Here is a 57,671-nt window from a genome sequence, read left to right on the forward strand (position 1 = left end):
TTCCAGGACGAGAGGGCGTCCGTGCGATCCGCTTCGGCGATCCATCGCAGGTGATCACGGAAGTCCGCAGGCTTGTCGAGCGCGCCGTCGAGTCCAACCGGGTCCGTGCCGTGAGTGCGAGCAAACTCGTAGAGCGCAAACAACTCCGCGTACATCAAGGTCTGCGACCAACCGTCGGTCAGCAGATGGTGCTGAGTGAAGACGAGATGCGCTCCCCCACCCGGTAACCAGACCAGCACCATTCGAATGAGTGGTGGTGCATTCAAGTCGAAGAGCGTGCCGAATTCAGCCTCGTCGACGGCGCGAACCTCGCGATCGATGTCCTCGGTCGCAACTGCGCTCAGATCGATCTCGCGGAAAGGCATTTCGGCTGCCCTGGGCACGAACTGCACCGGAGCGTCGAAACCGGCGTGTGTGAAGCCGGCCCGCAGGTTCGGATAGCGCCGCAAGAGCGCATCCCCCGCTGCTCGGAGTGAGCGAACGTCGACGGCAGCATCGGCGGAGAACTCGAATCGCGGCTGCATGTGATAGACATCCGTACCGCCGGCGCCGTCGAGAACCGACTGGAAGTACATGCCTTCCTGCAAGGGACCGAGTGGCATCACGTCCTGCCAGCCCGGGCTCAGCGACTCGAGCCGTGCCCGACGATCCGCATCGACGGCTACGAGTGGGCTCGGCACACGATCCGGCGCGGTGTCGGGCAATGCCTTTCGGTCCACCTTGCCGTTGAGGGTGAGCGGGAGTGCTTCGAGCACCGTGATGCTCTGCGGCACCATGTGCTCGGGGAGCAGCCGCGCAATCTCCTTGCGCACCAGTACCGAATCGAGCGTGGTTCCACCTTCGGGAACCACATATCCGTGCAGACTTCCGGTGCCCGCCGCATCGACACGGACGGTGGCTGCCGCGCGGAACACACCGGCCACCGATCCGAGCGCGCCTTCGACCTCGCCGAGCTCGATGCGGAAACCGCGAACCTTCACCTGATCGTCCGCACGACGAAGGAACTGCAAAACCCCTCGCCTGCGTCGGACCAGATCACCGGTGCGGTAGAGGCGTGCCCCCGGCAGAGAAGGATCGGCAACGAACCGAGCTACGGTCAGATCGGGGCGATTCAGGTATCCGCGGACCACCTGCGCACCGCCCAGATACAGCTCGCCCGCAACGCCTTCCGGAACCTCACGCAGGTCGTCGTCGAGGATTCGCACGTGCACGTCGGTCCAGGGCTGACCGATCGTGACTCGGTCGCCGGTCGTGATGACCGAAGATGTCGCCCACACCGTGGCCTCGGTGGGTCCGTAGACATTCCGGACCGAAGCAGCGTTGGCCACCAGATCGTCAGCCAGATCCTGCGGGAGGGCTTCCCCTCCCACCAGGGCTCGCACCATGGCGAGCCCGACTGCGTTCTCGTGTTCGGTGACCACTCGCCACAGCGCCGGCGTTGCCTGCATCACTGTCGCATTGCTTGCGATGATCAACGCCGACAACGCATCCGGATCGCGAACCGTCCTGCGGTCTGCGATCACGACAGTCGCGCCCGCTGCGAGCGGGCACAGCAACTCGAGTGCGGCGATGTCGAACGACACCGTTGTCACCGCGACGATGCGATCGCCCGGCCTGATCCAGCAATCCTCGAGTACCGTGTCCGCGAAGGCCGCGAGGTTGCCCGTCGAGACCATCACGCCCTTGGGGCGACCCGTCGAACCGGAGGTGTGGATCATGTAGGCGAGGTGATCACCCGCCGCGGGCGGTGAAGGAAGCACAACGCCCGAGTTGGTGAACTCACCGTCCACGAAGACACTCGTGGCGACCGTCGACGGAAGTTGCCCGGCGCTGTCGATACTGGTCAGGACACACACCGGGGCCGCGTCCTCGATCATGAACTCGAGCCGCTCACTCGGGTAGTCGACGTCGAGTGGCAGGTACGCCGCACCAATACGCAGTACCGCGAGCAGTCCGGCCACCAGATCCGCATCTCGATCGAGCGCGACGGCGACTACCTTCTCGGGTCCGGCGCCGGCCGCGAGAAGTTCGCGGGCCAGCTCGTCGACGCGCGCCGACAGTTCCCCATAGGTAATTCCGACCTCGCCGGAGATCACCGCGACGTCGTCGGGGTGACGGCTGACGTGTCGAGCGAACAACTGCGAGATCCCCGACGGCGGCGTCGCGCGTCGGCCCGGATCGCGATCCCACTTGCTTTCCGACAATCGCAGATCCGCGACGACAGTGCTGTTTTCGTGACCGAGGACCGCGATCACACCGTCGAGCAATGCGTCCGCAGTCGCGCCGTCGAACAGCCCGGCATCAACCGTCAATCGAAGTTCTGTTGCGGTTCGGACGAATTCGAGGTCGACGCTATTTCCGGGCGAGTGACCGACACGGGCAGCGAACAGACTGCTGGTGGGACGCCCGAGTAGATCGGCGATTCGGTCCAGGCTGACATCAGAATGCGCAAGTGCCTCAGAGACAGCGTTTTCGACTCGTCGAACGACATCGGCAATTCTCGGCCGACCGGACAGATCGACCCGAATCAGGCTGTCAGTCCCTTCCAAGAACAGTCCGACCGCAAGGTCCCGACCGCCACCGAAGCCGTTCAGCGTCGCCGCCACTGCGGCCAACAGCACCGCGTCGAATCCTGATCCGTCACCGAACCGAGCATCGCGTAGCTGACGAACGTAGGTGTGCGGGCGGTACTCTTCGCCGCGCGGGCGATCGTAGGGAAGGTCCGTTTCGAGGGGCAAGCCCGCGAGCGTGCGAACCCAATACCGCTCGTGATCAGGATTTCCCGCCACTGCCGGGGCGCGGAACGTCGCCACGGTCACGGCGGGTCGATCGACGACAGCAACCGAATCCGGCGAGAACTTCTTCTGATCGACGCGTGCGGCCACGGCAAGACCGAGGGGGGTCGGGGTGTCGAAGACATCGGAGACGACGACGCGTATTCCCAGCTTCCGCAGACTTCCCACCAACCGCATCGCTGTGAGCGAGTGACCGCCGAGAGTGAAGAAATTGTCACCCGGATCGACGTCGGGAATCTCCAACACCGTTGCGACACAGGCGCACACTGCATCGACGACCGCGGGATCGACATCGATCGCAGGATCGGACGCGGCCACCTTTTTCGTGACAGCCACATTTTTCGTGACAGACACCGCATCGGCAACGGACGCTGCCTGTCGGACAACCGTGAGCACCGCGGATGCGGGAGCTGTCGGCTCGGTCAGCAACCCACGCAGGATCTCCGCGAGCCGTGTGACCATTCGCTGCGCCGTGGCTTCGGAGACAACTGCCGGATCGTGGTACAGGACCAGATCCAGACCGGTGCTCGGCGGCGCCATCAACGTCATCGGATAGTGCGTGACTCCGCGGTTGGTGAATCCCTCGACTCGAAGTGTGTGCGATGCAGGCTGTCCCGCACCGGAGTTCGGGAAGTTCTCGAACACCAGGAGCGTGTCGAACAGTTGACCGATCCCGGCGATGCGTTCGATCTCGGCCAAACTGGTGTGCTCGACGTCCACGATGTCGAACTGCGCGTTCTGCAGACCGACGAACTGATCCAGCAAGGGCTGATCCGCGACGATGTCGAGGCGGGCCGGAATCGTGTTGCTGAACAACCCGACCATTCCCTCCACCCCGGAGAGTTCGGCAGGTCGGCCGGACACCGTGGCCCCGAACACGACGTCCCACTGTCCCGTCGCTTCGGCGAGCGCCGCTGCCCACGCACCCTGAACCAGGGTGTTGACCGTCAGCGCTCGCGCACGACCGAGTTCGATCAGCGCTTCGGCGTCCGATGTCGCGAGAGGAACCTCGAGCGCGACGGGCACACTTCGCGGCGCCCCTGCGTCGGCAACGAGAGTCGGCGCGGTGAGCCCACGCAGACGCTCACTCCACACTGCGCGGGCAGAGTCCTGATCACGGCCGGCGATCCATGCCAAGTAGTCGCGATACGGCGTCGGCGCAGGAAGGTGCGCATCGCCGTCGTGGTAGACGTTCATCAGCTCGCGCAGGACGATCGGAGTCGACCACCCGTCGGTGAGCAGGTGATGCGCATTGAGGACCAAACGGTGCACCCCGCCGGGCAGCCGAATCAGCAGCGCACGCAGCAGAGGCGGTGTACTGACATCGAAGACGTAATCGGCGGCCTCGTCCTCGAGCTGATCTGCAGAGCGGAATGCAGTGTCAGCTGGAACGGAGGTCAGGTCGACCGAACGCCACTCGACTTTTGCACCGCGCGGAATGATCTGAACGGGCCGTTCGAACTGCTCGTAGTGGAAAGCTGCGCGTAGGTTCGGGTGCCTGTCGATCACGGTCTCGAACGCGTCGGCCAACTTCACCTCGTCCAACGGGCCGGAGAGGTCGAAGCGTGCAGTAAGTGTGTAGACGTCTGCTTCGCCGTCACGGACCGCATGGAACAGGAGGCCTTCTTGTAGCGGCGACAGCGGAAGTACATCGGCAAGCGGTCCGTGGACGGCTTCGAGTTCGTTGATCCCGGCTTGATCGACCACCGCGCCCTGGCCGAAGATCGTCGCCGAGCAATCGGAAGGCGTCAAACCACCCTCGAAGAGCGCGGCATGCGCGGTCAGTGCAGCGAGCGCACGTTCCCAATGCTCTTGCAGCTCGACGATCGTCGCGGCGTCGAGCACTGAACCCGCCGCAGTCCATTCGACTGCCAGCGTCGTCGAGTCGTCCTCTCGGACAAATGCGTTGAGCGCCAGCACTTCCGACATTGCCTTGCTCGCCGGTTCGATGACCGCGAATGGATCCTGCTCCGGCAATCGCCATCCGGTTCCGGGTAGGGACGGGAAGCGGCCGAGATAGTTGAGCAACAGTTCAGGTGTAGCGCACGCGGAAAGGTCAGGTGCGGTGTCGCGATCCAGATGCCGCAGAACTCCGTAGCCGACTCCACCTCCGGGTACGGCGCGTTTTGCTTCCTTCACCGCACGAAGCAGATGCCCGGCAGCTGCTCCGCCGCTCAGTGCGTCGGCAAGATCGTCTGCGGTGAGCAGTGCATCGGTGGGAACCCGGACGGGGAACTCACTGGTGAACCACCCGATGGTTCCGGCGAAGTCGGTGTCGCTGGTGAGCGCGTCGCGGCCATGGCCTTCGACGGTGACTGTCTGCGCGGGCAGGCCGATGAGGCCGCGGCCGTGCTGCCATGAGCGCAAGGCAAGCATCAAACCCGCGAGAAGCACTTCGTCGGCCTTGGCTCGATACGCCGCCGGAAGCGTGGTCAACAGCGCGTCGGTGACAGCCGGGGGTGCAACAGTTGTCGTGCGAGAGGCGGTTGCGGTGAGGTCGACTTTCGGGTCGAGACGACGACTGCCGATCGGCTCGTCGTCCGCCTGTACCGACGCGGACTTCCAGTACTCGAGCTCTGATGCCCTGCTGCCCGAGGCCCCGAATTCTGCGAGCAACCCCGCGTATCGGCGCCACGAACTTCCGCCAGCACCCAGCCGGGCCGACCTACGCTCGCGCGCTGCCCCGGTAGCTTCGTGGAGGTCTGGAAGCAGAATTCGCCAGGACACACCGTCGACGATCAAATGGTGAGCCACGACGATCAAGTGGTCGGGTCGACCGGCCGCGGTATTGACCAGTACGACTCGCAGGAGTTCACCGGCGCGCGGGTCGAGACTCGCCGCCGACGCCTCCGCGAGCTCTCTGATCCGGGGCAGCTCCGAGGTGTCGGACACCTCGCGAACGAGTCCCTCGCTGCGCACCGCGCCGGCGTCCCGGACGATCAATTCGGTAGTGCCGCTGTCATTGTCACGGCGCAGGAGCAGACGTAGAGCGTCATGGTGATCGAGGATCGTCTGCACGCCGGACTGCAGGTCGCCAAGCGAGAGGCCGTCGTCGATGCGCACTGCGGTCCACTGCGCGTAGCCCGCGATTGCCTCGTCTGTCGGATTCTTGTCGATCAGTGCCCGAACGATCGGCGGGGCGATCACGGTGCCGGTCGCCACGTCCGCAACTGAGGCTACGGCGTCGGCGTCATCGGCAATCTCACGCGCCGCAGCGGCGATGGTTCCCAGATCTCGCTGTGCAAGTAGCTCTTTCGGAGCGACGACCAGTCCGCGCACCCGCAGGCGACTGCTGACACTGATTGCCGTGATGCTGTCACCACCGAGGCCGAAGAAATCCTCGTCCACGCCGACGCGTTCGCGGCCGAGCACCTCGGCCACCACGTCACAGAGGATTTCCTCGTGTGGTGTGGATGCAGCGCGACCTTCCGATTCGGTAGCCGGGGCTGGTAGTGCCGCACGATCGAGCTTTCCGTTCACCGTGACGGGCAGTTCGTCCAGAACGACGATTGCGGCGGGAACCAGATGATCCGGTACGCGACCGGCGAGGTCTCGGCGCAATTCTTCCTGCGGCGGAAGCGTTGTGCCGGCGGCGGCTACAACGTAGCCGACCAGGCTGGGCCGTCCACCATCCGTACGGATCAGCGCGGAGGCCGCGCCGATTCCGGGCACCGATCCGAGAACAGCCTCGACCTCGCTCAACTCGACGCGATGTCCGCGGATCTTCACCTGCTTGTCGCTACGACCGATGAAGTCGTATCCCCGCCCGGGTACCCAGCGCGCGACGTCCCCGGCGCGGTACATCAAATCTCCCGGAGCCCCGAAGGGATCTGCGACAAAACGCTCGGAGGTCGCGCCGGCGCGACCGAGGTATCCCCTGGCCAATTGCGGTCCGGCCAGATAGAGCTCACCTCGTTCGCCGTCGGCGACCGGCGCGAGCGCGCTGTCGAGCAGGTACGCACGGGTTCCCGCGAGCGGGTACCCGATACGCGGTCCGGCACCTTCGACCGTGGTCGCGATCGCGTCGACCGTCGTTTCGGTGGGGCCGTACAGGTTTCGAGCGGGAACACCGGATTCGATGATTGCGTCCCACAGTGCGGGCGGTGCCGCCTCGCCGCCCACGACGAGGAGCTGCAACCGCTGCGTACGCAGCAATCCGTTGTCCACCATCGCTGCCGCCATCGACGGCGTCGTGTCGACCACGTCGACGCAATCTCGCTCGAACGCCGCGACCAGGGCAACGGCGTCCTTCTGCAGTTCTTCGTCGTATACGTGCACCCGATGACCACACAGCAGCCACAGCAGTTGATCGAGAGACGCGTCGAAGGCGAACGACGCCGTATGCGCGGTGTGCAGTTGGCGGTTTCCGACGCGCTCGGCGGTGTCCCGGTAGATGGTGGCGCGGTGGTGGTGAAGCAGGTGCGCCAATCCACCGCTTCTGACCAACACGCCCTTCGGCTTGCCGGTCGATCCCGAGGTGTAGATGACGTACGCCAGGTGATCGCCATGCCGCGCCGTCGCCAGTTCACCGAGTTCGAGTGGAAACTCGGAATGGGCACGGAGTTCTTCGCGCACTGCGTCGGAATCGAGTACGAGCGGGTCGGGTCGAGAATCTCCGACGAGTTGCTCGGCCAGCGCGGAAGTGGTGAGCACCACCTTCGGTTGCGCGTCGTCGATCAGATCCCGCAACCGCTCGGCCGGGTGCTGCGGATCCAGGGCCACGTACGCTGCGCCCGCGTTCAGTGTCGCGAGCAGAGCCACCACCATCTCGGAGGTACGCGGAAGTGCAAGTCCGACAATGTCGTCCGGGCCGACATCGCGAGCCCGAAGCAACCGGGCGAGTTTGTGGACGCGGCCACCGAGTTCTGCGCCTGTCAGACGTTCCTCACCGCACACCAGGACCGTGTCATCCGCATGATCGGCGACGATGCGGTCGAAGACGTCCGGGACGAGGGCGACGGAGCCAGGCACAGGTTCAATCTCGCGGCGGGTGAGAATCCGCGCAGCTTCGGGTGCCGGCATCATCTGCACCTGTCCGACGGCAGGATCTCCCTCCCCCACCATCGCGTTGACGATGCTCACGAAACCAGCGAGGCGACGCTGAACCGAATCCCGAGTGTTGGTACGCGCGTCCACTTCGAACCCGAGGAGAACTTCGCCGTCCGCGATGGGAGTGACCGTCAAACCCAGGTCCTCCGGCGGCCCCCCGGCGACGTTACGCAGTACACCCACAGCACCGGCGAAATCGAGGGCGAAGTCGAAAGCCTTGAGATTGATTCCGATCCCGTGAAGCAGTGCGCCGGTGCCGGCGACGCCCAGGTCCCGAGCAAGATTCTCACCGCGGTAGCGCTGGTGTGCGCGCAGGCTTTTCATCGTGGCGGCCACCTGCTTGCTCAGGTCACCGAGTCGATCGTGGCTGCGAATCGTCAACCGGAGAGGCAGAACGTTGACTGCCATGGCCGGGGTCTTGAGTGCCGTGCGCCCCACGCGCGCCATGAGTGGCATCGCGATGACAACATCCGTCTCACCGAGCAACCGGTGGAGAAACGCGCCGTAGCAGGCGATCAGTGCCTCGGCCCACGTTGTTCCCGTCGCGTCTGCCACCTCTTTGAGGCGGCCGAGGGCGTCGGCACTGATGACCTCGCGAACCTGGATCGTTCGTTCCGCTGGACCGGTGACCTGCTGGCCCCGTCCGTCCAACGCGGGCAACGGCGTCAGGACATCACGCCAGTAGTCACGATCTTCGACGAACTGGTTGCCCGCCCGGTACGCCTCGTCCTCGGCGACCAACGCACTCATCGAACCGAATCGCGTTGGCGCGACCTCGGTTCCCTTCTTCGCGGCCGTGTAGTGCGCGGCGACTCGGCGCGAAATCATTGCTGCGCTGTATCCGTCGACGATCAGGTGGTGATAGAGCTGAATGCACCAGATCTCGCGATCGGAGAGCCTGATCAGCGAGTACGTGTAAAGCGGGCGCTCCACCATCAGGCGGCAGTACTCGGACGCCCGGCTGCGCTCGGCGTCGACCAGTGCGTGCGCCACGGCTACGGGATCGCGCTCGTCACGGACGTCGGTGATCGGGATGATGCCAACCGGCTCGTCGGAGATGTACTGACGCGGGCCGTCCGCCGTCTCGATCATCCGCAGCCGCATGGTTTCGGCTTCGCCGATCGTCGCCCTGATGGCGGTCGTCAGACGTTCGGTGTCGATCGGTTCGTCGCCCGAGATTTCGAGCACCTCACCGACGAGATAGCTCCGAGATTCGGGATCAAGCCTCTGTGCGTTCCAAATCCCGAGTTGAGCTCCTGTGAGAGCAAACGTAGCTTCGTTTGCCGCTCCGGAGTTCGAACCTGGAAGAACGCTCACACTGATCCCCTCGTCTGTGGACACACGTCACCCAAGGGTGACCTAACGTCGTTTTGGGTAGCCTAAACTAAATGTCGATGAATCGGGGAATCCGCCTCGCCGGTGACCCGAGAACCGACGGCTCCCGACGCGTTCACCAGAGGACACGCGCTTCTACAACCGCTTGCGGGACAGTCTCTTTCGTGAACCGAAACGAGAAAGTGGAAGGCTAGTCCATCAGCGTTGCTGCGACGGTTCCGCCCAGTTCATAACAACCATCGCGGACAGATTTGTCCACGCTCACAGTCACTTCGAGCGGATCCGCCACCGCGACCAACCCGAGCCCTGTCGCGAGTTTGCGCACCGACGACACGGCACCAGCAGTGTCGTTGTTGCCGTGAACCCACAGGCCGTACGGCCGATCCGACACCGCACCGAGACATTGGTAGTACGTGGTGTCGAAGAAGTACTTGAGCGCGCCCGACATGTATCCGAAATTGGCGGTGGTACCGAAAAGATAGCCGTCAGCAGCGAGTACGTCGGGCACCGTCGCCGCCAACGCCGGCACCACCTTCACCTCGACGCCCTCGATCTCCGGATCGCGAGCACCGGCAAGGACTGCATCCAACAATTCGTGGGTTGTCGGCGAGGGCGAGTGGTGAACCACCAACAAAGTCTTCACACACCTGACAATACGGCGACGGGTGGCGCACCCGTCGCCGTTCACGCCTACGCCGAAACCGTTTCCGCGCTCATCGCCTTGACCAGGTCATCGGTTCGGGTGACCGAGGCGCAGCGCCCGGCCGCGTACTCGAGGGCGCCGACATGCTCGCCCAGGGAGAAGTCGGCCACCGCGTCGCCCACGAAGAAGATCTGCACGTCTTGCATGAACCCGTCCAAAGCGGTAGTCAGGCAACCGATGTGGGCATAGATTCCGGTGATGATCAGCTGGTCACGCCCACTCTCGCGCAGCCGCTCACGCAGATCCGTTTTGATGAAGGCGCTGTAGCGCCATTTTGTGAGCATCACGTCGTCCGGATGCGGAGCCAACTCGGCGATCACGTCGGTGTGAGCGGGATCTGCCTTCAGTCCCGGTCCCCAGAAATCCGACAGCAACGCACGCTCCTCGGGATCCTGATCTCCGGGTTGCGCGGTGTAGACGATCGGGATTCCGGCAGCTCGCGCCGACGAACGAAGCCGGTCGATGTTCGGAACCACGGTTTGGAGCGGGTCGACGCTTCGGTCGTACGCGTTCACGAAATATTCCTGCATGTCGTGCAGAAGCAGCACCGCTCGGGAAGGATCGAGAGTCCAGTCGACCCGATTCTGCGGAAACTCGGTGGGCATCTCGTATCGCACTGCTGTGGGTAGCGCCATGATGAATCTCCTCGAAAATGTGGGGGTGGGAACCGATCAACTCGACAGAGTCTGTGCGGCAATCGATTCGCTGAGAACACGGCGCAAGGCCGCCTTGCTGGTCTTTCCGACGCCGGTGACGGGGAACTCGGTCACGAACTCCACTCGATCCGGAACCTTGTACGCCGCAACGCCTCGGCCTCGTATGTATCGCTTGATCTCGCCGACGGTCGGTGCATCTCCGGAAATCACCAGAACGGCGCAGGTTCGCTCGCCCAGGTACTCGTCGGGAACAGCGACGACGGCCGCATCGTGGACAGCAGGATGCGAGAGCAGGTGGTTCTCGATCTCCTCGGCGGCCACCTTCTCGCCGCCGCGATTGATCTGGTCCTTTGCGCGGCCCTCGACAATCAGGTGTCCCGTATCGGTGACGCTGACCAGATCGCCGGTGCGATAGAAACCTTCGGCGTCGAAGACCTCGGCATTGTGCGCATCCGCCCGGTAATAGCCACGGATCGTGTACGGCCCCCGAGTCAGTAAGTGCCCCGTGGTTCCGGGCTCGACGAGCGCGCCATCGTCATCGACTACACGAACCTCGTCGTCCGGTGAAATGGGCCGGCCCTGCGTGCTGACGATCAATTCTTGCGTGTCGTCGAGGCGGGTGTAGTTGACCAAACCCTCAGCCATGCCGAACACCTGCTGAAGGGTGCAGCCCAGCTCCGTGGGTACGCGTGCGGCAGCTTCGGCGCTGAACTTCGCTCCGCCGACGCCGAGAACCCGCAAGCTCGACAGGTCGTGATCTGCCTTGCTGGGGGCGGCCATCCAGGCCAATGCGATCGGTGGAACCAGCGACGCGTGCGTGACTCGCTCTGATTCGATCAGACCGAAAGCTGTGGACGGCATGGTGTCCGGCGCCAGAACCACGGTGCCGCCCGCGTGGAAGACACCGAGAATGCCCGGCGAACTCATCGGAAAATTGTGCGCAGCAGGGAGAACCACCAACACGCGCGTCGAATCGTCGACGCCGCAGATCGGGTTGGATGCCCGCACCGAGTAGAGGTAGTCGGCGTGCGTTCGCGGAATCAGCTTCGGAACACCGGTCGTGCCACCGGAAAGCTGAAGAAAGGCGACCGACAACGGATCGACGTCGGCAAGAACGGGAATCTCGTATCCGCGTAGCGAATCGAAACCGACAAACTCTTCGGGGTCGCCGGCCACGATCACAACAGGCGGAGTCTCGAGGCCTTCGTTCACCTCACGCGCCAGTGCGCGGTAGTCGAACCCGCCATGACGGTCGGCGACGATATAGGCAGCGACATCAGCGAACTGGCAGAAGTATCCGATTTCGGTTCGGCGATGCGCTGGCAACCCGAATACCGGCAGGGCGCCGAGCTTCAACACACCGAACAATGCTTCGACGTATTCCACGATGTTCGGTAGCTGCAGAAGCACACGGTCACCGGCGCGAACACCCAACCCGGACAGGCCTCCGGCCACTGCCGAGCTGCGACGATCGAGGTCGCAATACGTCAGCCGTGTTTGTGCCCCGGTGGCATCGCTGCCTACTACCGCTTCGTTGTCGGGATGCCGTGCGGCCGCGGCCGTGATGAATCCGGCCAGCGTCTCGTCAGTCCAGTAGCCTCGTTCCCGATAATGCGTCACCAATTCGGGCGGATACTGTGCGACGGGCGCCAAGGGCTCGCGAGCGATCCTCGATGTCATGCAAGTGACTCCTCTTCGAAAGTACTGTCAGCAAATACATCTCACGCTTTTAGCGTCGCTCCGCCGTCGACGTACAGCGCCTGCATGGTGATGTGGGCCGCCCGGTCGGACAGCAGGAAGTGCACCGAGTCCGCGATATCGTCTGCGGTGGCAAGTTTTCCGAGCGGAATGCCCAGGCGATAGCCCGCCAGATTGCCTTCGATGACCGCGTCGGCACCCGAATCGTCGGAAGGGTCCGACCACAAAGACCGCTGCATCGCTGTGTCTGTGGAACCCGGAGCGACAACGTTGACGCGAATCCCGTCGACAGCCAACTCCAGGCCCGCGGTTCGAACCAACATGGTGGCAGCAGCTTTGGACGAACCGTAAGCACCCATCCCGATACGTGGGACACCGGCCGCGTTGGACGAGACCACCACGATCGACCCAGCCCGCCGGCGACGCATTTCCAGTCCCACACTTTGCAGAACATTGAGCAATCCGAATACGTTGACGCCGAATATCTTCCGCCACTGGTCTGGATCGGAGTCCAGCACCGATCCGGTGTCGAGAATTCCGGCGACGTGCGCGAGCGCGTCGATCCGGCCGAACGTGTCCATCGTGGAGGCCACTGCAGCGTCGACTGCCTGCCGATCGGTCACGTCCACGACGTGACTCTCGATATCGGCGCCTTCGACGATTGTTTCTGCCAATTCCGCAGTTGCCCGCTTCAATTCGACGTCGTCGCGATCGAGAAGTGCCAGCGAATACCCGTCGCGCGCAAGAGTCCGGGCCACTGCGGCGCCGATCCCCGCCGCCGCACCGGTGACTACGGCAATTCGGCGATCGCTCACTGCGGGCACAGCACCTGAACCCAGGCATTGATCGTCGGTTCTTCTGCCAACTCCGCGAAGTCGGCATCCGCGCCCGCTCCTCGCCAACGTTCGACGAGCGTCATCAAGCGAACCGAGTCCAGGCCTTCGTCACCCAGGTCCGCGTCGTCGCCGAGTTGTTCTGCCCTCATCGACAGAACCTCGGCGACGTCGCGCACGATCTGGTCACGGTCCACGGTGTTGCTCATCGGTCTCCTCGAGTAGTGGTCGACGCGCTCAGATCGAGCCAACCCACCCCTCGTGTCGACCCCGTCCGCACGCCTTTACTTTAGGCCAGCCTAACCATAACGGTACGGAAGTACACAACCCGGATGCTCACGACACAAATTCATCCGAACTAAGGCTAGCCTCAACATAGCAAGTAATCCTGTCGAACTGGAAGGGTGTCCATGTCAGCACTCGCCGAAGTCTCCGAATTCCCGTTGCGCAACAACCGGACTGACGATGAAACGGACTCCGTTTTCCTGCTCTCACGTAGGCAAACGTCGATCCGTACTTCGGGAGTAGTCGAAGAATTCGACTCGGCCTTCGACGCCGCTGAAGCCCTCAAAACGGGGCGCATCGACTCGGTCGTCGGAGCCCTGCCGTTCTCACCGGAGACGGCGTCCGCCCTCACCGCGCCACTGAGTTTCACACGAGTCCGCGGTGATCTATATCACTCGAACGCACCGACGCTACCCACTTCGCGGGTAGCCGGATTCGAACCCAGCGCGCAGATCCACACCGACAGAGTCCGCGGCGCCATCGAACGTCTTCGAGCAGGCGAACTCGACAAAGTTGTCCTCGCACGCTCCCTGACCATCGAGGCCGAGTCCACGATCTTTCCCGCCGATCTGGCCGAGAAACTGATTGCACTCGATCACGCGCACAACGGTTTCTGCGTCGACTTGTCCCCCGCCGGAGGAAAGTACCGCGGGCGTTCGCTGGTCGGCTCGACGCCCGAGGTTCTGATCGAACGGCGAGGCGACGTCGTCACCTGCCACCCGTTGGCGGGCTCGATTGCACGGCACCCGAATTCGGATCAGGACGAGGCGAATGCCGAGCAACTCCGCGCGTCGACCAAAGATCTCGCCGAACACGCGTTTGTCGTCGACTCCATCAGCTCGATACTCGGACCACTGTGCACATCATTCAATGCACCCAGCGCACCGGAACTCCTTCGGACACCGCAACTGTGGCACCTCGGGACTAAGATCGAAGGTGTCCTGGCCGATCCGAGCCTGACCTCGCTCGAGCTGGCAATGGCGCTGCACCCGACCCCCGCCATCTGCGGAACACCGACGGGCGCCGCACGCGAGCACATCACCGCGACCGAAGGGGACCGCGGGTTCTACGCCGGTGCCGTGGGCTGGTGCGACCGAACCGGAGACGGCGAGTGGATGGTGGCTATTCGTTGCGCCGAGATCGCAGCAGACGGCCTCTCGGCGCGGGCGTACGCAGGCGGCGGAATCGTCGCTTCCTCCGATCCGGAAATCGAGCTGAGAGAGACCAGTACAAAATTCCGCACGTTACTCAGTGCGTTCGACCTCGCTGAACATCAGCTCTGACCAGGCATCACTTCTTCGAGGTGTTCAGGGCAATCGCGGCGTGAACGAGTGCCTTGAACGCCTTTTCGTCGACGGCTTCACCTTCGTGAAAATCGATCGCCCGTCTCGTATTGCCCTCGAGGCTGGAGTTGAAGAGACCTGAGGCGTCGTCGAGTGATGCGCCTTTGGCAAAAGTCACCTTCACTGCACTCTTGTAAGTCTCACCGGTACAGATCATTCCGGCGTGGTACCACACGGGAACTCCTCGCCACTTCCATTCCTCCAACACATCCGGATCCACCTCTTTGATCAGAGTTCGTATCCGGGAGAGCATCTCGCCCCGCCAGTCTCCGAGTTCCTCGATTCGCTGGTCGATCAACTGAGACGGGGAATCTGCGCCTTGCTTTTCGGAATCACGCTTCGCCATCGCTTCGTCACTTCCTGCTCGTTGCCGCCGATCTCCGGTGAGTCGAGTATCCCCTCCTGCACCAACATTCACTCAGCGAATCACTGACGCATCACGACGTCTCGGCAAGCGCGATTTCTTGAAATTCGGACAAAGTGAGACGGACGTCCAGTATTCTCTGGGTACTAAGTCCCGATTCTTCGGCCCGGAGGACTGCATCGTGATGTGGAATCGCCCGCTCGCCCATTCAGTCGCTGCGGCTGCCGGATCGGTTCTTCTCGCCGCAGCAGTCGTCGGCGTTCACGCTGTTCCGGCGGCGGCGCAACAGGCCCCGCGCGTCTTCGACGTACTGTGCACACCCACCGATGAAGGCCTTTCCGAGCTGTCCGGACTCACCGTCACCGCGGCCGGGATATACGCAATCGGCGACAGCGGCTCCGATGATCGAGTCGCCGAACTCGATTCGAACTGCCACGTTCAGCGCTGGATCAGCGTGGGCACCCCTCGTGTCGATGTCGAGGATCTCTCGTCGACTCCCGACGGCCACCTGTGGCTGGCAGACATCGGCGACAACAACGCGGTACGAACGTCGATCGGGCTGATCGAACTCGATCCGACTTCAGGTGCCGCGACCTCCTACCCCCTGGTTTATCCGGACGGGGCGCACGATGCCGAGACACTGCTGATCCAGAGCAACGGGCTTCCCGTCATCGTCACCAAGGATTACCTGGGCGCAAGCGTGGTCTACACAACCGCTGAACGACAGCAGGTTCAGGATCTGAGTGCGGCGTCGCCGACCATGTTGGCCAAGGTAGGTCAGCTCAGATTTACTCCCACCCTCACTTCCGGTGGACCGGTCCCCCACGCCGGAACGATGGCTGTCACCGGAGGCGCCGTGAGCAAAGACGGCACGGTGGTAGCGCTGCGCACCTACACCGATGTCTACCTCTACACAGCTCCCGACGGTGATATCGCGAAAGCCTTGACCACCAAGCCGATTCGTGTGCCCCTTCCCGACGAGCCACAAGGTGAAGCGATCGCGTTCGACGCGGCCGGTGATCTGATCAGTGGCTCCGAGGCATACCAAGGGCCGCTGCCTCCGCTCCGAATTCTTCGAGGCGCCAGTGACATCGCGCTCTCGGGCGGAACCACAAGCTCTCTCGGGTCGTAGTCGATTCACGTCTCGGGAAAGCGGACAGGCGCCGCTATCATGGCCGAGTGAACAAACAACTTCGAGCAACAGTGGTGATCTCGACAGTTCTCGCGCTGGCTTCGTGCGCGAATTCTCTCGAAGGAACACCTCGACCGGATGCGTTTGTTCCGAGCGTAGACAATCCGGATCCGTCCGAATCCATCGACGGAGTTGTCACGGTCGACTACCCGGCAGCTCAACACGTACGGCCGAACGAACGTGTGGCGTACACACATTCACCGCCCTTCGGTGGTCGCCATGATTCGGTCTGGGCAAACTGCACCGGAGTTGTCTACCCGCAAGCCATTCGAACCGAGAATGCGGTCCATTCCCTCGAGCACGGGGCAGTGTGGATCACGTACAACCCCGACCTGGTCTCGAGTGAGGATCAGGCGCGCTTGGCACAGCGAGTCGAAGGGATGAGCTACACCTTGATGTCGCCGTATCCGACCCTGGATTCGCCGATCTCGCTGCAGTCCTGGGGCCGTCAACTCAAACTCGACAACGCTGAGGACGCTCGCATCGATCAATTCGTCTCGGCGCTACGAGTCAACCCGAACACGTATCCCGAAGTGGGCGCGACGTGTTCGGTGCCGATGACTAGCTTCGACCCGAACAACCCGCCCCCATTCGACCCCACCACTCCGGATCCGTCTTCTCCCGCAACAGTTCCGGAGCGGTAGCATCCCAGCAGACCCCTGTTCACAGCAGGGAGAAACTACTTACCTCGCGACCGACGTTCCAGTTCCACTGCGCGGCGCATGGTTTCCCGTGCCAGGCTTCGGTCACCGGCATAGTCGTAGGCGCGAGCGAGTCGGAAGTTCTGCTTCCAGTTGTCCGGGTCTGCTTCCCAGTCGACCTTGATCTGAGCGAACAACTCGTCGGCAGCCGCCCGCTCGATCCGGCCCGAAGGCAATTTCGGAAGTGAAGACGCATCGACAGCGAGGCCCTCGTCGTAAATCTGCTGTGCGAGGCGTTGGTGTGTGAAGCCGGCACGAAGAGTGGCGATGACGAGCCACAGCCCCAGGAACGGCAGGATCAGCACGCCGATCCCGAGACCGATCGCAGCGCCGCCGCCGTCTTGGATGAGCTGGATTCCGCGTTGGCCGAGCAGCACGAAGTACACCGCGAGCGCGATACAGATCGCAACGATCAGCGCGAGGGTGCGGGTGGTCTTGTTCATAGATCGAGGAAGGAATCGATACCGACCGTCAGGCCCGGACGCGAGCCGATCTGGCGGACACCGAGCAGAACGCCCGGCGCGAACGAATTCCGGTCGATCGAGTCGTGGCGAATGGTCAGCGTCTCGCCCTGAGTTCCGAGAATCACTTCCTGATGCGCGACCAGTCCGGCCATCCGCACGGAGTGAACCCGGACGCCGTCGACGTCGGCGCCGCGCGCACCCTCGAGCTCGGTCGTGGTGGCGTCAGGGCTGCGTCCGACGCCTGCTTCCGCGCGAGCCTCGGCGATCATGGCGGCCGTTCGGTATGCGGTGCCCGAGGGAGCATCTGCCTTGTTGGGGTGGTGAAGTTCGATGACCTCGACGGAATCGAAGAAGCGCGCCGCGGCAGCCGAGAAGCGCATCAACAACACAGCACCGATGGCGAAGTTCGGGGCGATCAGAACACCCGTTGCAGGCTGCTCGTCGAGCCAGGACTGCACAGTCGCAAGCCTGGACTCGTCGAAACCGGTGGTGCCGATCACGGCGTGAATTCCGTTGGCCACGAGGAATTCCAGATTTCCCATGACGACGTCGGGGTGCGTGAAATCGACGACTACCTGAGTGCGGGTGTCGACGAACGTCTCGATGCGATCACCGGTATCGACCTGAGCGACAAGTTCCAGATCGGGAGCAGCTTCCACTGCCTCGCAGATCGCTCGACCGACCTTGCCCTTGGCTCCCAGAACCCCGACCCTGATGGGTGCTGCACTCACGTCTTCCACGCTCCGTCCGATGCATTGTTTGAGGTGAAGCCTACGCAATCGTGCCGATGCGCTCACCATCAGTCGGGCAGGAGTTATGTCACCACTGGCACACTGGACGTAGTGAGCAACCGTCCGCAAGTCCGCGAAACCGGCAACCTTCGACCACTCGAGTTGGCAACGGGTGCCGTCATGGCCGGATTCACGGTCGCGTTGTCCGTCATTGCCACGGTCATCCCCATGGCCAGCGCCCTCAACCTCGTGGCCGCCGTTCCGATGGGAATTGTTGCCCAGCGCTTTCGAGTCCGCGCCGTGATGACGGCCGGCGTCTCGGCTACTGCGGTCGCTTTCGTCGCAGCGGGTTCGGGATCTGCGGCGGCGGTCGCGCTGAGCGCTCTCCTCGGCGGAATCATCGGTACGGTCAAGCGGCGCGGTCTCGGCTTCGTCTCCGCGTTGCTGTCGTCGCTTGTCATCGGACCCGCGCTGGCGTTGTTCTCCATAGTCCTTTTGCTTGTTCTCGCGCCCCTGCGCACCTTGTTGTTGACCTCGCTGGAGAACACCGCGCTTGGCGTGGCCGCAATCTTGAAGCGTGCCCCCACGCTGGTCGGCGCAGCCGAATGGATCGAGAACAGCATCGGCTCGATCATCGACTACTGGTGGTTGTGGATCGGCGTGTCGATCATCTCCGGAATCGTCCTCAGCACCGTCGTCTCCTATTTTGTCCTCGGCGCCGTCCTCGATCGATTGGCTGCACTCCCCTCGGCCGACCCGCTCCAGACAGCACCCGACGACCGTCCGATCGATCCGTTACCGGTCACTTTCGATCACGTGGGCTTCACCTATCCGGGTGCATCGACGCCGGCGCTCGTCGACGTCAACTTCACGGTCCGACGAGGAGAGTTCGTCACCGTCGTCGGCCACAACGGCTCGGGCAAGTCCACACTCACCCGGTTGCTCGCCGGTCGCGCACCGACCGTCGGGACCCTGACGAGGCCCGGGTCCGCCGGTCTCGGTCGACACGGCGGAACCGCCGTCGTCCTCCAACGTCCCGAGAGCCAGATCCTCGGAACCCGCGTCGCCGATGACGTCGTCTGGGGGCTTCCGCCCGAGTCGCATCCCGACGTCGATGCACTGCTGGCCGAGGTGGGACTCGCGGGCATGGGCATGCGCGAGACCTCAGGGCTGTCCGGCGGCGAGATGCAACGTCTGGCGGTTGCTGCCGCTCTGGCTCGTCGCCCCGCTCTGCTGATCGCGGACGAAGCCACCGCGATGGTCGATCAGGCCGGCCGGGAGGAATTGGTCTCGCTCCTCGCCGAACTGCCCCGGCGCCATCCGATGGCCGTGGTTCTGGTCACCCATCACCACGCCGACACCCGCAACGCAGATCGGGTGATTCAACTACAACGCGGACGGCAGATCGATCACCAACCCGGTTGGATGACGTCGACGTTCGCGGGTCCGCCGTCTGCGCCGTGGCCGGCCGGCACTCGAACTGTCCTCCAACTCACCGATGTCACCCACACCTACAACGACCGGACTCCGTGGTCGCGGCGCGCACTGTCAGACGTGAATCTGACCATCGGCGACGGGGACGGGCTACTGGTCCTGGGCGGCAACGGTTCCGGTAAATCGACCCTGGCCTGGATCATGGCGGGCTTGATCGCACCGAGCCGGGGAACCGCGGTCTTCGACGGCAAACCCGTCTCGCGTCAGCTCGGCACTGTCGGTCTGACGTTCCAACACTCGAGGCTGCAGCTGCAACGCCGAACCGTCGCCGAAGACATCGAGGCCGCCGGTGGTCCGGAGATCGGATCGGTGCAAGTCTCCTGGGCGCTCGACGCCGTCGGACTCGACCGCCACATCGCCGGCCGCAGTATCGACGAGTTGAGCGGCGGACAGATGCGACGCGTCGTACTGGCCGGTCTCCTCGCCCGCCAACCCCGAGTACTCATCCTCGACGAACCATTGGCCGGTCTCGATCCACCCGGCCGACACGAAATCCTGAACGTACTCAGGTGGATTCGTCGGAACGGAACCGCAGTAGTCGTCATCTCCCACGATGTCGACGGCATGGATGCCGTCTGCAGCAGAACAATTCGACTGTCGCAGGGTCGCATCCTCGACCCTGCCGCCAGCAGCGCCTTGGAAGGATCGACGACGTGACAACACTTCTGCGCGAAGTCCCGACTTCATCGCCGATCCACCGATTATGGGCCGGAACGAAGATCGTTGCCGTCGTTCTCGTCAGCATCGTGGTCGTGGCCGCGCCGTCCTGGCCTGCGATCGGCGTCGTACTGGGATTGTTGTTGCTGACCGCGGTGATCGGACGCATCCCCCCGACTGCAGTTCCCCGACCTCCGTGGTGGTTGTGGGCGCTGATCCTGCTCGGCGCGTTGATCAACCTTCCGATCGGCCTCGACGCGGTGTTCATCTACCTGCAAGCTGTGACGTTCGGTCTTGTATTGCTCTGCGTCTCACTGATGTTGGCGTGGACCACGTCGATGAGCGACGTGGCGCCGGCACTGGCAACGCTCGGTAGACCGCTGCGAATATTCAAGATCCCGGTCGACGAGTGGGCCATCGCGACCGCCCTCTGCATTCGTTCACTTCCGCTGTTGATCGACGAGATGCTCACCCTGGTAGCGGCGCGACGACTGCGCCCGAAAGCCGTGGTGAACAGCGCGGCCGACAATTCGATAGTCGACCTGATCACCACAACCATGTCCGTGGCAATTCGGCGGTCTGCCGAAATGGGCGAAGCAATCTCCGCTCGCGGGGGCACTGGACTGATTGCGGCGTACCCCAAGCGCCCTCAGCTCGCCGACCTGTTCGCACTGACCGTCGTCATCGCCGCGTGCGTCAGTGCCGTTGCTTTGACGATAGTCCTGCGCTGATCGGGTCATCGCTGACAGAATTTGCCTGGGCGATGATCGCAGAACCCATCCAGCGCCTTAGGTATCGCCGCAGTTCCTCATCGCTCCGCGGTGGGTCGCCAGGCGCGAGGAAAAACGACTGCATCGTCCGCAGGACGTATTCGACCAGTTCCTGAAGTGACGCGTCGTCGTAGCCGTAATGCACCCAGTCCACGTCGAAGCGGTTGATCATCGCCATTCCGAAGGCTTGCGCCTCCTGAGAGGTCAGACCCTCCGGGTGCAGACTCGAATTCGTGCTTGTGAGAAGGATGCCGAGATGCGGTGTTCGGTGGACCTGAGTCAGTGTGTATAGAACACCCTCGGTCATCGCCTCGACGGGATCTTCGATGCCGCTCACGTGTGTGGTGAGTCGATCGAGGTAGCCGTCGACCGACGCGATCGCCGCTGCCCGCATCAGAGCGTCGGCGCTGGGGAAGTATCGATACACGGTCTGCCGGATCACGCCCAGTGACTCCGCCACGTCGCCGATGCTGATTTCCGAACTCGTCCGTCCGATCAGCTCGACTGCGGCCTCGACAATTCGACGTGACGCATCTTCGTCGTTGTCCGGTGGATTGCCGCCCCACCCACGCCTTCGTGCCACTGCCCACTTCCTCGCTCGAACGAGGCTCGAACCATGTCTTTGCGCTCGAAGTCCAAGAGCCACAGGCTAACACAGGCAGGTTTTGCATCTGCTTTCCCCGAATCCACTCCCGTCATCGAAAGTGAACATACAACTGCACATCAATATGTATGATTACCGCCACACGTGGCTTCGAGTGCCAGAGCGGCCACCTGACCAGCCCCTCCGAAAGACGAGGTTCGACAAGTGACCAACCTTCAGCCCCGAAAGATGGATTTCGGATTCGAGGATCATGACGTTCCCTTCCTGTGGAACCCGGAGAATCCGGCCTGGTCGAGCATGTCCAACGCGGTCTCGTTCCTGGCCATCGGTTTCGAAAAGATGATCGTGAAGATGATCATGCAAACCAAGTCGCGGATCAGTGATCCGGAGGTCGCCGAGGAAGCCGTGGCATTCATGCGTCAAGAAGGCCACCACTCGACCGCCCACCGCCAACATGTGAAAGCTCTGATCAGGCGATACCCCGGACTGCAGAACACACTCGACGCCGTGATCGGTGAATTCGATCTGCTCACCGAGGCGACCTCGTTGAACTACCGGCTCGCGTACACCGCAGATCTGGAGGCGACCTTCACACCGGTGTTCAAACTGATGCTCGACAACGAGGCGACCTTGTTCCGTCCGGGAGACGACCGCGTCGCATCACTGTTCATCTGGCACTTCGTCGAGGAGGTCGAGCATCGCAGCTCGGCACTGATCATCTTCAATTCCGTTGTCGGAAGCGAGCTTTACCGGATGCGAATGGCGCCGTCGATCTTCGCGCACGTCATGAAGGTGATTCGCATCGCCTGTGCAGGGTTCAACCAGCACGTTCCACTCTCCGAACGGCAAGTCGACTCACTGTCGATGTTCGCCATGCACCGCACCAAGCAGAAGATTCTGACGTCGTTTGCGCCCTACCTGACCAAGGGCACCATGCCCCGCGCCTTCGATCACCTACAACTCGGCGAACAACTCGTCGCGCTCGGCGGAGTCTTCCGCAGCCAGATGCCCAATCACAACCCAGACCACGAGAAGCTCCCCGCACTGGCCGACCAGTGGTTCAAGCGTTACGACGACGGCTACGACTGCACACGCTGGTACACCGCCGAATCTCAGGCACAAGAGTCGATCACGTCAGGGGCCAACTGATGGCAGAGCACTGCTCCCCCACGTTTGCCCAACTGGCAACAGAACTCGGTTTCTCCTGTCAGGAAGCAGGTGGACTCGTCGAGTTCCGTAACCCGGCGGCCCTCGAGAACTGGACCCTGCCCGTACTCGAATGGACGATCATCGTCGGCTCGGTACTCGCACTGGTCTTGGCGATCGTGCGACTGCGCCGCAACGGCGACCCCACCAACCTGGTCCTTTGGTTCGGCGCCACCGCCTACCTGTTCATCATCGAGCCTCCGCTGTACTTCCCGGCAGCGTTCGGCATCGAAGAACAAGTGGACACGATGTTCGCGCACAACGTGTTCACCGTCGACTTCATGTGGGGTCGACTGCCGCTGTACATCATTGCCATCTACCCGCTCATGGCGACGTTGGCCTTCGAAATAGTCAGAATGCTCGGCGTTTTCCGCAAATACGGTCCACTGCTGGGTGCAGTCTGCGTCGGCTTCGTCCACCATGCGTTCTACGAAATCTTCGATCACCTCGGACCCCAGTTGCGGTGGTGGGAGTGGTCGACGTCGAACCCGATCAACCAACCCATGTTCGACGCGGTTCCACTCCCCAGCGTGGTCGTCTTCGCCGCTCTGTGGCCGATGTCGTTGGCATTCTGCGTCCAGTACTTCGTCGGACGGCATGTCGATGCCGGCAAGCACTTCTCCGGGCTTCAGTTGGTTTGGCGCACCATCGTGATCGGCCTGCTGGCCTCGCTGGGCACGTTCATTCTCCCGCTCCCGGCGACGGTCTTCGGGATGGGCAGTGACACCGTTCGTGGGTTCCTCTATGCGGCAGAACTCGCCGTCCTCACAGTGGTCGCGATCGTGGTTCTCGTCCGCCAGTGGAGAAACCTGCGCTCGGCAGAATCGAACGCTCCTGCACACACCAACAGGTTCGTCCAGATTTACAGCGTGGTGTACCTGGTTGTCATGGCCGTACTGTGGGCGAGTGCGCTTCCGGACTTCTTCGACGCAGTCGAAGGTTCCACCAGCGCTGGAGATCCCATCGGGAACCTGTGGTACACACTGGCGTGCTTCGTCATCGCAATCCTGTGTGTGAGCGCAACTTTCACCATTCCGAAGAGGAACTCCGTCGTCGACGACGACGCTGAACTTCTCGGGGCAAACTCAACGACTCCGGCCAGCTAGGTCGACCGGGGCGAGACCTCTGGGGTCTCGTCCCGGTTTGTCGGTGTCTCGAGACAACGGCGTCACGGGACGCGGTGAGTCCACGCTTCGGTGCTGAACTTCGTGTCCACCAGCTTGCGCGCCTGCTCCAACTCCGAGTCCGTGTAGTCGCTGTCACGGGTGTCGTACTGGCCGCGGAAGTGCTGCGCAAACGACTCCAGGATCGCTGCACGCGTCATTCCGGTTTGAGAACGCAGCGGATCGACCCGCTTGGCTGCGCTCTTGGTTCCCTTGTCCGACATCTTCTCTCGCCCGATTCGCAGCACCTGCGTCATCTTCTCCGCATCGATGTCGTAGGCCATGGTCACGTGATGGAGCACGGTGCCGGACGCGAATCGCTTCTGAGCGGCGCCGGCTATCTTGCCCTTGTCCGAGGCGATGTCGTTGAGCGGCACGTACCGAGCGTTGATACCCACCTCGGCCAGCGCTCCCATCACCCACTGATCGAGAAACGCGTAGGACTGCTCGAAACTCAAACCTTCGACCAACGACGCCGGTACTGCCAACGAGTACGTGATGCAGTTGCCAGGTTCCATGAACATCGCGCCGCCACCGGAGATTCGGCGCACCACGCCGATGCCGTGCCGCGCAGCAGCCTCGGAGTCGACCTCGTTACGCACGGATTGGAACGATCCGATCACGACCAAGGGCGAGTCCCAGTCCCAGAATCGAAGTGTCGGCGGACGCTCACCCGATGCCACCTCACGCGCGATGACCTCGTCCAGCGCGACGTGCATCGCTGGGTCCAGAACCACCGGTGGGATGAGGTCGAACGTGTGATCCGCCCAACTCGTGGCGTGACCGAGTGCGCGCCGGATCGCAATACCGACCGACTGCGGCGTGAAGCCGATCATCGAGACGGACTCGTCGAGCGCACTGGAGATGGCTTGTGCCAACTGTTCAGCACCCGAGTCGGCGGGCATTCCGCGCAACGCCGCGTTGATGTCGTCGAGCGCACTGTCGGGCTCGAGGAAGAAGTCCCCCGAGACTGCGACTTCGGCCAGCCGACCGTCCGCCACCTCGACGTCGACCGCGACCAGTTTTCCACCAGGAACCTTGTACTCTCCACGCATTCGTCCAGCCTATCCCTGTGCGATTCTCTGCGGTGAGCGCCGTCGAAGATCACACCGCGCGCGCAGTGCGCATCGGTTCGACCGGAAGGGCGATCAGGCACTCACACCTGTAAACCGCTGTGCGGCTGCATGATCGCGCGGCAAAGACAGCCCGTGTCGGCCCCTGCCTGGACTCCTAATTCTTCCGACAGGCGAGATGATCGCTGGGGTGGGAGGATTACCGCAACGAGCCAACTCTCTGGCGAGTGACAACGGAGGTAGACATGAAGGTCCCCGCGTTCCACTCGACGGAACCTTCGGACCTCGACGTCTATCACGACAACGAAAGCTGCATCTTGGCCGCGCGCATCGCAGTACCCCATCGTGCCCCCGGGGTCGACGGCCGACCGTGGTGCACTGCCTGCGCGTCTTTGGACTGACGAGCGACCACCAGCTCACTCACACCCATGTCGCCGATTCGGGGACAACTCCATGGGCCAGAGCGTTCGCATCGATGACAGCGCGGAGCCACGCGGTCAGACCGGCCTCGACCGTCTCGTAGAACAGCGCGTCGTAGAACTCGGAGAATCCCGGATCGGCCACGTACATCCGTCCCAGACACACCTGCATCGAGTGTGTGCAGTCGAAGTAGACCCCGATCGACGCTCGGTGGCGTTCTGCCAGCGAATTCGCCTCGGCGCTTCCCGGTTCGACACCCGCGCGGCACGCCAGCGCCAGATCTTCGTTGAGCGTCTCGACGCAGTCGGCGATCTTCTGCCAATCCTCAGCGGTCCTACCCGCCGACCGTTCCGCGTGCTGCGCCCACTGCGCACTGTCACCCCAACGCTCGTGCGCCTCCGGTCCCCATGACGGCTGCCAGTGTCGGCCGAAGATCGACACCTGCTCGTCTACCGGCAACAGCACACCGGACTTCCTGGCATCGATGATGCGATCCAAGGACTCGCCCCGTTGCTCCAAGTCGGCAATCCGTTGTCGCAACTCGGCGCGCTGCCCGCGCAGTGTTTCGTCCACGTGGGCTGCCGGCGATTCGAGCAATATCCCGATCTCGTCGAGCGACAAGCCCACATCGCGGTAGACAAGTACGCGACCAATTCGGCCGAGGTCGGCGTCGGTGTACAGCCGGTAGCCACCGTCACTGTGCCCGGACGGGCATACCAAACCGATTGCGTCCCAATGATGAAGGGTACGTACAGTTATGCCCAGCCGAGATGCGGCAGCACCGACGGTAAGAGCACTGTCTGCCTCGTCTCCGAAGAGTTGGTCCGTCACGGCATCCAGTTTGACAGACGCGGTGCGCGAGACCACCGCGTCAGACTTCTGTTCAGTCGTCGGGTCCGTCAATTCCCATACCTCGCAGATGCTCGGCCTCGGCACTGTTCGGGTCGTACGGACGAGCGGCCGTCATGATCACACGCGCGTTCTCCGGTGTCACGATCTCCAACTCCAGTGAATTCCACGGCTTCAGGTCTGGACCGCTGGTGCATCCGGGCCGCAATTCCTCACACGCCTTTGCTATCTGGTCCATCTGACTCAGCACACACGCAAAGCTCACGCTGATGGACGGTGGTGAATCTGCTCGCTCGCCGGGCACGAGCAGAACGTCTTGAAATGCCCAGCGCCGCAGATGCGTCAGTCGATCAGGCACCGAAAAGAGGTCGAAGAAACCGAGCCCGCGGATCCAGAAGTCTGCCGATTCGGCCAGATCCGAAGTCGGAACAGACACGAACATCGGCATACCGTAGAGACCTCGGAACTGTTCCGGAGGCACGGCATCGGTCGTAGGGACAGGGACGGGGCTGACGTCGAATGCAGGGTAGGTGTCGGTCATGAAGTCATCGTGAGCCCTCACGCTACGTCAGGGTCAAATCTTGTGAACTCCGATCACAAAACACAGTGACCGGAAAACACAGTGATCAGAAATCGAGAAGCACCGAGCCCGCAAGCCTCATAGGTTTGTCGAAACGACGCTCACGCCGACAAACTGGAGGTAGCCGACCATGGCACAGACGGATCCAACACCGAGAGATCCCATCGGGAATCACTGCGAACCGAAGTCCGGCGGTCCCGGCGCACTGTCACGGTGGATGCAGCGGAACGCGAACGCCCGCACGAATCGCAAGATTCGGCGCGGGAAAGGCACGTTCATGGGAATGGACGTCCTCATCTTGCACACGGTAGGCCGACGCAGCGGGCAACTCCGAGAGACTCCGCTGATGCACCTGTCCGACGGCAGGGGCGGTCTGTTGATCGTGGCTTCGGGCGGCGGCGGTCGAAACCCGGACTGGCACTCGAATGTGGTGGCGCATCCCGATCGAGTGTCTATCGAGATGCCCGGCCGAAATCCCGTACCAGTCACAGCTCACGAACTCGAAGGCGACGATCGCGAGCAAGCGTGGCACCAAGTGGCCACCGCCCAGCCCCGAATCGCCAAGTACCAGAGCAAGTCCGATCGCAAGTACCCGCTGATTCGGCTCACCGTGATGTGAGTGGTGGTGTGAGTGGTGGTGTGAGCCGAATCAGATTGCGCGATTACGCCTCGCCGGCGAATACACCGCCGTCTGCGAATACACGTTGGGCAAAGCGTTCGCCGATGAGACGATGCGTTGCAGCGTCCGGATGGAGCTGATCGGGAAGCGGCAACTCTTCGTTCTCCGCGGCACCGTAGAGATCACACCCGTCGATGTAATGCAGATTAGGATCATCGACTGACCGCTGGGTTACGATGCGCGCCAACTCTTCCCGAATCGAGCGCAGCGTCAGCTTCCCGGATGCCCGCTCGGCGGGATCTCCGGTGGCAACGAATCGCATTTCGCCTCTGGCAAGAGCGTCGAAGTCGAAGGCACCAGGCCCCGGTGTGTCCTCGTGGATCGGGCAATAGACGGGCGAAACGACCAACAGCGGAGCCACTGGATGACCGTCGCGAACCGTGTCGAGGAAGCCGTGCATTGCAGATGTGAAGGCCCGTAGGCGCATCACGTCGGAGTTGACCAGATTGATGCCCATCTTGATGCTGATCAGGTCAGCAGAAGTGTCGCGCATCGCGCGGGCGGTGTACTGGTCCAGCAGAGCACTGCCACTGAACCCTAGGTTGATCAGATCCACGCCGCCGACGGAGGCTGCAAGAGCAGGCCAAGTGCCGGAGGGACTTTCAGCGCCGGATCCTTGACTGATCGAGCTTCCGTGATGGAGCCACACGCGGCGCTTCGTATCAACCGCGAGTTCGAGTGGCGCGTCGGTTCGCAATGCGACAAGTTCGGTGGTCTCGTTGTGTGGCAACCAGATCTCGACGGTCTTGGATCGCGCGGGCAGCTCCGCGAAACGGATGATACTGACAGGTCCGGACTGCCTCTGAGCGGTACCGGTAGCCATGTCGATCGTCACCGTATTGCCGCCCGTAGCGCTTGCTTGCCCGGCCAGTTCGCCGTCGACGAGCAGGTCGTACACCCCTTGCGGCCTCGGCGGCGCGCCGGTGTAGATCATTTTCGTGGGCAGAGTATCGAGTTCGATGCTCGTGGCGCTGGTTCGGAATACTAGCCGCACTCCGGACGGTTGTGATTGCGCCATTGCCATCTGCCCGTCAGCGCATTGCGTGCGAGCCTTGGCAGGTAGGCGGTGCGTCAGCACACCGCGTTTGGTCCGTTCGATTTCGAGGGCTCCGCGCACGATGTCGTCGGAAATTTCGGTAGTAATCCAGCTGCTCTGGCTGTGCATTTCATTCACCTGAAAATCGTTTACGGAAGTTTGCTACTGCTGATAGTAATTTGCCTATACTCTTTAGGCAAGTGGTTTACCCTCCCAACGAACAGGACCGATTGACATGCCTCGCGCAGGACTCACAGCCGACCGCCTCGCGATGGCGGGCGCGGAATTGGCCGACGAGGTCGGCTTCGAGCAGGTGACCGTATCGGCAGTCGCCAGACAGTTCGACGTCAAGGTCGCAAGCCTGTACTCCCACGTGAAAAGTTCGAACGACCTCAAAACCAGAATCGCGTTGCTCGCTTTGGAAGAGATGGCCGGCCAGGCTGCCGACGCCGTGGCCGGTCGGTCCGGCCGCGACGCTTTGACCGCCTTCGCGAACGTCTATCGCGACTACGCGAAGGCACACCCCGGCCGGTACGCCGCGTCACAGATGCGCCTCACCCCGGAGGACGCAGCAGCGAGCGCGGGCTTCAGACACTCGCAGATGATGCGATCGATTCTGCGCGGATACAACCTCAACGACCTCGACCAGACTCACGCAGTTCGGTTGCTAGGCAGCGTTTTCCATGGATATGCCAGCCTGGAGTTAGGTGGATCGTTCAGCCACAGTGCACCGGACAGCGCCGAAAGCTGGTCCAGGATCCTCGAGGCTCTCGATTCGATGCTGACCAATTGGCCAGCGTCGAGTGCATGATCAGGCGTGCTTCTTGTGAGCAAAGTTCCTGCGCCACTTGGTGATGGCATGCGGCCTGATGGTGGAGACCGCAACCTCGAGCCCACCGCAGGAGCAGCGCCACAAAATTGCGCATTCCCGTAATCATTGGTCGCACTGGAACAGCAGAGGGTCCGAGTGGGCAATAAGTCGAGGTGTGGGGCTGCGCTTAGAGGAGAAGCTTGGCACGCAGAGAGTCGATAGTGCCCTGGTCGACGCCGAGGCCCTCCCGTACGTAAGTATCCATACCGCCGTAGAGTCGGTCCACCTGGGCGTACGCCGCATCGAGCCACGACAGGTCCACCGCGTCGTCCCGGCCCAGGTACGTGTTCGACGCCATGAAGTCGGCACTGATGACCTCACGCGGGACACCGAGGATGGTCAGCAGGATCGCGGTACCCCAACCGGTGCGATCCTTCCCTGCGCTGCAGTGGTAGACGGTTGCGCCGTCGGAGTTGTTCGCGATCGCCGTCAGCAGATCATGGAAGGCGACATCGGAGCCACGGTAGTTGACCATGAACGGGTAGCCGATGCTCTGGCCGATGTTCGAGGTTCCGTTGACCGCGCCGTCGATCAACGCGCGACCGAGGGTCAGGGGAACGAACTCGTGGAACGCGATGCCATGGTCGATGCTGACGACGTCGGCGACCTGGTAGGTGACCCCGGCGGGGATCCGATCGGGATCCTCCGTGCGTTCGGAGGTGTTACGCAGATCGACGTCGAGGGTCAGGTTCGCGGCGGTGAGTTTGGCCAGATCAGTCTCATTGAGCGAGCTGAGCTTGTTGGAACGGAACACCAGGCCTGTCCGGACGGTCCTGCCGTCGGTAGTCCGATAGCCGCCGATGTCGCGGAAGTTCCGCGCCTCGTCGAGCCTGATCTCGGCCGCGGACGGCGGTGGGATCTCCGGCAGCGGCGGTTGCTCCCCGGACGATCCGAACTGGCTCGAACCCGATTGCGGGTCGCCGCTCGAGGCGGAGGCGAGTGCGGGGCCAGTCAAGGCCGCCACCACGGTAAACAGCGCAGTGAGGGCGATTCCGAAAGAATGCGCCCCTCGGCGGCGCGTGTAAGCAGTCGTCATCGTCGTCCTCTTCACTCGCTGTGCTGGACGACCCCGCGCCCCCGCAAACTCACGTGCGAGATTACAAGGGTGGCGCGCTCCTCGTCCCGACTTTGCCCCAAAAACCGGACATTTGTTCAGGTGCCCGAATTGCCCGCTCCTGCCACTCCTACACCCTCGGCACACTGAACCGCGCCCGTGCTTGTCACGCGGGGTCGGAGTCGAGTCGATTCCGAAGCCAGGCACCCATATCTAGCGCAGCACGCCGGGCAACAGGCGTTGGATGGTTTGTAAATCCATGCGGGACAACAGGATAGAGACGCAAGTCGACGTCGTTACCGGCCGCCGACAGCCGCGCCACCATGGAGAGGTTCTCAGCCAGAACCACGTCTTCTGACCCGACCACCACGAGGGTAGGCGGCAGGCCGCTGAGGTCGCCGAATGTCGGAGAAATATCCGGGAGAGTGCGATCATCGACATGCCCGACATAGGCTTCGATGAAGTATTCGTCGCTGATGGTGCGGCCCGCGGGAGTCTGAGCACTGACGTCGTACGTGCCCGCTTCCAGCACGGCACCCGAAAACGACTTGGCCAGACCTCGATCACGAAGGCGCAGCAATGTCGTCGTCACCAAGGTTGCTCCCGCCGACATGCCACCGATGGCGAGCCTGGTTGTCCCGAACCGTTCGGCAGCGACATCAAGTAGCCACAAAGCGACTGCCTCACAATCGTCCGGCGCTGCAGGCCAAGGGAATTCCGGCGCAAGCCGGTAATCGACGGTAACCACTGCCACCCCGACCGCGTCGGCAAGTCTCGTACTTCGGGCGTCAGCGCTGGCCGCTGAACTCATGTAGAAACCACCACCCGGAAGATACAGATAGACCCCGTTGACAACGCCGTCTTTCGGCGTGACTACGCGCACTGAAACGGATCGACCCTCGATGTCGAGTGTGTGTTCAACAGCCCGGGTCGCCGTGGGCTCAACCACCCTGGATGCTCGCGCCACAAGCAATTCCTGCAGCGAACTCGGACCGACACCGGCAAGCCGCGACGCATAGAACGCTCGCGTGATCGCCACATCGTCGCCGGGTAGTTGTTCGACCAGATCAGTCAGTGCAAGCTTCACAAATGCTCCCTCGGGTCGCGACTTGTCGACAATTCTCGCACCCCGTACAGCAGCCTCGAGCCGGGGCATTCCAGGCAGTGAAGACGTGACGGGTATGTGCGAATCGCGCCGCAATAAGGCGTTCTCACGCTACCCTCATCTCCAAATTGGACGTTTGTCTAGAAAGGTCACCGGATGCGCGCGCTGTTGCTTGCCACCCTTGCAATCCTGGCTATCCAGATTGCAGCCCCGGCGGCAAACGCTTCACCTCCGGATCCAGGCTGGACTCTCCCCCAACTGACCGTCGCAGATCGAACGATCAAGGACGTCGACGGACGAACGGTGTTGCTCCGCGGCGTGAACGCCAACGGTCTCAATGACTACGCAACCAACGGCACCGGTCTACCCACCGTTACGCCGCTGGGAAGAACGGACTTCGCGCAGATGGCCGCGCTGGGCTTCAACGTCGTCCGACTCAACGTCGCGTGGTCCCTCCTCGAACCGACCCGCGGTGCATTCGACACTGCGTATGTCGACCGGATTCGAGGCGCAGTCCAGAACGCGAAAGATCACGGCATTTACACCGTTCTCGACATGCATCAGGACGCATGGGGCCCGTACGTCGGCACCCCGAGCGACCAGTCGTGCCCGTCTTTCATGGAGCCGGGAGTCGGCTGGGACGGCGCACCGGAGTGGGCAACCCTGACCGGCGGATGGACGACCTGCAATATCGCTGGACTCCGGGAAGCCGCACCGGCGATCGCCCATGCCTTCCAGGCGTTTTACGACGACGAGCAAGGAATCCAGAGTCGCCTCGTGGCTACGTGGGCGCGGTTGGCCGCCGAGTTCAAAGACGAACCAGCGGTGGCAGGATACGACCTTTTGAACGAACCGAATCCCGGCCTGCGCGATCCATTCACCGCCGCTGATCAGATCGGGCAGTACTACAAGCGGGCCACCGACGCCATCAGACAGGCCGAATCAGGCGGATTTCCGCACCTCGTGTTCTTCGAGCCCAGCGCGATCTGGTCGGCATTCGGCTTCGACGCGCTGCCCCCACGCCAGTACCTGACCGATCCTCTGGTGGTCTTCTCGCCACATCTCTACAGCGAATCGATAACAGTCAGTAGCGAATTCCCCGGAATCGAAGACGGGTTCAAGATCGCCGACCGCGCTGCCGCCTGGTACGACGCCCCGTTGTGGACGGGTGAATGGGGTTGGTTCGGGGATGCCGGCGAGCAGGGAGCAGACGTCGACCGCTTCGTCGACGCCACCGACAAGTACCGGATGGGCGGCGCGTGGTGGTCGTGGACACAAGCGTGCGGTGACCCCCACCCGGTTCGGGACGGCAATACCCACCAGCCGCAAGGAAATTTGAATCGCATCGACTGCCCTTCCGGCGAATCGCTCGGGCTCGTAGAGGGATTTGCCGGGCCTCTCTCGCGTGCTTATCCGCGAGCAGCGCCCGGCACACTGACGGAGTTGTCGCGCAACGGGTTTACCGGGACCGGTACCGGACAGGTCGAAGCCTGGTACCCCGGCACCGACCGGCCACAGCTCGAGACCACGAATCTCGCTGACGTCCGACTGTCCCCGATAGAGGGCGGCTGGCAACTGATCGGCCACGCCGATGGCGACTACGCGGTGAACTTGGCCTGATAGGACACCCACCTCGGCGGTCCGCGTTCACACCACGTGAAAGAGGGCTTATCAGAAGATTCCGCCGATTCCTTTGCCGATCAGAACAACTCCGACGACCAAGATCAACACGCTCATCACCGTGGTGTTGTTGTCTTGGAGCCAGACCTTGAGCTTGGCCAACGGCTCGCGCAGACGATCAGCAGCCACCAGGTATCCGATGACCGGGATCGCGACCGTTGAACTGGCGATGATCGTGAAGACAAGGACAGAGGCGATCACTCCACTCGTCGCCAGCGACGCCGAGCCGATCGACACTCCCGCCGCGATGCACATCAGCAGATTCTTCGGGTTGATCGCGGCGAGCGCGAATCCTAGGCCCAACCCCTTGACCGCGGTCATCTCGTCGATGGCTTGCATCCACTTCGGTGTTTCGTGTTCGCCGCTGCGCCCTCGCCACTGCTTGACCCCGACCGCCAACAGGAGGACACCGAGAGCGAGTTTGATCCACGATACCGTGGCAGACGGTCCATTGTCCGAGGTACCGAGGGCACTGGACAGGGTGACAAAAAGAACTGTGGCAATGAAGATTCCGAGCAGCCAACCCAACGCGAACCCGATGCTGGTGCTACCCGCGCGCTTGGAGAGCAACATCAAGATCGTGGCGATGACGGCTACCGGAGACACGGCGACACCGACAGCTATGGGGAGGAGATCTCCGATAACGGAACCCATGTCAAAACTCGTTTCTCATCGGGACGCAGTCGATACCGCTGCGCGCCAATGCTGACACTCTGTGCGCCTACATCGTTCGTGCCTCATTCGAAAGGGATGAGCGCCCGAACGCCGGACCACTGACTCGCCCCGTCAATTCGTCTGTGCTTGTTGGAATGCAGCGGCAACACCACCGACGTCTCCCCCGACTTGGAACACTCCCCTAGGCAGGTCGGGAAACACTGCATCACTGACGGCGACGACAAACAGAAGTCGGCGATCGTCGGGGGTGATCATGTAACCCGACAACGCTTGAAGAGTGACTATCAACCTGCCGGTGTCAGATTCGACGTCGGCGGATGTTCCCGTCTTACCGATGACCTTCCCCTTTGCCGGACTGTCGGTTCCCACGCCCGACAACGAGCCTCGCTCACCGAGTACGGGTTGACCTGCCCAGAACGTATCGGCCCATGGCTGCTGGTCCACCCAGTCGAGCCACTGGAGGACGGCTGCGGGCGTCGATTGTGACGGGTCTCCGCCCTGACCGTCCATGACCACCAGGTCGGATGCTGCAATACCAGCCTTCTCGGCAAGTGCCCGCACGGTGGGAAGACCGTCGCTGCACGACGACGATCCTGTCGCTACTGCCAACAGACACAAGAAAGTGTTCGCGCCCGTGTTGTAGCTTGTCGCGAGAATCATCCCTCCCGACTCCGAAATTGGTGCCGATTGCAGGCTCGCAACCTGTCGACTTCCTGAATATGTCCGATCGACAGGCAGGGCAGCCGTGCTGTTCGTACGAGATACCGATGCAACCTCGATTCCATTGCGTCGCAGTGCTTCTACGAACAGCTGACGCGCCCACGTCGGCGCGTCGGTGATGCGATAGACAGTCAGCGATGTCTTTCCAGCCGGCACGGACCCGGTCACGTTGATCTGGGTGGGATCGGACGGATCGGCCGCAACCTTCAGAGTCGAGTCGCTACCTTCCTCACCCGTGGTGACCTGAGCATCGACGCGGAACAGGCCGTTACCGGGAAGCATGTCGATGGTGGCGGGCTCACCTACCGCACCCGGACTCGCCTGGATATCGACGAGGTTGTCGTTGACGAAAATCGATGGGACCAGGCCTTCGACTGTCGAGTATGTGTCCCACAGACGAGGGTCTACCAGAACGTCGCCGTTTACCCGAGTGATGCCGGCGTCGGCTACTTGTCGTGCGAGATCGTTCAGGCCTGCCAGCGGATCACCGGGCGCGAGAACGGCTCCTGGCAGGGCATCGGCGTAGACGTGGTCGATGCCGTCGGTGGCGAAATCGAATCGGCCTTGTGCGGCGTTGCGCCCACCGAGCGCGAGGTCACCGGAGCCGACCAGCACCAGATCACCGGTAAGGGTGCCCTCGACGGGGAGAGAAGTGGCATAAACGGGGGTGGTGACAGTGTGGTCTACACCAAGGGTGTCGTAGGCGGTGCCGACGGTGAAATGTTTGGTCTGGGAAGCCAAAAACATAGAGCTATCAGCATTGTTGCTGTAAACCACCTCGTCGGTGGCGGGGTCGACCAAGAGATAGGACCACCGAGCCATAGCGTACGGATCGGTGGCCATGATGCGGGCTGCCTCCTCGGGAACCTGTTGCGCCGGAGCCGATGCGGAATCGGAATTCGACGGCTTCGCCGAACATGCGGTGAGGACTACTCCGACGCTGATGAACGCAGCGACGGCGCGAACTGATGTGGTGTGCGGCATGGACGCTCCTGAGGATGCATGACTGATTTGTCGTAATTTACTGCAAAGTGCAGCATGCAGAGTGCAGTATCGCTTAAAGTCCCTCTATGAACCCTTTTGGGAAGTCGACGTCCTTTCACAACGTCAAGACCAGCAAAGTGGCTGTGGCCTGCATCGCTACGGCATTGCTGCTCTCAGCCTGTTCGTCCGCAACCGATTCCGAGTCCCCCTCGTCGTCCCCGCCGACCTCCGCCGGGTCTGCGGACAGCGCCGTCTTGTCTTTCGACAGCGCCGCAATGGATTCCGTCGTCTCCGAGAAGGCAGAAGAGTTCCGTGAGATCGCAATGGTGGTCATGATCACGACGCCGACGCAGAAGTACGTCAATACATGGGGTTCGGTCAGGGAAGGCGTGAACGAGCCTCCCACTCTGGACACCAAGGTTCGCGTGGGCTCGAACACCAAGACCTGGACCGGTACGGCCATCCTGCAGTTGGTCGACGAAGGCAAGGTTGCGGTAACCGATCCGGTCAGCAAGTTCCGCCCAGATGTCCCCAACGGCGACAACATCACCATCGGCGACCTACTCGACATGCGTAGCGGCCTGTACAACTACACCGAAACCCTCGAACTAAACCGGGCGCTCGACGAGCAACCGGAGCGGGTGTGGACACCCGAGGAACTGCTGGCAATGGGGCTGAGCCAGCCGCCGTATTTCGCGCCCGACACCGGTTATCACTACTCCAACACCAATACCGTTCTCCTCGGCTTGATCGCCGAGCAGCTGGACGGCAAGCCGATTCAGCAGATCTTCGCGGACCGATTCTTCGGGCCACTCGCACTCGCAGGGACGTCGTTTCCTGCGAACACCGACACCAGCATCCCGACTCCGTTTGCAGACGGCTACACCTACAGTGGCAACGTCGAAACGCTCGGCGAAGGCAAAGAGGCTCTCCCACAATCTCGCCTCGACGCGATCGCCGCAGGCACCGAAAAACCGACCAACACCACTAGGCACAATCCCTCGTGGACATGGTCTGCAGGTCAGGGAATTTCGACTGCAAACGACATGGCGACATGGGTCAAAGCTCTGGGAACCGGTTCGCTCCTGAGTCCCGCCACACAAGAGTTGCGTTTGAACAGTGTGCAACCCACAGATGGCGAAGGATCCGCAGGATACGGATACGGTATCGCTCAAATGGGTCCGATGTACGGCCACATCGGCGAACTGCCCGGCTACAACTCGTTCATGGGGTACGACCCGGTCAACGACGTAACCTTGGTGGTGTGGGGAAATCTGGCACCCACGGCCGATGGTTTCGCCCCGGCCTCTGCCGTCGCTGCAGCGCTCGTCCCCTTCATCTACGGCAAGCCCGCTCAGGACACATCCGACGACATCGCCGACACCGAGGATGCAAACGGTGAAGGGAAGTAGCACTTGTAGGCTCGGATGTAACCGCGGAACGAAGGGAGCCATGTGGCTCAGCGTGATCTCACACCTACCTCGTACATGATCCTGGGACTGCTGACGGTCAAGGACTGGTCGGCATACGAGATCGCCGAACAGGTAGGACGCGGGGTCGCCGAGTTGTGGCCCAGCGCAGACCGACAGCGATACAACGCCCCCAAAATTCTGCTTGAACGCGGTCTGGTCACGGCGAGCACGGTAACGAAAGGCACTCAGCGCTCCCGCACGGTCTACTCCATCACCGACGAAGGCCGCACAGCGCTGAGTGACTGGCTCGCCACCCAGGCCACACCCCCCGCCTTGCAGTTCGAAGGCATGATCCGCGTGATCTTCGCCAACCAAGGCACGATCGCCGACCTGCGGACCAACCTGACCACCATGCGCGAACAGGCAACTCGGTCCCGAAGTCTGTTCGTCTCACACGCACAACGGATTTCGGCCCCCGAAGCCGGCACACTCCCCCAGCAGAATCATCTGATGGCACTGGCCAACCGGTTCATGATCGGCCACTTCAACCACATCGCCGAATGGGCCGACTGGGCGCTGGAAGAAACTGCTGACTGGCCCGACACAGTGCAACCGGCAACAACCCACCGAAAGCGCACCGTCTCCACCCTCGCTCACTCGATAGACGACGGAAGTAGCTAGATCCTCCTCGAAAGCCATCGGACGCCGGTCCGACACCTTCTCGAATCCAGTTCGATCAGCGATCTTGAAGAGAACAGTCCGACGGACGCGGACCGCGGACGAACGATCAGAGAAAGCGGGACCCGCAACGTCCGGTGACGAACACCGATTCCAAGTGCACGGCGGGGAAGGATGTCGACAGCCGGCGGAGGCAGCACTGGACGACATTGAATCTGGAGTAATTTCTCCTCGGAGTAGTTGGTTCACGGGTAGACGGCGATCTCGATAAGGTTTCCGTCGGGGTCGCGACAATAGTGCGAGACCATCTCGCCGAGGGCACCCAGTTTGGTCACGGGCCCGTCGAGCACCTCGACCCCACAGTTCTCCAGGTGCTCACGGACAGTTCCAGGCGACGCAAGAGTGATGAAGCACAAATCCTCGGAACCTGCTGGCTCGACGGCGCCGGTGGTCCAGGCCGGGTCTTGCTCCGCCGATCCGAGAGGCCTCGGATTGATCTTCTGATCTCCGAACTTCAGTGCAGTGCGTACCGTGGGGCCGAATATCTCGATCGTCATTCCGAATACCTTCGCGTACCACTGGGCGGTGGCGTCGACGTCACCCCGCCGCCGATTGAAACGCGAAACGGCACCGAATCGCCGGTCAAGCGACTAGCGTCGAATCGTATGACTGCACTCAACGCTTTTGCACGTACCGGTGCCGCGGTCTTTGCGGCCCTTGCGATCTCCGGCGTGATGATGCCGGGTACCGCGGCAGCGGCGCCGAGCACGGTTCCGTTCCAGGTCGACCCTTACGTCCCGCTCGTCGACTTGCCCACTCCCCACCTTGCAGCGATCGTCGGCGAAGAACCGGGCGTCGCCGTGCTGCACGTGCAACGCGCACCCGGCGACGGAAACCCCCACTCCGCGGTCGTCCACTGGCTCAGTCTCGGCACCGGAGCGTACGGATCCGCATCATTTCCGACACTGGATGCACAACCCGTCACCATTCGTCCGGGCTCGGGTCAGGTCGTCGCATACGTCGATCCCCAGGCGATCGGAACACCGGGCCTCGGAACCTTTTTCGTGCCCTGACACCTGCGTACCCTCCAGACCGTGGTCCCTGCTCTGACAGGGCCTGTCACGTCGACAGCATCCGGGTCGCGATCCGCAATGCCGAGTCTTCCGCGGCATCCAATGCCCGTGATTGCTCTGACGTGATGTTGTCACACAGCCAATCCCAGTGCATCGTCACCAAGGCGCCCTGGACGGGCGTCGGTGCGAGTGAGCGGCCGTCAACGCTCCATCGCACTCGCTGCGTCACCGGCGTGCCGCGTACGAGTTGCTCACCGTCGAACTCGAGCGGGGACGAAACCACCAACGCGTGCTCCTCACTCACGTCCTCGACCACTCCCCATCTGATCCGGCAGTTCTGGAGGACGGACAGTGGGACCGCACCGCGCTTCCGAAGAAGCTTGACCCACGGATACACCAGAAATACGTGAAAACTGTGGTGCGCGAGCGCGCGGTCCCGATCCCCGAGGGCAGGGAGAAACCCGGTGTTTTCGCGTTCACCGAATGCCCCCCTCAAGTGCTGCAACAACGCCCCCGAATCAAGCGAGTCGAGGAGATCACCTCCTACCCAATAGGCTTCGATCACTCGCGGATCGAGAGGATCGTCGATGCCCGCACTTGCGGCCAATGCCTCGAGGTACGGCCACGCACCGTCGAATTGACGAGCGCGATCACGGTCGCCGCTGCCCGAGTTGCCGCTGGCCAGACGAAGCAGCACTGAAGGATCGTCGGGTCCGCAGTAACCCAACTCGTTCGGCGGATACGCGTAGCGGGCAAACAACGCCGGCCCGTTCATACCGACGGCAGTCATCAGCAGATCCGCGGAAGTTGTTCACCTGCCGGCAAATCCACTACCCGATTGCCTCCCAATGCCGTACGCGCCACCACCATTCCGCGATGTTCGGCCACGCACTCCCCGATCACGGCAGCTCCCGCACTCAGCGGATTACCGCGCATCGCTTCCAGAATTCGGTCGGAGTCTTCTCGCGGAACGAAGGCGATCAACTTACCCTCGTTGGCGACGTACAAAGGATCCAAACCGAGTAGCCCACAGGCGTCGCGCACGTCAGCGGGAATCGGCAGATCTCGTTCCACCAGCGCAACACCGATGTTCGACGCTTGAGCGATCTCGTTGAGGGTGGCGGCAACTCCGCCCCGGGTAGGGTCGCGCAAGACATGGATGTCGACGCCGGTGGCAATCATGTCGGCGACCACGCTGTTGAGCGACGCGCAATCACTGCGCACCTCGGTCCCGAATTCGAGACCTTCGCGACAACTCATCACGGCCACCCCGTGAACACCGATGTCGCCGCTGACGATCACGACGTCACCGTCTTGTGCGCGAGTGGGGTTGATGTCCACCCCGTCGGCGACAATCCCGATTCCCGCGGTGTTGATGAAGACTCCGTCGCCGTGACCGGCATCGACAACTTTGGTGTCACCCGTCACCAGTCGAACGCCGGCAACGTGCGCAGCCCGCCCGAGCGCCTTCGCGATCCCTGCGATGTCGGTCAACGCGGTCCCTTCTTCGAGGATGAATGCCGTCGACATCACCAAGGGTTGTGCTCCCGCCATCGCCAGGTCGTTCACCGTTCCGTTGACCGCAAGATCGCCGATCGTTCCGCCGGGAAACACCATGGGTTTCACGACGTACGAGTCCGTTGAGAAGGCGAGCCGCACCCCGCCGATGTCGAATACAGCCGAGTCGCCGAGCTCGGCATCGGCAGCGCTTCCGAACGAGGGCAGGAACAGATGCTCGATGAGCTCGGCGGACATCGCTCCCCCACCGCCGTGTCCCATGACGATGTTCGGCGAATCACGCAGCGGCAGTGGGCACACCCATGCCGACAGGTCCACGACAGCGGTCTCCTCAGCCGGCATGACCCGCCTCCTGCAGTTCCAGGCGTCGGTACAGGTAGTACGCAGCGCACGCCCCCTCGGACGACACCATCGTGGCACCGAGTGGATTCCGCGGAGTGCATTCCTTCCCGAAGGCACTGCACTCGTGTGGCTTGATCAAGCCTTGCAATACTTCACCGGACCGGCAGACACTCGACTCGTCGGTGTGGATATCGGTCACCGAAAAACGTTCTTCCGCATCAAAATACGCATACTTCGGTGCCAGCTGCCAACCACTGTCCGGAATCGATCCGATGCCGCGCCACGTCCGGTCCGACACCGCGAACACATCCTCGAGCATCGCTTTCGCTGCGGTGTTGCCCTGGGCGGTGACGGCACGGGCGTAGGCATTTTCGACCTCGTGTCGACCCGATTCCAATTGCAGCACCGTCTTTCTGATGCCCTCGAGCAGATCCAGCGGCTCGAATCCGGTGACGACGATCGGGACCCTGTACTTCTCGGCGAGGGCCGGGTACTCCGACGTTCCCATCACACTGCACACATGCCCGGCCGCCAGAAATGCCTGCACGCGGCACTCTGGCGAGTCCATTATCGCGGCCATTGCCGGCGGGACCAGAACGTGCGAGACGAGCAGCGAGAAGTTCTTGATACCCAGGCGATTGGCCTGATAGACGGTCATGGCGTTGGCCGGCGCTGTGGTCTCGAATCCGATCCCGAAGAACACCACTTGCCGGTCCGGATTCTCCTTGGCAATAGTCAGTGCATCCAACGGTGAGTACACCACGCGAACGTCGCCGCCGGCGCTCTTGATCCGGAACAGATCCGACGAACTCCCCGGAACTCGCAACATGTCCCCGAATGAACAGAAAATGACATCGGGCTTTGCCGCGATTTCGAGAGCTTTGTCGATGATCTCGAGCGGCGTGACGCAGACCGGGCAACCAGGTCCGTGAATCATCTCGATCTGCTCTGGGAGTAGTTGATCGATGCCGTGCCTGATGATCGAATGTGTCTGACCACCACACACTTCCATGATCGCCCATCGGCGCGTGGCCAGCGCGCGGATCTGATCCAGCAGTTTGCCGGCCAGTTCCGGATCGGAGAACTCGTCCAGATACTTCATGATTCCGTCTCCTTCGGTTCGATCCCGGCGGCCCGGGCAGCCCTGGCGAACCCGTCACCGAATTCCTCTTCGAGTACGCCGAGGTGTTCGAATTCCGCCAGCGTGCTGCGTGCGGATTCCTCGTCGAGTCGTTGGATCGCGAATCCGACGTGCACCACGACGTACTCGCCGACTCGGGCGCCCGGAATGTATTCGAGGCACACTTCTTTTCGGACGCCACCGAAGTTCACCACCGACATCGTCGTTCCGTCGCGTTCCTCCAAGGACTCGATACGTCCTGGTACGGCTAGGCACATGGCACAACTCCTGACCTCATGACGAACTCCCGACCAGCACTTGGCCGTAGGCGAGACCACCGTCGTTCGGTGGTAACTGCAGTCCTGTCAACGGCGTGAATCCGGCTTCTCCGAGCAGGGCACACGCCCGGACGAGCAGGAGAGGGTTCTGAAACACGCCTCCGGTGAGAACTACCTCGTCCACTCCCGCCAGTTCCCGGCCACGGATTGCCCACTCGAGTACGAGGTGCGCGACGGATTCGTGGAAACGCGCGCCGATCACGTCGGCGGGCACCTTCGCCCGGAGATCACGGACAACGGCCCGAATGACCGACCGTGGATCAGCTGTCCATGAATCGTCGTCCGACTGCACCCAGTCGAAGGTGTACCGCGACGGGGCGCAGTCGACTCCCCTCGAAATGCCCTCCAACTCGATGGCGGCCTGCGCTTCGTAGTCGACGCTCTGACGAACCCCGGTCAGCGAGGAGACTGTGTCGAACAACCGCCCCATGCTCGAGGTGTCCACACACCCGAAACCGGTTTCCAACTGGTGAAGTAGGACCGACTGCTCTCGTGGCGGACAGGCCGCCACCGGCGCGAGGTCGGATTCCCAGTCCAACCCGGCATGCCAGAGGTGGGCGAGCGCCATTCGGTACGGTCGTTCCACTCCGGCATCGCCCCCTGGCAGCGGTACGTATCCCAGATGCGCGAGACGGCGATAACCCTTGTACGTCGCCAGCAGCAATTCCCCTCCCCACACTGCGCCGTCCGCCCCGTAACCGGTGCCGTCGAACGCTATTCCGAGAACCGGTTCGCTCCCGTCCCGGCCGTTCTCCCCCATCACGGAAGCCACATGTGCGTGGTGATGCCCGACGACGCGCACCGGTCGGTCGCCACTACGACTGCGAGCCCACGAGGACGAGCGATACCGGGGATGCTCGTCACAGGCAATCTGGTGCGGCACGACTCCGGTGATCGACTCGAAGTGACTCTCCGAGGCAGCAAAACTGTCGAGGACAGCGAGGTCGCCCATGTCTCCGATGTGCTGACTCGGCCAGACATACGCACCCTCGGCAAGACAGAAGGTGTTCTTCAGATCGGCCCCGACCGCCAAGGTGGGCGGTAGATCGAACGGCGCCGCAACGGGCAGCGGTGCATATCCGCGCGAGCGACGAAGCAACTGTCGTCCACTGCCGACTATTCGCATCACCGAGTCGTCACACGGCATCAAGATCGGACGGTTGTGGGTCAACACCCCGTCGGCCAGGTCACCCACCCGTTCGAGATCGTCGTCGGAATACAGAATTGGCTCGCCACCGATGTTCGCCGACGTCATCACCAACGCCGCGGGGCCCGCAGCGTCTCCCGCCAACCCGAGAAGAAGATGCTGAATCGGATTGTAGGCCAGCATGATTCCGATGTCCGGAATGCCTGGGGCAATCGAGGGAGACGGCGTGTATCCAGACGCTTTGGCAACCAGCACTATGGGACGCTCGCGCGAGGACATGGCATCGGCCTCGGCATCCCCGACCACACCCAGCGCTCTGGCTTCTCTCACATCGCGCACCATCACCGCCAACGGCTTGCTCGGTCGATGCTTGCGGTCACGCAATTCGTGAACCACGCGATCATCACGCGCATCGCAGGCCAAGTGGAATCCTCCAATTCCCTTGACAGCAAGAATCTTCCCGTCTCGTAGCAGCGATCGGGCTCGTAGCAGTGCACCCTCGCCGGTCTCCGTGGGCGCGTCGCCTTCCACGAACGAAAGCGTTGGACCGCACTCCGGGCAGGCAATCGGTTGCGCATGAAACCGGCGGTCGGAGGGATCCACGTACTCCGCCGCACAGTTCGCGCACAACGGGAACCGCTTCATCGTCGTAGCGGCCCGGTCGTAGGGCATCGACTCGATGATCGTGAATCGTGGACCACAATTGGTGCAGGTGATGAAGGGATGACGATATCGCCGATCGCTCGGATCAGTCAGCTCCCGCAGGCAGTCGTCGCAGATCCCGACATCGGCCGGCGCCAAGGTTCGCCCGACCGCCCCCGCATCCGTCTCGATGATGCAAAACCCCTGACGACCTAGCGGCGGCGAGTCCTCGCGCTCTATCGACTCCACTCGTGCCAGCGGTGGGGGGCGGTTTCGCACCCGAGCGACAAACGCATCGATTGCCTCTCCGTCGCCTTCGATGTCGATCACGACCCCGAGAGCAGAATTTCCCACCGAACCCGACAGTCCCAGTTCGGTCGCAGTCGCGTGAACGAACGGCCGGAATCCCACCCCCTGGACTACGCCACGAACGATGACACGGCTGGCGACCATCATGTCCCGACCTCGCCGGTACGAGTACCGGACTCGTCGATCTCACCGTCTTGACCACGGCCCATCAGTTCGAGGCCGGCCCGGGCGCGCTGTGCTCCCTGTTCGTCGACCTTCTCGACTGCAAAGCCCATGTGGATCACCACCCAGTCACCTGCCGTGACGGTGCCTTCGTCGAGCATCCCGATGTTGACCTTGCGCGGTGCACCTTCCACGTCGACGAGGGCGAGTTGACCGCCGTATCCGTCCAGTAGTTCGCGTACCCGTCCCGGAATCCCCAGACACATGACTCACACCTCCGGCCCCAAAGTGGTGGCATCACAATCCACGTCGATCGACCGGACGAGTGCCATCACCGCAGAGGCGGCTTGCCCTACCGAATCACGCATCTCTGCACTCAATCCGATTCCGTCGCCGACCGATTTCGCGTGTGCCCCCACCACGAACGTCCGCGGGAGTGCTCCGCCGAGGGCCTGCAGGCTGGCAAACACCGAACTCGGATGCATCGAGTGTGCGTCGAAACCTCCTTGCGAGCCTTCACTTTCGGGATCCACTTCGATGATCGCAAGCTTCCCCGGAACTCCGGTCACCGGTAATGCGTCGATCAGCACCAGCGCGTCCCACGACTCCAACAAGTCGTATGCGAGATGCACACCACGAATCCCGTAGTCGACCAGGCGAACCCCCGTCGGGAGATTCTCATGCTGCAACGCTCGAACAACTTCGGGGCCGAATCCGTCGTCTTCGAGAAATATGTTTCCGACGCCTGCAATCAGCACGCGCACAGTGCTTTACATCTTTCGCATTCGCAGATAGCGCTGGATGTCCGGCATCGACACCACCAGAACGATCGCGGCTGCGATCGCGGTGGCGCCGAGAAGTGCCGTCGACAGCAATCCCATGCTCCTCATGGCGGGTTCTCCTCTCGATAGCAGTGAAGTCCGAAAGCTGTGAAGTCCGACAGCGTGAAGTACGTCAACTCGCGCCGTCTCGCGGCACCGGCTCTATCTCGTCCGGCGCGAAGTACAGGTAGCGGCCGTACCAGTTGTGCAGATCGGCGGCCGGGTCGTCCAAGAGCGTCACCCCAACATGAATGTCGCCGTCCACGTCTTCATGAATGGTGGCGACGTGGGCGATCCGGCCGTCAAAGAACAGGTCCTGAGCATCAGCGCGACGTGAGGGGTGAAGCCGAACCGTACTTCCACCACAGACGCGGACGCCGTTGATCAATACTGCGTCGGTGCGTGGTTGAACACTGGTGTCGGCTTCCGGCGTCCACCAGTCCACGCCGTCAGGCACCTCGGGTATCAGATCAGAACCGGCATTCGAATCTCGCAGCACGCCGTGCAGGCCGGCTAGATCGTCGGCCGTCAAGCTTTCACATCGGTCGATGATGTCGGCAGCTTTCGAGTCGGTCGCCCGCGCCCGCGCCTTTTCCTCTTCGGTCATGGCCAGAATTCTCAGCGTGAGAATTTCGTCGATCTCCGTCGAGTCGAACAGGGATCCTTCGCTCTGCGGCGCAATCTCGGGAAAGTCGTACAAGATGATCGGTGACACCAGAACGGTGGGCGATGTACCGGGGTGAGTCGGATCCTCGGTCCCCGCAAGCACTGGATAACAGCGATTTTGGCGCAGCGGCTCCGAGTGATCTGGTTCGTCGAACAACGACACGAACTTCGAGCCTGCGCAGGTCAAAATGACGTGAGTGCCGAGCATCGACTGCGCCGTGGCCGTGCCCTTGTCCCTCATGTCGACGCTCGTGTCGTTCATGATGCTCACGGAGATCACCCTGCGTCTGTCCCCTGCGGAGGCGTTCAATTCCAAGCGGCCAGTCACCGGAAGCCGTGTCCGAACGACCCGTCCGACTACCCGGCCCAGAGAATCCGCCAGAGTCTCGCCGTCGACAACTCCCGCCGCACAGAAGGATTCTTCGACTCCGGCCTCGAGTTCGTCCAGACCCCACGGACCCAAGACGATCTCGGATTCGGTGGCTTCGTCCCACGAGATCGCCTCGTGCCCGTCGACGACCAACCGATCCACCGGAATCCACGCGCCGCCGGCGCCGAGTCGTTCAACCGTCCGCGACTGGTGGTGCAGAAATCTCACCGTCGCCGTTACTTCGGCGCCGTTCCGCTCGAGTTCGCCGAGCAGACATTGGGCGGACATCGACGGTTCCTCGCCGACTCCGTCACCGGCGGCGCCGGGCGGTCCGAGAACCCCGAACTGCCAACGGGATTGATTCTTCGCCGAGCCGGCCCGGTAAGGATAGAGAAGATATCCCTCGTACAGGACAGCGTCGGCCACAGCCCGAACGTCGTGATCCATCTCAGTTCGGGTCATCGGGGCACCTCGCTCGCCGTCAGCAACTGCCGCACGGCTGAATCGAGGTCCGTGAGGCCGTGCGCTGCCTTGAATCGCACGAGATCGGCAATCGTCTCATGGTCGAGGCGTACCCACCCAGAGGCCGGATAATGCGTGGCCATCAGCTGTTTCCACACGTCGACCGGCAATTCGTAGGCAGCAGATCTGTCCCACGGGATCTGCTGTACCGAGAAACCGCGCTGCCCGTCGGTGAATACGGTTCCGCTCAGTAGAACCACGATCGGAATCGTTCCGTCACGGAGTGCGTGCATGTACTTCGACGCCGTCACCGAGAAGTCGTACGTACACGCCATGGGTAAGGCCGCGACCGTTGTTCCCGTGAATCCCTGAACAACCGTGGAACACTCCATCCACAAGAAGGTTCGCAGCGTACTCGACCAACGCTCCCGCGGACCGAACAAATCGCGCAGGGCGTCGCCTTCCTCGTCGGAGTACGGCCGGCGGTGCGGTTCGATTCGAACCTGTGCGCGTAGAGCGACTGCTCGGACGGTCGCGCCGGTAGTCTCCGACATCCTCAATCTCACCGTCAGATTTGGTGTAACCGCATACGGTTCCACCTCCACGTTGTCGACCGAGAAGTCGAGGACGGTCATGCCGACCTGCTTCGCGCCTCGACGCGCCCGAAGAACTCGTCCACCGCGCGTGCGGCATCCTGGCCACCGTCGAATCCGCGCCACACGGTGCGCAGCCTGCCCACCAGCTCGTAGCAGGCGTCGATGGGAACAACGAAGCATCTCGGCGATTGTCCTGACGTGGGCACCGAGACAATCAACGCCTCGACGTCGGCCCGCATCTGCGAGAGCCCCGGATTCTCCGCGAGCACAGTCTCGAACGAGTCGATGGGCAGCTCGGATTCGGTAGCTCCGGCAGGTCCCGGATAGAAGACTATGTACTTGTCGAGGAGTGAGTTCCGAAAGAAGAATGCCAGTCCGACGGGGATTTCCAGGGACTCCCACCGGCCAGGGCCGAGGTCGAAGTCCGGAAATTCGAGATACCGATCGGGAACCGCCTTGTATCGAAGATCCGCGTCGACCGGCGCAAAGAGCAGATAGCAGGGACGGCACACGCACATCAGGCTCCGGACCTGTACGTCCACGACGTGTTGGTGTTCGTCACCTATGCCCGCCGCGCACATCTCACACAGCGGCCCGGTCGGAACGGCGCGCGTCGAGGCGATTCGCGTGAGCACCTCTCCCACAGTGGTTTTCATGACCAGGCTTCGTCCACGGCTAGGTCACCGGCAACACGGAATCGTCGGCAAGCGCGACCGAGAGCACACCGTCGCGAATAAGCACCGGCAGAGGCGCCAGGTGCTCGGAGCCGGTGCCGACCCGCGCACCCGCTCCGTACACGCTGAAGTGGGCAGAGCACGTCGGACAGGTAAGGACAGCGGCGTCTCGGACAGGAAGGCCCATCATGCGTTCGAGCACAGCCCCCGCCATCGAATGGTCACATACGGGGCAATGGTCGCGATACGCGTACAGATCGTCACCGGAGCGGCAGACCAACAGATCGGTATCCGATACCCGGAAACCCGCGACCTCACCCGCGTCGACTTCGGCAAATTCGGGGACCTCCACCCAGTGCGCGCCTCCCCCGTCGGCGTGTACGTGCGAGAACAGGGACTCGACCGAGATCACACCCGACTTCAGCTCGTGCGAATCCGGTGTTTCGACGTCGATTCCGGTGGTCTCGGGTGCCGCCGCCTGCACCGCGTCCTGGACCGCGGTTTCGAGGGTCACCGACGACGAAGGGCAACTGTTACAGCTTCCGAGAAGCCGTAGCCGCACCACGCCGTCCGCCACCTCGATCAGTTCGACGTCCCCGCCGTGCGAGCCGAGGTACGGACGCACGCTGTCGAGCGCAGTGCGTACGCGGGTCTCGACGTCGTGCGGGTGAAGTCCGTGCACCAGTAGGAGGCTCGACACCAGATCGTCGCGAACCATCGCATCCATCATGGCCGGATCCGCCAGCGCGACGGTGCGTTCGAGTGCGGCGCCGTACAACTGCACGACCTCGCGCACCAGTTGCTCGGCGCGATCCCTGGCCACCGGGCCTGCACCGGCATTGGCCTGCAACAACGTCTCGATGCGTTCACCTGCTCCGCGCCAGTAGTCGGCCGAATGCTCCATCGATCACTCCCCGGTCACGGACTGCGTCGGAGAGTGCAACTTCTCCAGGGTCTTACCGCCGCCGAGATACATGTGAACACCACACGGCAGACAGGGATCGAAACTACGCACGGTCCGCATGATGTCGATGCCCTTGAAGTGGTCTCGATCGTTCTCCTCGAAGATCGGCTGACCCTGCACGGCATCCTCGTACGGACCGGGGGTTCCGTAGCTGTCGCGCGGGCTCGCATTCCACGGGGTCGGTGGGTACGGGTGATAGTTCGCGATCTTGCCGTCACGAATCACCATGTGATGTGAGAGAACTCCGCGGACGGCTTCGGTGAATCCGCAACCGATTCCCTCGTCCGGAACCTCGAACGACTCCCACGTCTTGGTGCGGCCTGCCCGGATCTCGACAAGCGCCTTCTCTGCGAAGTGAAGGGCAGCCGCTGCTGCGTATGCCTGGAAATACGTTCGCGCACGGTTTCTTTCGAGAGTATTGCTGCCATGTTCCGGAATCTTCCACTCGAGCGAGACGGGACCTTTCAGTGCTGTTTTCGGAAGATTGATCTTCACACTGTGTCCGGTCGACTCGAGGTATCCGATGTCGACCAGGCCGGCAAGAGCGGTGCTCCACAGACGAGCCAATGCTCCCCCGCCGGTATCCAGAGCGAGGTTGTCTTTTCCGTCGAACCATCGCGGTGACATGACCCAGCTGTACTTGTCCTCGAGGTTCCGCTTCTGCGGGTGAGGGTTGGTGTGTTGATTCCACGGGTGCCGGCGATCGACCGGGTTACCCAGCGGATCGGTCTTGACGAACATCTCCTGATCACTCCAGTCCTCGTAATACGAGGACCCCAGCATGATTCGGATACCGAGGTTGATGTCCACCAGATCCGTGGTGACCAACTTTCCGTCGACAACCACACCGGGAGTGACAAACATCTTCCGGCCCCAGTCGGTCATGTCCTTGTACGAGAAATTGCAGTACGCGGGGTCTTGAAACGATCCCCAACAACCCAGCAGGGTCCGCCGCAGGCCAACCTTCTCGTAACCAGGCAGCGCCTGGTAGAAGAAGTCGAACAGGTCGTCGTGCATCGGCACGACCTTCTTCATGAATTCGACGTACCGCATCAGCCGCGACATGTAGTCCGTCATCAGTTCGATCGTCGCGACGGTTCCGACGCCGCCGGGATAGAGCGTCGACGGGTGGACGTGCCTACCCTCCATCAAGCAGAACATTTCGCGAGTCGAACGCGAGACTTGCAACGCTTCGCGATAGAACTCACCCGTGAACGGATTGAGAGTCCGCATGATGTCCGCGATCGTGCGATAACCGTGCTGCTCCTCGTGCGGGCAGCGCGTGTTCTCTGCCTGCGCCAGCACACCGGGATTCGTCTCGGAGACCATCTTCTCGCAGTAGTCGACTGCGACCAGATTCTCTTGAAAAATGTTGTGGTCGAACATGTACTCGGCGGCCTCGCCGAGATTGACGATCCACTCGCCTAGATGCGGCGGCTTGACGCCGTACGCCATGTTTTGTGCGTAGCACGAGCACGTGGCGTGATTGTCACCGCAGATGCCGCAGATACGACTGGTGATGAAATGCGCGTCGCGCGGGTCCTTCCCCTTCATGAACAGGGAATACCCACGAAAGATCGACGACGTGCTGTGGCACTCCACCACTTCGCGATTGGCGAAGTCGATCTTGGTGTAGATACCCAGACTGCCGACGATTCGGGTGATGGGGTCCCACGCCATCTCGACAAGACCGTCGCGGTCCGCAGTCGAGGTGGGTTCGGGAACGATGGCCGTCATTGCAGTGCCTCCCAGAGACGTTGCTCACGAACTGATTTGAAGGTATCCGGTCGGTCACCAGGTACGCGTCGCACCGGTGAGCAACTTCGACCCGCGCTCGCGCCAGTGCGGTTCCTTGTCCAACGTGTGACCGGTGATCCGGCGCAGACTGTGGATCACGGACCCGTACATTCCCACCGCATTGGTGGAGAGTTTGCCGCCAGGTGGTTCATCCATGAACGGCATGAATTTGTCCGGGAATCCCGGCATCGTGCAGCCGATGCAGATCCCGCCGACATTAGGGCACCCGCCGACTCCGTTTATCCAACCACGTTTGGGGACATTGCATTTCACGACCGGTCCCCAACATCCCAGCTTGACGATGCACTTCGGCGACCCGTACTCCGTCGCGAACTCGCCCTGCTCGTAGTACCCGCCACGGTCACAGCCCTCGTGAACGGTGGCACCGAAAAGCCACTGCGGGCGGAGGGATTCGTCCAAGGGAATCATCGGCGCCTGATCAGTGGCCATGTACAGAAGATAGGTCAGGGTCTCGGAGAGGTTGTCCGGCTGAATGGGACACCCGGGAACGCACACAATCGGGATGCCCGCCTTCGATTTCCAGGTCCACCCGAGATAGTCCGGCACGCCCATCGCACCGGTCGGATTGCCGGCCATCGCATGTATGCCGCCGTAGGTTGCGCACGTGCCGACCGCAACTACCGCAGTGGCTTTCGGTGCCAGCTTGTCGAGCCATTCGCTCGTGGTGACCGGTTGGCCGGTTTCGCGATTGTTCCCGAAACCACACCAGTACCCCTCGTCGTGAAGTTTCTCGTTCGGTATAGATCCTTCGACAACAAGAACAAAGGGTTCCAATTCTCCCCGGTCGGCTTTCCAGAACCATTCCAGGAAATCGTCAGCGCCGCCCTGCGGTCCACATTCGAAGTCGATGAGCGGCCAATGAACCGCCACCTGAGGCAGGCCGGGCAACGCACCGAGCGCGATCTCCTCGATACTGGGTTGCGTGGCCGCGGTGAGCGCCACCGAATCACCGTCGCAACTGAGACCGGCATTGATCCACAGCACGTGGATCAGAGTTTCTTCCGCTTTGGCCGCTGCGCTTTCGGGGGTAGCTGCGCTTTCGGAGGCAGGTTCCGCCGTGGTGCCAGCAGTCGATTTTTGTGTGTCCATGTCAGCCGCTTTCACGGGTGCACTTGCGCCTGATTCTCGGCGCCGCTACTGCCTGACACGCTATGGCCTCAAATTGCTGCGGCACCGAAACGCTGACGCCACCGGAGTCGAACCTCGGCCCACTTGCGTGGCACCCACTCATTTCATTAACTACCCGAGCAGATCAGTTGTCAACGGCCACCGGAGAAATCGCCGAACGACTACCGATCCACTCGTACCACTCGTCCATACCCTCACCTGTCGTGGCCGATAGAACAACAACGCACACAGCAGGATTGAGTATTTTCGCTTGCGCGACACAGGCATCGACGTCGAACTCGACGTACGGGAGCAAGTCGATCTTGTTGATCACCACGAGGTCCGCGACGGCAAAGATGTGCGGGTACTTTTTCGGCTTGTCGCCCCCCTCCGGCGTCGAAATTAGGACAACCTTGCCTTCCTCGCCCAGGTCGAAGAGCGCGGGGCACACCAGGTTTCCTACGTTTTCGATCAGAAGCAGCGACCCGTCCGCGGGGTCCAAGGCGCGCAGCGCGCGGTCGATCATCTCGGCATCGAGGTGACAGCCCGCCCCCGTGTTGACCTGGACCACTGACGCGCCGGCCTCACGAATCCGCTCGGCGTCGAGCCGGGTTTCCTGGTCACCTTCGATCACGGCAATCGGTCGTTGTCGTCCTAGTTCCCGGATCGTTCGCGCCAGCAATGTCGTCTTACCCGCGCCGGGCGAACTCATGATGTTGAGCGCCGTGATTCCGCGACCCCGCATCCACTCACGATTGTGAACCGCAATGCCGTCGTTCTTGGCAAGCACCTGCTGCTCGAGAATTACCGTGTGGTCGGAGTGACCGTGCCCATGGTCATGGTCATGGTCGTGGTCGTGGTCGTGGTGGTGACCGTGCCCATGGCTGTCGTCCTGCTCGTGTTCTCCGCCGGCGACGACCGACACCCGAGGTCCCGTGGCGTCCCCGCACCCACACGTCGCGCACATGCTCAGCTCACTTCCATCGACAGGATCCGCAACTCGCGGCCGGCAAGCACCTCGACATCAGCACTGCCGCACCCACACAACAAGAACATGTCGGGCGGCGAGAAAGTCACGCCACAGCTATTGCATCGCGCGCTGGTTGCAATCTGATCGATGTGCAAGCTGGCACCCTCGGCGTGAGTACCCGCCGTGACAACGTCGAAGCAGAACAGCAGAGAGTGTGGAACCACTGCGCAGAGTTGCCCTACTTCCAGCCGCACACTCGATACTCGTCGCTCGCCGGCACGCTCGCACACGGCTTCGACCACACTCTGCGCAATAGACAGCTCGTGCACGGTGAAACCCACGATTCGTGATCCGGAAACCTCCCTTCCACGATAAGCACCAACCGCCGCTGTACGTAACCCGTACATACAAAACAGGCTGCGATCCGCAACTACTTGCGGATCGCAGCCTGTGACAGCGTTTTTGACGAACGGAAACGTCTCGGCTAGCCGGCCGCAGCCTGTGTCGTTGTTGTTGTTGATGTTGTCGTTGTCGTGGTCGCGGCGGGCGGTTCACTCGACTCGACTGAAGTCGACGGCGCCACGGTTGAAGTCACACTCGGCGTCGCGGCCGGCGCAACGGATGTCGTCGTCGGAGCCGCGGGTGCCGGTGCTGCAGATTCCGAACCTGCGGGTGCGGGTTGTACCGCTTCGCCCGTGGTTGTGGTGGGCTTGGCCGAGTCGGTAACCGAAGGCGAAGCAGCCAAGGCGTCGATGGCATCCGCCATCTCTTCGGCGGTCGGCTTCGCCGACGAATCGACCGGCTTGCCGTCCTGCGCCTGCTTGGCCAGATAGGTCAGCCACGCCGCTGCGTACTCCGCTGATGTCAGGGGCTTGCCGTTTGCAGCATCCGAATCGCGCCAGTAGTCGAAGTGGTGACCGACATCCGGGCCCAAGGTCAGGCCGTACGGATCGTTCATGACTACGGGAATGGTGTTCTGGTTCGTGGCGATGAGGCCGACGATTTCCTTGAACAGCTTCTGCGGCAGGTACGCCAACGGCGACACTTCCTCAGTGGAAACCGAGTCCTTTGCGACCGGCGTCGTGGTGGCCTCGCTCGGCTTGTACGCCGGGTCGGAGACCTTCAGCAAGACATCGAGGAAGGTTTCGTCGCTCTGCATCCAGGTGGGATTGCTCGAGATGTCGTTGAAGGCGTCGAACATCACGCGTCCCATCACGACCGCGATGTCCATGCCGGTGGCGGGCGTCAGATTCTGCGCTTGCAACTGGTCGACGTTGAGCTGCCGACCGACGTTTGCCGCCAGAATCAGGAGTGAAATGTTCTCGGGAGCTGCGCAGGTGAGGTCGCCGTCAGAGCAGAACGACGCAATCTTGCCGTTCAGAGCCCCGAAATCTCCGCTGGTGCCTGGAAGTGCCCCGGATCCGGAAGCGGTGTTCTTTCCGTTCTGATATTGCTGGTTGAAACCGTTCGGGTTCGCGTACGGGTTCTCGGCGCCGGGGAACGGCCCCTCGCCCGCGAGTCGACCGGCGTCGGCGAAGATGACCACACCGACGACGTTGTCCGGATTGATGCCGGAGGTGCTCGACTCCGAGCCGATGTCCATCGCGACGCGGCGCACTACGTCAGCGCCTTCGCTGTAGCCGACAATCGAGAACTTCGTGTTCGGGCAAGCCGCGCTGATTGCCTTCATCACAGCGCGGGTGTTGTCCGCGCCCGTCGTCACGGCCTCTTCGTAACTGTCCATGTTTGCGGGATACGCGATGTAGACGGAGGCGTACGAGCCGTCCTTGACCGAACCGGCGGGCGCCTTGAGGACCGGGTCCACCCAGTGGCTGCTGTAGTCGTCTGTGAGCGCCGCCGGGAGGAGTGTCTTTCCATCCGCACCGACGAGCATCTTCGTTGTGCCCTCGACCGGCGTGTCACCGCGACCGGCGACACCGATCCCGACCGTGTCGTGGCACTCGGTGACAGACGCAGTCAACTCGGTCTCGATCGTCTGCGATTGCGGAGAATCCACGGCAACTGCGACCGCCACCAACGCGGCCACGCCGAGCGCTGCGGGCGCTACTGCACCCGCCAGTATTCGATGTCGCGAAAAGAACCCACGAACCGGCATATCTTCTCCCCAATCAACTTTTGGAAAACGTACGACCGACCCCCGGGGCGTCACGCAACGTCATTCGAGTAGTCGTCCAGTATGAGAGAAGCGTTACAGGAGGTAACGATTTCAGTCGAAAATAATGACCTGTCGGATTGCTTTTCCATCGGCCAGTTCGTCCATGCCGGAATTGATGTCGTCCAACTCGATTCGCGAGGAGATGAGCTTCTCGACCGGTAGCTTCCCGTCCCGCCACAATTGCGCGTAGATCGGGATGTCGCGGGCGGGGACGGCGGATCCGAGGTAGCTGCCGATGATGGTCCGCGCTTCGGCCACCAGCCCGAGCGGCGAGATCGACGAGCGCGCGTCAGGCGCAGGCAACCCGACCGTGACGGTCGTGCCACCCGCTGCCGTCGCGGCCACGGCTGTCTCGAACGCCCGAGCATTTCCCGCAGCTTCGACGACGATGTCTGCGCGAACGCCACTCTCGGACAGGCCGGACGGTGTGAAGACCTCGGTCGCGCCCAGTTCCAGCGCCTGAGCCAGCTTGGACTCCAGTGCGTCGACGCCGATGACGTTCTCGACCCCGAGTGCCCGCGCCGTCAGGATTGCGGCCATCCCGACGCCGCCCAAGCCGACCACCATCACAGTGTCCGCCGGGCGAGGCTTGGCCGCGTTGAGTAGCGCTCCCCCGCCGGTCAACACCGCGCAACCGAGTACGGCTGCAATCTCGGCCGGAATATCGTCTTCGACGGCAACTACGGACTTGGCGTTGACCACCGCATGCGTCGCGAAACCCGAAACGCCGAGATGATGTTTGACGCTCTCGCCGGAGCGCCGCAGTCGTTGCGCGCCACCGAGCAAACTGCCGTCGTTGTTGGCGGCGCTACCCACCGTGCACGGCATCCGGCCGTCAGTGGCGCATCCCGCGCACTCGCCACACCGCGGAAGAAAAGTCATCACGACGCGGGTGCCCACCGACAACGAATCAACGCCGTCGCCGAGTTCGACGATTCGACCAGCTGCCTCGTGGCCCAGCAACATCGGCACGGGGCGAACGCGATTCCCGTCGACCACGGAGAGGTCGGAGTGACAAAGCCCGGCAGCTTCGATCTTGACGAGGATCTCACCCGGGCCCGGGGATACGAGGTCGAGTTCCGAAATCGAAATCGGAGTCGACTCCGCAAAGGGACGCTCCCGGCCGATCTCTTCGAGCACTGCACCACGGATCTTCAACTGCACACCCCGATTTCGATAGTTCGAACTACTTGCCCACGATCCCGCGTACCGACGCAGGGAGGTCACGAACCCGCTTGTACGGGCCGACGACGGCGGCCGCAAACGGCCTGGTCAAGAGCACTTGCGCCACCTCGAGAACTTCTTCGGAGGTGACTGCGTCGATGGTCGCGAGCGTCTGCGCAACACTGCGATGGTTGCCGTAATTCAGTTCACTGCGACCGATACGGTTCATGCGTGAACCTGAATCTTCCAGTGCCAGAACCAATCCGCCGCGCAGCGATCCCTTGGCGCGGGCGATCTCGGCATCGGTGATTCCGTCCGTCGCCACGTTCGCAAGTACCTCGCGGATCACTGTGGCAACCTCCCCGAGGTTCTCCGGCTGGCAACCCGCGTACACGGAGAACGCTCCGGTGTCCGCGAAGGTGTCTACGCCGGAATAGACGGAGTACGCAAGCCCACGCTTCTCGCGAATCTCTTGGAACAGACGAGAACTCAGCCCGCCGCCCACTGCGGCGTTGAGAACAGACAGGGCCCAGCGATGACCCTCGTGCCGACCGAACGCGCGTACTCCGAGCGCAAGGTGGACCTGCTCGCTGTCGCGGTGGGTCAAGCTCAGTTCAGGCATCGTTCGCAAACGCAGAGTGCCTTCGCGCCGCGGCGCCGGCTTGACTCCACGCTCGAGATGCCCGGCGAAGGCGCGGCGAGCGAGCGTCACAACCTGCTTGTGGTCGACGTTCCCCGCTACTGCCAGCACCATCCGCTGCGGCGTGTAACGCCGAACATGGAAGGAATGCAGCTGATTGCGCGACATCGACTCGATCGATTCGACGCTACCGATGATGGGACGACCGACAGGATGATCTCCGAACAACGCGGTCAGGAAGGCGTCGCCGAGCAGGTCTTCCGGATCGTCGTCTCGCATCGCGATCTCTTCGAGCACTACTTGCCGCTCGACGTCGACATCCGCAGTTCTGCAGCGCCCACGCAGTACGACGTCGGCAACAAGGTCCACCGCCATCGGGAGGTCCTCGTCGATCACGTGCGCGTAGAAACAGGTGTGTTCCTTCGACGTGAATGCATTGAGTTCGCCGCCCACACCATCCATGACCTGCGCGATGTCCAACGCGGTCCGTGACGGCGTCGACTTGAACAACAGATGCTCGAGAAAATGCGCGGCACCGGCCACACTCGGCTGCTCGTCACGGGAGCCGACTCCGACCCACACGCCGACGGAGGCGGAACGCACACCGGGGATGAATTCGGTGACGACGCGCAGGCCGCCGGGCAGGACCGTGCGCTGCACTCCCGATTCAGGAGTCGCATCGATCGGCGATTTCAGCACAGCGCTGCGGCTGCGCGTGGTGTTGGGAGTGGTC

51 protein-coding genes and 1 pseudogene (1 of these 52 running past the window's edge) are annotated in these 57,671 nt (G+C 62.4%); 14 read left to right on the forward strand and 38 right to left on the reverse strand.

Annotated features, from left to right (window positions below):
• The 6 genes from RE4_RS25605 to RE4_RS25630 all read right to left on the reverse strand — a co-directional run.
• Positions 1-9,161 (reverse strand): non-ribosomal peptide synthetase (locus RE4_RS25605; protein ID WP_255246890.1); only part of this gene is annotated, 9,161 nt, incomplete at its 3' end.
• Between the two features lie 208 nt (positions 9,162-9,369).
• A complete protein-coding gene (locus RE4_RS25610) occupies positions 9,370-9,822 on the reverse strand; it encodes a flavodoxin family protein (protein WP_019748153.1) in 453 nt (150 codons plus the stop codon).
• A 47-nt stretch (positions 9,823-9,869) separates the two neighbouring features.
• Complete coding sequence (locus RE4_RS25615; protein ID WP_019748152.1) at positions 9,870-10,517, reverse strand: isochorismatase family protein; 648 nt, start codon at positions 10,515-10,517, stop codon at positions 9,870-9,872.
• 36 nt (positions 10,518-10,553) lie between these two features.
• On the reverse strand, positions 10,554-12,218 hold the full coding sequence (locus RE4_RS25620; protein WP_060939602.1) for a (2,3-dihydroxybenzoyl)adenylate synthase: 1,665 nt from the start codon (positions 12,216-12,218) through the stop codon (positions 10,554-10,556).
• Between the two features lie 41 nt (positions 12,219-12,259).
• Positions 12,260-13,060: a 2,3-dihydro-2,3-dihydroxybenzoate dehydrogenase gene (locus RE4_RS25625; RefSeq protein ID WP_019748150.1), complete on the reverse strand. Its 801-nt coding sequence runs from the start codon at positions 13,058-13,060 to the stop codon at positions 12,260-12,262.
• Positions 13,048-13,278, reverse strand: coding sequence for a phosphopantetheine-binding protein (locus tag RE4_RS25630; protein WP_003942230.1), 231 nt, complete (start codon positions 13,276-13,278; stop codon positions 13,048-13,050). Before RE4_RS25630 ends, RE4_RS25625 begins: the two co-directional genes overlap by 13 nt.
• A 201-nt stretch (positions 13,279-13,479) precedes the next feature.
• On the opposite strand from RE4_RS25630, the gene RE4_RS25635 reads away from it, so the two are divergent.
• Positions 13,480-14,637: an isochorismate synthase gene (locus RE4_RS25635; protein ID WP_081098432.1), complete on the forward strand. Its 1,158-nt coding sequence runs from the start codon at positions 13,480-13,482 to the stop codon at positions 14,635-14,637.
• 7 nt (positions 14,638-14,644) lie between these two features.
• Here RE4_RS25635 and RE4_RS25640 read toward each other — a convergent pair whose 3' ends face one another.
• On the reverse strand, positions 14,645-15,043 hold the full coding sequence (locus RE4_RS25640; RefSeq protein ID WP_019748148.1) for a DUF1801 domain-containing protein: 399 nt from the start codon (positions 15,041-15,043) through the stop codon (positions 14,645-14,647).
• Positions 15,044-15,245: 202 nt separating this feature from the next.
• Between RE4_RS25640 and RE4_RS25645 the strand changes: the two genes are divergently transcribed.
• Both RE4_RS25645 and RE4_RS25650 read left to right on the forward strand, forming a co-directional pair.
• Positions 15,246-16,193 carry a hypothetical protein gene (locus tag RE4_RS25645; RefSeq protein WP_238077134.1) on the forward strand — a complete coding sequence of 316 codons (948 nt, stop codon included), beginning with the start codon at positions 15,246-15,248 and terminating at the stop codon, positions 16,191-16,193.
• Positions 16,194-16,240: 47 nt separating this feature from the next.
• Positions 16,241-16,897, forward strand: coding sequence for a thioredoxin-like domain-containing protein (locus RE4_RS25650; RefSeq protein ID WP_060939603.1), 657 nt, complete (start codon positions 16,241-16,243; stop codon positions 16,895-16,897).
• A gap of 35 nt (positions 16,898-16,932) precedes the next feature.
• Here RE4_RS25650 and RE4_RS25655 read toward each other — a convergent pair whose 3' ends face one another.
• Together RE4_RS25655 and dapB are read right to left on the reverse strand one after the other, a co-directional pair.
• Positions 16,933-17,397 carry a hypothetical protein gene (locus RE4_RS25655; protein ID WP_060939604.1) on the reverse strand — a complete coding sequence of 155 codons (465 nt, stop codon included), beginning with the start codon at positions 17,395-17,397 and terminating at the stop codon, positions 16,933-16,935.
• The gene (gene dapB / locus RE4_RS25660; RefSeq protein ID WP_019748144.1) at positions 17,394-18,158 is read right to left on the reverse strand and encodes a 4-hydroxy-tetrahydrodipicolinate reductase; all 765 of its coding nucleotides are present in this window, start codon (positions 18,156-18,158) and stop codon (positions 17,394-17,396) included. Before dapB ends, RE4_RS25655 begins: the two co-directional genes overlap by 4 nt.
• A gap of 102 nt (positions 18,159-18,260) precedes the next feature.
• Here dapB and RE4_RS25665 point away from each other — a divergent pair, with 102 nt between their 5' ends.
• Positions 18,261-20,300 carry an ATP-binding cassette domain-containing protein gene (locus RE4_RS25665; RefSeq protein WP_081098433.1) on the forward strand — a complete coding sequence of 680 codons (2,040 nt, stop codon included), beginning with the start codon at positions 18,261-18,263 and terminating at the stop codon, positions 20,298-20,300.
• Positions 20,297-21,031, forward strand: coding sequence for an energy-coupling factor transporter transmembrane component T family protein (locus RE4_RS25670; RefSeq protein ID WP_046378447.1), 735 nt, complete (start codon positions 20,297-20,299; stop codon positions 21,029-21,031). Before RE4_RS25665 ends, RE4_RS25670 begins: the two co-directional genes overlap by 4 nt.
• Here the strand turns inward: RE4_RS25670 and RE4_RS25675 are convergent.
• Positions 20,997-21,653, reverse strand: coding sequence for a TetR/AcrR family transcriptional regulator (locus RE4_RS25675; RefSeq protein WP_021344025.1), 657 nt, complete (start codon positions 21,651-21,653; stop codon positions 20,997-20,999). The genes RE4_RS25670 and RE4_RS25675 overlap by 35 nt on opposite strands.
• Positions 21,654-21,878: 225 nt before the next feature.
• Between RE4_RS25675 and RE4_RS25680 the strand changes: the two genes are divergently transcribed.
• On the forward strand, positions 21,879-22,823 hold the full coding sequence (locus RE4_RS25680) for a metal-dependent hydrolase (RefSeq protein ID WP_029255210.1): 945 nt from the start codon (positions 21,879-21,881) through the stop codon (positions 22,821-22,823).
• Positions 22,823-23,986, forward strand: a complete 1,164-nt coding sequence (locus RE4_RS25685) for a DUF7802 domain-containing protein (protein ID WP_019748139.1) — start codon at positions 22,823-22,825, stop codon at positions 23,984-23,986. Before RE4_RS25680 ends, RE4_RS25685 begins: the two co-directional genes overlap by 1 nt.
• A gap of 62 nt (positions 23,987-24,048) precedes the next feature.
• Here RE4_RS25685 and lplAB read toward each other — a convergent pair whose 3' ends face one another.
• The gene (lplAB, locus tag RE4_RS25690; RefSeq protein WP_060939606.1) at positions 24,049-25,098 is read right to left on the reverse strand and encodes a lipoate-protein ligase LplAB; all 1,050 of its coding nucleotides are present in this window, start codon (positions 25,096-25,098) and stop codon (positions 24,049-24,051) included.
• A gap of 245 nt (positions 25,099-25,343) precedes the next feature.
• Between lplAB and RE4_RS31090 the strand changes: the two genes are divergently transcribed.
• On the forward strand, positions 25,344-25,517 hold the full coding sequence (locus RE4_RS31090) for a hypothetical protein (protein WP_155404261.1): 174 nt from the start codon (positions 25,344-25,346) through the stop codon (positions 25,515-25,517).
• A gap of 19 nt (positions 25,518-25,536) precedes the next feature.
• On the opposite strand, the gene RE4_RS25695 is transcribed toward RE4_RS31090, so the two are convergent.
• Both RE4_RS25695 and RE4_RS25700 read right to left on the reverse strand, forming a co-directional pair.
• Complete coding sequence (locus tag RE4_RS25695) at positions 25,537-26,367, reverse strand: MerR family transcriptional regulator (RefSeq protein ID WP_060939629.1); 831 nt, start codon at positions 26,365-26,367, stop codon at positions 25,537-25,539.
• 52 nt (positions 26,368-26,419) lie between these two features.
• Positions 26,420-26,926 (reverse strand): hypothetical protein, encoded by a 507-nt coding sequence (locus RE4_RS25700; RefSeq protein WP_060939607.1) that lies wholly within the window; start codon positions 26,924-26,926, stop codon positions 26,420-26,422.
• Between the two features lie 169 nt (positions 26,927-27,095).
• On the opposite strand from RE4_RS25700, the gene RE4_RS25705 reads away from it, so the two are divergent.
• Complete coding sequence (locus RE4_RS25705; RefSeq protein ID WP_060939608.1) at positions 27,096-27,584, forward strand: nitroreductase family deazaflavin-dependent oxidoreductase; 489 nt, start codon at positions 27,096-27,098, stop codon at positions 27,582-27,584.
• 43 nt (positions 27,585-27,627) lie between these two features.
• Here the strand turns inward: RE4_RS25705 and RE4_RS25710 are convergent, their stop codons facing one another.
• The gene (locus tag RE4_RS25710) at positions 27,628-28,809 is read right to left on the reverse strand and encodes a GDSL-type esterase/lipase family protein (RefSeq protein ID WP_060939609.1); all 1,182 of its coding nucleotides are present in this window, start codon (positions 28,807-28,809) and stop codon (positions 27,628-27,630) included.
• Between the two features lie 106 nt (positions 28,810-28,915).
• Between RE4_RS25710 and RE4_RS25715 the strand changes: the two genes are divergently transcribed.
• Positions 28,916-29,491 (forward strand): TetR/AcrR family transcriptional regulator, encoded by a 576-nt coding sequence (locus RE4_RS25715; RefSeq protein WP_060939610.1) that lies wholly within the window; start codon positions 28,916-28,918, stop codon positions 29,489-29,491.
• A 187-nt stretch (positions 29,492-29,678) separates the two neighbouring features.
• On the opposite strand, the gene RE4_RS25720 is transcribed toward RE4_RS25715, so the two are convergent.
• Together RE4_RS25720 and RE4_RS25725 are read right to left on the reverse strand one after the other, a co-directional pair.
• A complete protein-coding gene (locus RE4_RS25720; protein WP_042951711.1) occupies positions 29,679-30,587 on the reverse strand; it encodes a tyrosine-protein phosphatase in 909 nt (302 codons plus the stop codon).
• Between the two features lie 184 nt (positions 30,588-30,771).
• Positions 30,772-31,692, reverse strand: coding sequence for an alpha/beta hydrolase (locus RE4_RS25725; protein ID WP_060939611.1), 921 nt, complete (start codon positions 31,690-31,692; stop codon positions 30,772-30,774).
• A 174-nt stretch (positions 31,693-31,866) separates the two neighbouring features.
• Here RE4_RS25725 and RE4_RS25730 point away from each other — a divergent pair, with 174 nt between their 5' ends.
• A complete protein-coding gene (locus RE4_RS25730; RefSeq protein ID WP_060939612.1) occupies positions 31,867-33,330 on the forward strand; it encodes a glycoside hydrolase family 5 protein in 1,464 nt (487 codons plus the stop codon).
• A 51-nt stretch (positions 33,331-33,381) separates the two neighbouring features.
• Here the strand turns inward: RE4_RS25730 and RE4_RS25735 are convergent, their stop codons facing one another.
• Both RE4_RS25735 and RE4_RS25740 read right to left on the reverse strand, forming a co-directional pair.
• A complete protein-coding gene (locus tag RE4_RS25735; protein WP_060939613.1) occupies positions 33,382-34,044 on the reverse strand; it encodes a GAP family protein in 663 nt (220 codons plus the stop codon).
• Positions 34,045-34,176: 132 nt separating this feature from the next.
• Positions 34,177-35,769 (reverse strand): D-alanyl-D-alanine carboxypeptidase/D-alanyl-D-alanine-endopeptidase, encoded by a 1,593-nt coding sequence (locus tag RE4_RS25740; protein WP_060939614.1) that lies wholly within the window; start codon positions 35,767-35,769, stop codon positions 34,177-34,179.
• 86 nt (positions 35,770-35,855) lie between these two features.
• On the opposite strand from RE4_RS25740, the gene RE4_RS25745 reads away from it, so the two are divergent.
• Positions 35,856-37,181: a serine hydrolase domain-containing protein gene (locus RE4_RS25745; RefSeq protein ID WP_060939615.1), complete on the forward strand. Its 1,326-nt coding sequence runs from the start codon at positions 35,856-35,858 to the stop codon at positions 37,179-37,181.
• A gap of 42 nt (positions 37,182-37,223) precedes the next feature.
• On the forward strand, positions 37,224-37,862 hold the full coding sequence (locus RE4_RS25750; RefSeq protein ID WP_020969422.1) for a PadR family transcriptional regulator: 639 nt from the start codon (positions 37,224-37,226) through the stop codon (positions 37,860-37,862).
• 242 nt (positions 37,863-38,104) lie between these two features.
• On the opposite strand, the pseudogene RE4_RS25755 reads toward RE4_RS25750, so the two are convergent.
• Positions 38,105-38,467, reverse strand: a pseudogene (locus RE4_RS25755) (VOC family protein); the annotation flags it as partial.
• A gap of 57 nt (positions 38,468-38,524) precedes the next feature.
• On the opposite strand from RE4_RS25755, the gene RE4_RS25760 reads away from it, so the two are divergent.
• Positions 38,525-38,932, forward strand: a complete 408-nt coding sequence (locus RE4_RS25760; protein ID WP_019748092.1) for a hypothetical protein — start codon at positions 38,525-38,527, stop codon at positions 38,930-38,932.
• A gap of 46 nt (positions 38,933-38,978) precedes the next feature.
• On the opposite strand, the gene RE4_RS25765 is transcribed toward RE4_RS25760, so the two are convergent.
• From RE4_RS25765 to RE4_RS25850, 19 genes are all read right to left on the reverse strand, one after another.
• Complete coding sequence (locus tag RE4_RS25765) at positions 38,979-39,722, reverse strand: DUF6390 family protein (protein ID WP_060939616.1); 744 nt, start codon at positions 39,720-39,722, stop codon at positions 38,979-38,981.
• Positions 39,722-40,792, reverse strand: a complete 1,071-nt coding sequence (gene hypE / locus RE4_RS25770; RefSeq protein WP_060939617.1) for a hydrogenase expression/formation protein HypE — start codon at positions 40,790-40,792, stop codon at positions 39,722-39,724. Before hypE ends, RE4_RS25765 begins: the two co-directional genes overlap by 1 nt.
• Positions 40,782-41,894, reverse strand: a complete 1,113-nt coding sequence (hypD, locus tag RE4_RS25775) for a hydrogenase formation protein HypD (protein WP_020907460.1) — start codon at positions 41,892-41,894, stop codon at positions 40,782-40,784. The genes hypE and hypD overlap by 11 nt, the downstream gene beginning before the upstream one ends.
• Positions 41,891-42,190: a HypC/HybG/HupF family hydrogenase formation chaperone gene (locus tag RE4_RS25780; protein WP_020907459.1), complete on the reverse strand. Its 300-nt coding sequence runs from the start codon at positions 42,188-42,190 to the stop codon at positions 41,891-41,893. The genes hypD and RE4_RS25780 overlap by 4 nt, the downstream gene beginning before the upstream one ends.
• 16 nt (positions 42,191-42,206) lie before the next feature.
• On the reverse strand, positions 42,207-44,495 hold the full coding sequence (gene hypF / locus RE4_RS25785) for a carbamoyltransferase HypF (RefSeq protein WP_060939618.1): 2,289 nt from the start codon (positions 44,493-44,495) through the stop codon (positions 42,207-42,209).
• A complete protein-coding gene (locus tag RE4_RS25790) occupies positions 44,492-44,776 on the reverse strand; it encodes a HypC/HybG/HupF family hydrogenase formation chaperone (RefSeq protein ID WP_019748086.1) in 285 nt (94 codons plus the stop codon). The genes hypF and RE4_RS25790 overlap by 4 nt, the downstream gene beginning before the upstream one ends.
• 3 nt (positions 44,777-44,779) lie before the next feature.
• Entirely contained in the window at positions 44,780-45,274 is a 495-nt protein-coding gene (locus RE4_RS25795) for a hydrogenase maturation protease (protein ID WP_060939619.1), read from the reverse strand.
• A 6-nt stretch (positions 45,275-45,280) separates the two neighbouring features.
• Positions 45,281-45,400, reverse strand: a complete 120-nt coding sequence (locus RE4_RS31965; RefSeq protein WP_003942178.1) for a DUF6893 family small protein — start codon at positions 45,398-45,400, stop codon at positions 45,281-45,283.
• 64 nt (positions 45,401-45,464) lie between these two features.
• Positions 45,465-46,829, reverse strand: a complete 1,365-nt coding sequence (locus RE4_RS25800) for a hypothetical protein (protein ID WP_060939620.1) — start codon at positions 46,827-46,829, stop codon at positions 45,465-45,467.
• Positions 46,826-47,464 carry a DUF6084 family protein gene (locus tag RE4_RS25805; protein ID WP_021333535.1) on the reverse strand — a complete coding sequence of 213 codons (639 nt, stop codon included), beginning with the start codon at positions 47,462-47,464 and terminating at the stop codon, positions 46,826-46,828. The genes RE4_RS25800 and RE4_RS25805 overlap by 4 nt, the downstream gene beginning before the upstream one ends.
• Entirely contained in the window at positions 47,461-48,081 is a 621-nt protein-coding gene (locus RE4_RS25810) for a DUF5947 family protein (protein WP_021333534.1), read from the reverse strand. Before RE4_RS25810 ends, RE4_RS25805 begins: the two co-directional genes overlap by 4 nt.
• Before the next feature lie 19 nt (positions 48,082-48,100).
• Entirely contained in the window at positions 48,101-49,003 is a 903-nt protein-coding gene (locus RE4_RS25815; RefSeq protein WP_021343998.1) for a NifU family protein, read from the reverse strand.
• Positions 49,004-49,006: 3 nt separating this feature from the next.
• A complete protein-coding gene (locus RE4_RS25820; protein WP_060939621.1) occupies positions 49,007-50,800 on the reverse strand; it encodes a nickel-dependent hydrogenase large subunit in 1,794 nt (597 codons plus the stop codon).
• Positions 50,801-50,854: 54 nt separating this feature from the next.
• Positions 50,855-51,970, reverse strand: coding sequence for an NADH-quinone oxidoreductase subunit B family protein (locus RE4_RS25825; protein ID WP_020969412.1), 1,116 nt, complete (start codon positions 51,968-51,970; stop codon positions 50,855-50,857).
• Positions 51,971-52,133: 163 nt separating this feature from the next.
• Positions 52,134-52,955, reverse strand: a complete 822-nt coding sequence (gene hypB, locus RE4_RS25830) for a hydrogenase nickel incorporation protein HypB (protein ID WP_060939622.1) — start codon at positions 52,953-52,955, stop codon at positions 52,134-52,136.
• 2 nt (positions 52,956-52,957) lie between these two features.
• Complete coding sequence (locus tag RE4_RS25835) at positions 52,958-53,287, reverse strand: hydrogenase maturation nickel metallochaperone HypA/HybF (RefSeq protein WP_020907448.1); 330 nt, start codon at positions 53,285-53,287, stop codon at positions 52,958-52,960.
• A gap of 155 nt (positions 53,288-53,442) precedes the next feature.
• Positions 53,443-55,074: a cutinase family protein gene (locus RE4_RS25840; RefSeq protein WP_060939623.1), complete on the reverse strand. Its 1,632-nt coding sequence runs from the start codon at positions 55,072-55,074 to the stop codon at positions 53,443-53,445.
• Positions 55,075-55,185: 111 nt separating this feature from the next.
• A complete protein-coding gene (locus RE4_RS25845) occupies positions 55,186-56,292 on the reverse strand; it encodes an alcohol dehydrogenase catalytic domain-containing protein (RefSeq protein WP_174531791.1) in 1,107 nt (368 codons plus the stop codon).
• A 28-nt stretch (positions 56,293-56,320) separates the two neighbouring features.
• Positions 56,321-57,671, reverse strand: the 3' portion of a protein-coding gene (locus tag RE4_RS25850; RefSeq protein ID WP_019748074.1) for a M16 family metallopeptidase. Its footprint extends 8 nt past the window's final position; the window shows 1,351 of its 1,359 coding nt (coding positions 9-1,359); its start codon lies beyond the right edge, outside the window; its stop codon occupies positions 56,321-56,323.

It is taken from the genome of Rhodococcus erythropolis NBRC 15567 (genome assembly GCF_001552595.1).
Lineage (GTDB): Bacteria > Actinomycetota > Actinomycetes > Mycobacteriales > Mycobacteriaceae > Rhodococcus_F > Rhodococcus_F erythropolis.

What these genes read in the sequence shown, in the direction of transcription:
- RE4_RS25840 (WP_060939623.1), bottom strand. Translation starts at nt 55,074, where the DNA reads ATGCCGGTTCGTGGGTTCTTTTCGCGACATCGAATACTGGCGGGTGCA.
- RE4_RS25825 (WP_020969412.1), bottom strand. Translation starts at nt 51,970, where the DNA reads ATGGACACACAAAAATCGACTGCTGGCACCACGGCGGAACCTGCCTCC.
- RE4_RS25740 (WP_060939614.1), bottom strand. Translation starts at nt 35,769, where the DNA reads ATGCCGCACACCACATCAGTTCGCGCCGTCGCTGCGTTCATCAGCGTC.
- RE4_RS25685 (WP_019748139.1), top strand. Translation starts at nt 22,823, where the DNA reads ATGGCAGAGCACTGCTCCCCCACGTTTGCCCAACTGGCAACAGAACTC.
- hypB (WP_060939622.1), bottom strand. Translation starts at nt 52,955, where the DNA reads ATGTGCGCGACGTGTGGGTGCGGGGACGCCACGGGACCTCGGGTGTCG.
- RE4_RS25710 (WP_060939609.1), bottom strand. Translation starts at nt 28,809, where the DNA reads ATGCACAGCCAGAGCAGCTGGATTACTACCGAAATTTCCGACGACATC.
- RE4_RS25635 (WP_081098432.1), top strand. Translation starts at nt 13,480, where the DNA reads ATGTCAGCACTCGCCGAAGTCTCCGAATTCCCGTTGCGCAACAACCGG.
- lplAB (WP_060939606.1), bottom strand. Translation starts at nt 25,098, where the DNA reads ATGCGTGGAGAGTACAAGGTTCCTGGTGGAAAACTGGTCGCGGTCGAC.
- hypE (WP_060939617.1), bottom strand. Translation starts at nt 40,792, where the DNA reads ATGCCGGCTGAGGAGACCGCTGTCGTGGACCTGTCGGCATGGGTGTGC.
- RE4_RS25615 (WP_019748152.1), bottom strand. Translation starts at nt 10,517, where the DNA reads ATGGCGCTACCCACAGCAGTGCGATACGAGATGCCCACCGAGTTTCCG.
- RE4_RS25810 (WP_021333534.1), bottom strand. Translation starts at nt 48,081, where the DNA reads ATGAAAACCACTGTGGGAGAGGTGCTCACGCGAATCGCCTCGACGCGC.
- RE4_RS25735 (WP_060939613.1), bottom strand. Translation starts at nt 34,044, where the DNA reads ATGGGTTCCGTTATCGGAGATCTCCTCCCCATAGCTGTCGGTGTCGCC.
- RE4_RS25700 (WP_060939607.1), bottom strand. Translation starts at nt 26,926, where the DNA reads ATGACCGACACCTACCCTGCATTCGACGTCAGCCCCGTCCCTGTCCCT.
- RE4_RS25645 (WP_238077134.1), top strand. Translation starts at nt 15,246, where the DNA reads ATGTGGAATCGCCCGCTCGCCCATTCAGTCGCTGCGGCTGCCGGATCG.
- RE4_RS25715 (WP_060939610.1), top strand. Translation starts at nt 28,916, where the DNA reads ATGCCTCGCGCAGGACTCACAGCCGACCGCCTCGCGATGGCGGGCGCG.
- RE4_RS25745 (WP_060939615.1), top strand. Translation starts at nt 35,856, where the DNA reads ATGAACCCTTTTGGGAAGTCGACGTCCTTTCACAACGTCAAGACCAGC.
- RE4_RS25765 (WP_060939616.1), bottom strand. Translation starts at nt 39,722, where the DNA reads ATGACTGCCGTCGGTATGAACGGGCCGGCGTTGTTTGCCCGCTACGCG.
- RE4_RS25705 (WP_060939608.1), top strand. Translation starts at nt 27,096, where the DNA reads ATGGCACAGACGGATCCAACACCGAGAGATCCCATCGGGAATCACTGC.
- RE4_RS25780 (WP_020907459.1), bottom strand. Translation starts at nt 42,190, where the DNA reads ATGTGCCTAGCCGTACCAGGACGTATCGAGTCCTTGGAGGAACGCGAC.
- RE4_RS25820 (WP_060939621.1), bottom strand. Translation starts at nt 50,800, where the DNA reads ATGACGGCCATCGTTCCCGAACCCACCTCGACTGCGGACCGCGACGGT.
- hypD (WP_020907460.1), bottom strand. Translation starts at nt 41,894, where the DNA reads ATGAAGTATCTGGACGAGTTCTCCGATCCGGAACTGGCCGGCAAACTG.
- RE4_RS25720 (WP_042951711.1), bottom strand. Translation starts at nt 30,587, where the DNA reads ATGACGACTGCTTACACGCGCCGCCGAGGGGCGCATTCTTTCGGAATC.
- RE4_RS25640 (WP_019748148.1), bottom strand. Translation starts at nt 15,043, where the DNA reads ATGGCGAAGCGTGATTCCGAAAAGCAAGGCGCAGATTCCCCGTCTCAG.
- RE4_RS25805 (WP_021333535.1), bottom strand. Translation starts at nt 47,464, where the DNA reads ATGACCGTCCTCGACTTCTCGGTCGACAACGTGGAGGTGGAACCGTAT.
- RE4_RS25760 (WP_019748092.1), top strand. Translation starts at nt 38,525, where the DNA reads ATGACTGCACTCAACGCTTTTGCACGTACCGGTGCCGCGGTCTTTGCG.
- RE4_RS25655 (WP_060939604.1), bottom strand. Translation starts at nt 17,397, where the DNA reads ATGAACAAGACCACCCGCACCCTCGCGCTGATCGTTGCGATCTGTATC.
- RE4_RS25800 (WP_060939620.1), bottom strand. Translation starts at nt 46,829, where the DNA reads ATGACCCGAACTGAGATGGATCACGACGTTCGGGCTGTGGCCGACGCT.
- RE4_RS31965 (WP_003942178.1), bottom strand. Translation starts at nt 45,400, where the DNA reads ATGAGGAGCATGGGATTGCTGTCGACGGCACTTCTCGGCGCCACCGCG.
- RE4_RS25815 (WP_021343998.1), bottom strand. Translation starts at nt 49,003, where the DNA reads ATGGAGCATTCGGCCGACTACTGGCGCGGAGCAGGTGAACGCATCGAG.
- RE4_RS25790 (WP_019748086.1), bottom strand. Translation starts at nt 44,776, where the DNA reads ATGTGTCTGGGGATTCCGGGACGGGTACGCGAACTACTGGACGGATAC.
- RE4_RS25630 (WP_003942230.1), bottom strand. Translation starts at nt 13,278, where the DNA reads ATGAGCAACACCGTGGACCGTGACCAGATCGTGCGCGACGTCGCCGAG.
- RE4_RS25620 (WP_060939602.1), bottom strand. Translation starts at nt 12,218, where the DNA reads ATGACATCGAGGATCGCTCGCGAGCCCTTGGCGCCCGTCGCACAGTAT.
- hypF (WP_060939618.1), bottom strand. Translation starts at nt 44,495, where the DNA reads ATGATGGTCGCCAGCCGTGTCATCGTTCGTGGCGTAGTCCAGGGGGTG.
- RE4_RS25730 (WP_060939612.1), top strand. Translation starts at nt 31,867, where the DNA reads ATGCGCGCGCTGTTGCTTGCCACCCTTGCAATCCTGGCTATCCAGATT.